This window comes from Spirosoma sp. SC4-14, assembly GCF_037201965.1.
Taxonomy (GTDB): domain Bacteria; phylum Bacteroidota; class Bacteroidia; order Cytophagales; family Spirosomataceae; genus Spirosoma.
This window is the reverse complement of record NZ_CP147518.1, coordinates 2,491,858-2,549,528: the sequence shown is the minus strand read 5'-3', so window position 1 is coordinate 2,549,528 and position 57,671 is coordinate 2,491,858. Positions and strand designations below refer to the sequence as shown.

45 protein-coding genes and 1 riboswitch (1 of these 46 running past the window's edge) are annotated in these 57,671 nt (G+C 47.1%); of the genes, 22 read left to right on the top strand and 23 right to left on the bottom strand.

Going from position 1 to position 57,671, the window contains the following annotated elements; translation table 11 throughout:
* On the bottom strand, positions 1-1,235 hold the 5' portion of the coding sequence (locus WBJ53_RS10345; protein ID WP_338876028.1) for a M1 family metallopeptidase. 712 nt of this gene lie to the left of the window's left edge; 1,235 of the gene's 1,947 nt are visible here — the first part of the coding sequence; its start codon is at positions 1,233-1,235; its stop codon lies off the left edge, out of view.
* A 153-nt stretch (positions 1,236-1,388) separates the two neighbouring features.
* Here WBJ53_RS10345 and WBJ53_RS10340 point away from each other — a divergent pair, with 153 nt between their 5' ends.
* The 6 genes from WBJ53_RS10340 to gpmI all read left to right on the top strand — a co-directional run bounded on the left by WBJ53_RS10340 (position 1,389) and on the right by gpmI (position 7,780).
* Positions 1,389-1,889, top strand: a complete 501-nt coding sequence (locus WBJ53_RS10340) for a DinB family protein (RefSeq protein WP_338877178.1) — start codon at positions 1,389-1,391, stop codon at positions 1,887-1,889.
* A gap of 175 nt (positions 1,890-2,064) precedes the next feature.
* Positions 2,065-3,654 carry a D-aminoacylase gene (locus WBJ53_RS10335; protein ID WP_338876027.1) on the top strand — a complete coding sequence of 530 codons (1,590 nt, stop codon included), beginning with the start codon at positions 2,065-2,067 and terminating at the stop codon, positions 3,652-3,654.
* A 225-nt stretch (positions 3,655-3,879) separates the two neighbouring features.
* A complete protein-coding gene (gene eno, locus WBJ53_RS10330; RefSeq protein ID WP_338876026.1) occupies positions 3,880-5,160 on the top strand; it encodes a phosphopyruvate hydratase in 1,281 nt (426 codons plus the stop codon).
* A gap of 87 nt (positions 5,161-5,247) precedes the next feature.
* Entirely contained in the window at positions 5,248-5,559 is a 312-nt protein-coding gene (locus WBJ53_RS10325; protein ID WP_338877177.1) for a septum formation initiator family protein, read from the top strand.
* Between the two features lie 71 nt (positions 5,560-5,630).
* Positions 5,631-6,137, top strand: coding sequence for a low molecular weight protein-tyrosine-phosphatase (locus WBJ53_RS10320; RefSeq protein WP_338876025.1), 507 nt, complete (start codon positions 5,631-5,633; stop codon positions 6,135-6,137).
* A gap of 71 nt (positions 6,138-6,208) precedes the next feature.
* Entirely contained in the window at positions 6,209-7,780 is a 1,572-nt protein-coding gene (gene gpmI / locus WBJ53_RS10315) for a 2,3-bisphosphoglycerate-independent phosphoglycerate mutase (RefSeq protein WP_338876024.1), read from the top strand.
* Between the two features lie 260 nt (positions 7,781-8,040).
* Here the strand turns inward: gpmI and odhB are convergent, their stop codons facing one another.
* The 3 genes from odhB to mce form a co-directional block, all read right to left on the bottom strand.
* Entirely contained in the window at positions 8,041-9,642 is a 1,602-nt protein-coding gene (gene odhB / locus WBJ53_RS10310) for a 2-oxoglutarate dehydrogenase complex dihydrolipoyllysine-residue succinyltransferase (RefSeq protein WP_338876023.1), read from the bottom strand.
* Positions 9,643-9,802: 160 nt separating this feature from the next.
* On the bottom strand, positions 9,803-12,574 hold the full coding sequence (locus WBJ53_RS10305) for a 2-oxoglutarate dehydrogenase E1 component (RefSeq protein WP_338876022.1): 2,772 nt from the start codon (positions 12,572-12,574) through the stop codon (positions 9,803-9,805).
* Between the two features lie 250 nt (positions 12,575-12,824).
* Positions 12,825-13,235, bottom strand: coding sequence for a methylmalonyl-CoA epimerase (mce, locus tag WBJ53_RS10300; protein WP_338876021.1), 411 nt, complete (start codon positions 13,233-13,235; stop codon positions 12,825-12,827).
* A 128-nt stretch (positions 13,236-13,363) separates the two neighbouring features.
* On the opposite strand from mce, the gene WBJ53_RS10295 reads away from it, so the two are divergent.
* Positions 13,364-13,690, top strand: a complete 327-nt coding sequence (locus tag WBJ53_RS10295) for an iron-sulfur cluster assembly accessory protein (RefSeq protein ID WP_338876020.1) — start codon at positions 13,364-13,366, stop codon at positions 13,688-13,690.
* 133 nt (positions 13,691-13,823) lie between these two features.
* On the top strand, positions 13,824-14,396 hold the full coding sequence (locus WBJ53_RS10290) for an acyl-CoA thioesterase (protein WP_338876019.1): 573 nt from the start codon (positions 13,824-13,826) through the stop codon (positions 14,394-14,396).
* A 38-nt stretch (positions 14,397-14,434) separates the two neighbouring features.
* Here WBJ53_RS10290 and WBJ53_RS10285 read toward each other — a convergent pair whose 3' ends face one another.
* The 7 genes from WBJ53_RS10285 to WBJ53_RS10255 all read right to left on the bottom strand — a co-directional run bounded on the left by WBJ53_RS10285 (position 14,435) and on the right by WBJ53_RS10255 (position 21,402).
* On the bottom strand, positions 14,435-15,463 hold the full coding sequence (locus tag WBJ53_RS10285; protein ID WP_338876018.1) for a methionine synthase: 1,029 nt from the start codon (positions 15,461-15,463) through the stop codon (positions 14,435-14,437).
* Between the two features lie 180 nt (positions 15,464-15,643).
* Positions 15,644-16,606 (bottom strand): phytanoyl-CoA dioxygenase family protein, encoded by a 963-nt coding sequence (locus WBJ53_RS10280; protein WP_338876017.1) that lies wholly within the window; start codon positions 16,604-16,606, stop codon positions 15,644-15,646.
* Positions 16,607-16,864: 258 nt separating this feature from the next.
* On the bottom strand, positions 16,865-17,377 hold the full coding sequence (locus tag WBJ53_RS10275) for a GNAT family N-acetyltransferase (protein WP_338876016.1): 513 nt from the start codon (positions 17,375-17,377) through the stop codon (positions 16,865-16,867).
* Positions 17,378-17,380: 3 nt separating this feature from the next.
* Positions 17,381-18,184: an SIS domain-containing protein gene (locus WBJ53_RS10270; protein ID WP_338876015.1), complete on the bottom strand. Its 804-nt coding sequence runs from the start codon at positions 18,182-18,184 to the stop codon at positions 17,381-17,383.
* Positions 18,185-18,197: 13 nt separating this feature from the next.
* Positions 18,198-19,097, bottom strand: a complete 900-nt coding sequence (locus WBJ53_RS10265; RefSeq protein WP_338876013.1) for an ROK family protein — start codon at positions 19,095-19,097, stop codon at positions 18,198-18,200.
* Positions 19,098-19,151: 54 nt separating this feature from the next.
* Complete coding sequence (locus tag WBJ53_RS10260; RefSeq protein ID WP_338876012.1) at positions 19,152-19,934, bottom strand: SDR family oxidoreductase; 783 nt, start codon at positions 19,932-19,934, stop codon at positions 19,152-19,154.
* Positions 19,935-20,208: 274 nt separating this feature from the next.
* Positions 20,209-21,402 (bottom strand): Gfo/Idh/MocA family oxidoreductase, encoded by a 1,194-nt coding sequence (locus tag WBJ53_RS10255; RefSeq protein ID WP_338876011.1) that lies wholly within the window; start codon positions 21,400-21,402, stop codon positions 20,209-20,211.
* A 74-nt stretch (positions 21,403-21,476) separates the two neighbouring features.
* Between WBJ53_RS10255 and pnuC the strand changes: the two genes are divergently transcribed.
* From pnuC to WBJ53_RS10240, 3 genes are all read left to right on the top strand, one after another.
* The gene (gene pnuC / locus WBJ53_RS10250) at positions 21,477-22,151 is read left to right on the top strand and encodes a nicotinamide riboside transporter PnuC (protein ID WP_338876010.1); all 675 of its coding nucleotides are present in this window, start codon (positions 21,477-21,479) and stop codon (positions 22,149-22,151) included.
* A 56-nt stretch (positions 22,152-22,207) separates the two neighbouring features.
* A complete protein-coding gene (locus WBJ53_RS10245) occupies positions 22,208-23,179 on the top strand; it encodes an AAA family ATPase (RefSeq protein WP_338876009.1) in 972 nt (323 codons plus the stop codon).
* Between the two features lie 162 nt (positions 23,180-23,341).
* Positions 23,342-23,650, top strand: a complete 309-nt coding sequence (locus tag WBJ53_RS10240; protein ID WP_338876008.1) for an isoamylase early set domain-containing protein — start codon at positions 23,342-23,344, stop codon at positions 23,648-23,650.
* Positions 23,651-23,779: 129 nt separating this feature from the next.
* On the opposite strand, the gene WBJ53_RS10235 is transcribed toward WBJ53_RS10240, so the two are convergent.
* Positions 23,780-24,715, bottom strand: coding sequence for a TIM barrel protein (locus tag WBJ53_RS10235; RefSeq protein ID WP_338876007.1), 936 nt, complete (start codon positions 24,713-24,715; stop codon positions 23,780-23,782).
* 129 nt (positions 24,716-24,844) lie between these two features.
* Positions 24,845-27,955, bottom strand: a complete 3,111-nt coding sequence (locus WBJ53_RS10230) for a PVC-type heme-binding CxxCH protein (RefSeq protein ID WP_338876005.1) — start codon at positions 27,953-27,955, stop codon at positions 24,845-24,847.
* A gap of 198 nt (positions 27,956-28,153) precedes the next feature.
* On the opposite strand from WBJ53_RS10230, the gene WBJ53_RS10225 reads away from it, so the two are divergent.
* A complete protein-coding gene (locus WBJ53_RS10225) occupies positions 28,154-28,390 on the top strand; it encodes a GlsB/YeaQ/YmgE family stress response membrane protein (RefSeq protein WP_338876004.1) in 237 nt (78 codons plus the stop codon).
* Between the two features lie 548 nt (positions 28,391-28,938).
* On the top strand, positions 28,939-31,107 hold the full coding sequence (gene bglX, locus WBJ53_RS10220; RefSeq protein WP_338876003.1) for a beta-glucosidase BglX: 2,169 nt from the start codon (positions 28,939-28,941) through the stop codon (positions 31,105-31,107).
* Positions 31,108-31,176: 69 nt separating this feature from the next.
* Here the strand turns inward: bglX and WBJ53_RS10215 are convergent, their stop codons facing one another.
* Both WBJ53_RS10215 and WBJ53_RS10210 read right to left on the bottom strand, forming a co-directional pair.
* Positions 31,177-32,889 carry a GMC family oxidoreductase gene (locus WBJ53_RS10215; RefSeq protein ID WP_338876002.1) on the bottom strand — a complete coding sequence of 571 codons (1,713 nt, stop codon included), beginning with the start codon at positions 32,887-32,889 and terminating at the stop codon, positions 31,177-31,179.
* Between the two features lie 83 nt (positions 32,890-32,972).
* Entirely contained in the window at positions 32,973-33,503 is a 531-nt protein-coding gene (locus WBJ53_RS10210) for a gluconate 2-dehydrogenase subunit 3 family protein (protein WP_338876001.1), read from the bottom strand.
* A gap of 261 nt (positions 33,504-33,764) precedes the next feature.
* Between WBJ53_RS10210 and WBJ53_RS10205 the strand changes: the two genes are divergently transcribed.
* The gene (locus WBJ53_RS10205) at positions 33,765-35,363 is read left to right on the top strand and encodes a Na+/H+ antiporter (protein ID WP_338876000.1); all 1,599 of its coding nucleotides are present in this window, start codon (positions 33,765-33,767) and stop codon (positions 35,361-35,363) included.
* A 4-nt stretch (positions 35,364-35,367) separates the two neighbouring features.
* Here WBJ53_RS10205 and WBJ53_RS10200 read toward each other — a convergent pair whose 3' ends face one another.
* The 8 genes from WBJ53_RS10200 to WBJ53_RS10165 all read right to left on the bottom strand — a co-directional run bounded on the left by WBJ53_RS10200 (position 35,368) and on the right by WBJ53_RS10165 (position 45,677).
* Entirely contained in the window at positions 35,368-36,465 is a 1,098-nt protein-coding gene (locus WBJ53_RS10200) for a DUF5074 domain-containing protein (protein WP_338875999.1), read from the bottom strand.
* Between the two features lie 104 nt (positions 36,466-36,569).
* Entirely contained in the window at positions 36,570-37,271 is a 702-nt protein-coding gene (locus WBJ53_RS10195) for a diphthine--ammonia ligase (RefSeq protein WP_338875998.1), read from the bottom strand.
* The gene (locus WBJ53_RS10190; protein WP_338875996.1) at positions 37,268-37,789 is read right to left on the bottom strand and encodes a bifunctional adenosylcobinamide kinase/adenosylcobinamide-phosphate guanylyltransferase; all 522 of its coding nucleotides are present in this window, start codon (positions 37,787-37,789) and stop codon (positions 37,268-37,270) included. Before WBJ53_RS10190 ends, WBJ53_RS10195 begins: the two co-directional genes overlap by 4 nt.
* Positions 37,790-38,030: 241 nt before the next feature.
* Positions 38,031-38,618, bottom strand: coding sequence for a DUF6580 family putative transport protein (locus tag WBJ53_RS10185; protein ID WP_338875995.1), 588 nt, complete (start codon positions 38,616-38,618; stop codon positions 38,031-38,033).
* A 12-nt stretch (positions 38,619-38,630) separates the two neighbouring features.
* Positions 38,631-40,622 (bottom strand): TonB-dependent receptor, encoded by a 1,992-nt coding sequence (locus WBJ53_RS10180; RefSeq protein WP_338875994.1) that lies wholly within the window; start codon positions 40,620-40,622, stop codon positions 38,631-38,633.
* A 145-nt stretch (positions 40,623-40,767) separates the two neighbouring features.
* Positions 40,768-40,958: riboswitch (cobalamin riboswitch) on the bottom strand.
* A gap of 170 nt (positions 40,959-41,128) precedes the next feature.
* A complete protein-coding gene (locus WBJ53_RS10175; protein WP_338875993.1) occupies positions 41,129-42,505 on the bottom strand; it encodes a pitrilysin family protein in 1,377 nt (458 codons plus the stop codon).
* An 80-nt stretch (positions 42,506-42,585) separates the two neighbouring features.
* Entirely contained in the window at positions 42,586-43,929 is a 1,344-nt protein-coding gene (locus WBJ53_RS10170) for a pitrilysin family protein (RefSeq protein WP_338875992.1), read from the bottom strand.
* Between the two features lie 107 nt (positions 43,930-44,036).
* Positions 44,037-45,677 carry a hypothetical protein gene (locus tag WBJ53_RS10165; RefSeq protein ID WP_338875991.1) on the bottom strand — a complete coding sequence of 547 codons (1,641 nt, stop codon included), beginning with the start codon at positions 45,675-45,677 and terminating at the stop codon, positions 44,037-44,039.
* 311 nt (positions 45,678-45,988) lie between these two features.
* Here WBJ53_RS10165 and WBJ53_RS10160 point away from each other — a divergent pair, with 311 nt between their 5' ends.
* The 8 genes from WBJ53_RS10160 (at position 45,989) to pseB (ending at position 56,117) form a co-directional block, all read left to right on the top strand.
* Positions 45,989-48,277 (top strand): GH92 family glycosyl hydrolase, encoded by a 2,289-nt coding sequence (locus WBJ53_RS10160; RefSeq protein ID WP_338875990.1) that lies wholly within the window; start codon positions 45,989-45,991, stop codon positions 48,275-48,277.
* A gap of 951 nt (positions 48,278-49,228) precedes the next feature.
* The gene (locus WBJ53_RS10155) at positions 49,229-50,035 is read left to right on the top strand and encodes a polysaccharide biosynthesis/export family protein (RefSeq protein WP_338875989.1); all 807 of its coding nucleotides are present in this window, start codon (positions 49,229-49,231) and stop codon (positions 50,033-50,035) included.
* 11 nt (positions 50,036-50,046) lie between these two features.
* Positions 50,047-50,667, top strand: coding sequence for a Wzz/FepE/Etk N-terminal domain-containing protein (locus WBJ53_RS10150; RefSeq protein ID WP_338875988.1), 621 nt, complete (start codon positions 50,047-50,049; stop codon positions 50,665-50,667).
* Positions 50,668-50,737: 70 nt separating this feature from the next.
* Positions 50,738-51,868, top strand: coding sequence for a transposase (locus WBJ53_RS10145; RefSeq protein ID WP_338868327.1), 1,131 nt, complete (start codon positions 50,738-50,740; stop codon positions 51,866-51,868).
* An 87-nt stretch (positions 51,869-51,955) separates the two neighbouring features.
* Positions 51,956-53,599, top strand: coding sequence for a polysaccharide biosynthesis tyrosine autokinase (locus tag WBJ53_RS10140; RefSeq protein ID WP_338875987.1), 1,644 nt, complete (start codon positions 51,956-51,958; stop codon positions 53,597-53,599).
* A 184-nt stretch (positions 53,600-53,783) separates the two neighbouring features.
* Positions 53,784-54,320 (top strand): sugar transferase, encoded by a 537-nt coding sequence (locus WBJ53_RS10135; RefSeq protein WP_338875986.1) that lies wholly within the window; start codon positions 53,784-53,786, stop codon positions 54,318-54,320.
* Between the two features lie 110 nt (positions 54,321-54,430).
* Positions 54,431-54,913, top strand: a complete 483-nt coding sequence (locus WBJ53_RS10130; RefSeq protein WP_338875985.1) for a UpxY family transcription antiterminator — start codon at positions 54,431-54,433, stop codon at positions 54,911-54,913.
* A 184-nt stretch (positions 54,914-55,097) separates the two neighbouring features.
* Positions 55,098-56,117 carry a UDP-N-acetylglucosamine 4,6-dehydratase (inverting) gene (pseB, locus tag WBJ53_RS10125; protein ID WP_338875984.1) on the top strand — a complete coding sequence of 340 codons (1,020 nt, stop codon included), beginning with the start codon at positions 55,098-55,100 and terminating at the stop codon, positions 56,115-56,117.
* Positions 56,118-57,671: the final 1,554 nt, after the last annotated feature.

Sequence of the window (57,671 nt, the reverse complement as noted above, 5' to 3'; positions counted from 1 at the left end):
TCAATTTGCGACGACCGTATGCCATAGGTTTCGTCCATAATCCGACCTTCGTAATACTGGTTGAACCCTTCGTCGAGCCAGGCCTCTTCGAATTCGTTGGAGGCAATCAGTTGCATAAAATACTGATGGCCAAATTCATGGATCGTTACCAGTTCGGGGAACCGGGCACCGGCGGGTAAAAACCAGGCCGTTCCGGCCGTGATGAAGGTTGGGTATTCCATACCAAACGATCCGCTGGCGTGCAAGGGTGGGTCAACAATGGTCAGGTTTGGAAACGGATATTTGCCCATGTGTTTATCGAAATACGCCAGTGCAGCTTTAGCGGCATCCAGATGTCGCTGCGCCTGATGCAGATGCTCCGGCTGCATGACTAGTTCGATAGCTACGGTTCCACCCGAGGGGCGTTTCCAGGTGTCGTTTACGACCTGAAAATGCGGTGACGCCGTCCAGGCAAAATCAACCACATCTTCGGCGTGATACAGAATGGTTTTGGTGCCGTTAGCATGCATTTTTTCCGATTGGAACAGTCCCGTGGCACTCACCCAGTAGTCTTTAGGCGTCGTGATATTGACGTCGTAAACACCATAGTCGGCGTAGAATTCGGAGTGTGCATGAAACTGATGGCAATTCCATTGGCCCTGTTTGGCATACCGGGTTCCGGCAGGTTCATACACTCCAATTTTAGGAAACCACTGGCCAACCAGAAAAAAGTCGCGGCTAAAGCCCGTTCGGGCAAAAATTTTGGGCAGCTTAGCCCGGAAATTAATAGCGAGTCTGATGGTTTCGCCCGGTGCCACGGGTTTACTCAGTGGAACACGAATTACCGTATGATCGTCTTTATTCTGATCGTCGGGCTGAACGTATTCATAGGCTAGTGCTTCCCCATTGGTTTTTATCGACACCACCTCCATATACCCATACGGATCATCCTTCGAATTTCGATCGATCTGGTCACCTCGCAACTGCCCGCCCGATTCGCGCATAAACGTCGACTGATCATTCCGAAATGCATTCAGATATAAATGAAACCGCAACTCCCGAATCACCTCATCCGATGGATTTCGCCACGTCAGCGTTTCGCGGCCATCGAGTTTTTTGGAGATCGGATCTAGTTTTACATCGATCTGATAGTTGGCTAATCGAGGGCTCAGGGGTGTTGAGAAAATAGGGGTAGCCGCTCGGACAAAACCCGTAATTGCAGTAGAGATTAGGGCAAGAAACAGCAATTGCTTCATAGATCAGAGGTAATTTCCGGGCAACAACAGGCGCTAGTGCAAGGTAAATGAAATTTTTGGTTGATTCTGTGGGCAAGTCGCAAAAGCTACTGACATAGGGCTGTCATAGGCTGGTTCTACCTTTGTTTCATCAATAAACGAATGAACAATCCTATGGAACTGATCCCCATGTTTTTGAAGGAAATGGAGCAGGAAGCACAAACAACCCGCAAAATGCTACAGCGTATTCCCAACGACAAGTACGACTTCCAACCGCACGAAAAAAGCATGACCATTCGGCGGCTGGCAACGCACATTGCCGATTTGCCTACCTGGGCAACCATAGCCTTAACAACCGACGAACTCGATTTTGCGAAAAACCCGTATCAGGAACCGCTTATTAACAACACGGACGAATTGTTGTCGTATTTTGAGACTTGCCTTGAAAATGGCAAATCGCAGTTAGTAGCCGACAATGAAGCGGTCCTTAACAAACCCTGGACACTCCGCAATGGCGATCAGGTCTATAGCGTATCGCCCAGGCACGAAGTAATCCGTATGGCGCTCTGCCAGATTGTACATCACCGTGCCCAGTTAGGCGTTTTTCTACGGCTGCTCAATGTTCCAATTCCGGGCAGCTATGGCCCAAGTGCCGACGAACCATCGTTTAACTAAAATGATACGAGTCGATAACCGTACCCCAGTTGACCAGCCATCGCTGGGGCCGGGTTATCGACTTGTCCATGTTCGTTCATAACAACAATCATGGCTTTGTAGAGAATTTGATTTTAAGCAAAAAAACGGCCATATTGATAACCAATTGCCGTTTCTTAACTTCCTCTACAAGCTGATGCAGCACCATTATTTCTTTCTTAGTCTATTTCTTTTTCTGTCCCATTTTGTCGGTGCCCAATCGTATGACCTTGTCATTAAAAACGGGCGGGTTGTCGATGGTACGGGTAACCCCTGGATGTATGCCGATATTGCGGTGCAAAATGGCCGGATTGTACAGGTTGGCACCATCGACCCGTCACAAGCCAAACGCATCATCGACGCTAGTGGACTTATTGTAGCTCCCGGTTTCATCGACGTACATGCACACGTAGAAGGCAGCCTGGAAGCTCAGCCCGAAGCCCCTAATTTCATTTATGATGGTGTCACCACAGTAATCACCGGCAACTGTGGTGGTTCAAGTCCTAATCTGCGTACTTACTTCGATTCGCTTCGTTTACAGGGAATTTCCATTAATGTTGGGTCATTGATTGGCCACAATACGGTTCGAATGAAAGTCATGAAAATGGCATTCCGCGAGCCCACCCCCCGCGAACAGGCCGAAATGGAAGCCCTGATCGAACAAGCGATGAAAGATGGGGCCGTTGGCCTGTCGACGGGGCTTATCTACACACCCGGCACTTATGCCCGAACGCCCGAAGTGGTCAATCTGGCAAAAAAAGCATCGCGCTATGGAGGGCTCTACGCTTCGCACATCCGAAACGAAGGCCAAAATGTGAAACAGGCCATAGAAGAAGCTATTCTTATTAGTCGGGAGGCCAAAATACCCGTCGAGATTTCGCATTTCAAAGTAGCCAGCAAACCGCTTTGGGGAAAAAGTACCGAAACAGTAGAGCTGGTCGAAGCGGCCCGTCGCGAAGGGCTCGACGTAACGGTCGATCAATATCCCTACACTGCTTCCAGCACATCGCTCGAAAGCATCATACCGTCGTGGGCGTTGGCCGATGGTGATTCGGCTGTGCTGGCCCGCTTCCATGATCCGGCTGCCCGTACCAAAATTCGGGGCGAAATGCTGGATGGCCTAACGAAGAACCTGCGCCCAAATTATGAATACGCGGTCGTTTCCAGCTTCAAACCCGATACGACATTCAATGGCTTAAGCATAAGCAAAATCAATCAGAAACTGGGGCGAAAAAACTCTGCCGAAACGGAAGCCGATCTGATCATGGACCTGATGGAGCAAGCTAAACTGAAACGTATTCAGATGGTCTATCACACCATGTCGGAAACGGACATTGAAAACATTCTGCGCTATCCTAACACAATGGTAGCCTCCGACGCGGGTGTTGCCAAACTAGGTTCGGGAATGCCACATCCACGCGCCTACGGTACCAATGCGCGGGTATTGGGGCGTTATGTACGCGAGCGCCACGTGCTTCCGCTCGAAGAAGCGGTCCGGCGCATGACCTCGCTGCCTGCCCAGCGCTTTCGGCTGGCCGATCGAGGGTTATTGCGCCCGGGTTATGCGGCCGACATTGTTCTGTTCGACGAAAAAACCGTTTCTGATCGTGCCACTTACGAACAGCCTCATGCCTACACGACCGGTATCTCATGGGTGCTGGTCAATGGCACCCCCGTAGTCGAAAACAGCAAACATACCGGCCAACGTCCTGGCCAGCTACTGATGGGGCCGGGTTATGGGAAGTAGGAAGCTAACTACTGGCTACGAGACCTGGCTTGTTGAATAAATTAACCCGCACTGACTTTACTAATGTCCAATTTCCAGCATCCAATGTCCTAAATCCATAGCTATACTAAAACTTTTGCCCCGTATTTTGTTACTTTGCTGCGGTTTTGCCAATCAGCCTAATGACTTGGTAGTCATGGCCGAAAAAATTGGCTTTTTCGTTGTTAACCCTTCTTATTCTTTGCGATGAGTACCATTCAAAGCATTCATGCCCGGCAGATTCTGGATTCGCGTGGCAACCCGACAGTCGAAGTAGACGTTCGGACTGAAAATGGTTTTCTGGGCCGTGCGGCTGTCCCATCAGGCGCGTCTACGGGGTCCCATGAAGCGGTTGAACTCCGCGACGACGATCCGAAAATTTATGTCGGTAAAGGCGTACTGAAAGCGGTATCAAACGTTAACGATCTGATATTCCCCGAACTGGTTGGTATTTCGGTTTTCGAGCAGAACATGATCGATAAAATTATGCTCGAACTCGACGGAACGCCTAACAAAGGTCGCCTGGGGGCCAACGCCATTCTGGGCGTATCGCTGGCCGTTGCCAAAGCAGCCGCTCAGGAATCGGGGCTTCCTCTATATCGGTATGTTGGCGGTGTTAATGCCAACACACTGCCGGTTCCGATGATGAACATTCTGAACGGTGGCTCTCATGCCGACAATTCCATTGACTTTCAGGAGTTTATGGTAATGCCAGCCAATGCGCCAAGTTTCTCGGAAGCGCTGCGTTGGGGAACCGAAATTTTCCATACCCTGAAAAAAGTTCTGAAAAGTATGGGAATGGCTACCAACGTTGGTGACGAAGGTGGGTTTGCACCAAACATCAAATCGAACGAAGAAGCGATCCAGACCATTCTACAGGCTATTGAGAAAGCGGGCTATCGCCCAGGCGAAGACGTTTGGATTGCAATGGATGCTGCGTCGTCGGAATTTTACAATGCCGAAGAAGGTGTTTATCACTTCAAAAAATCGACCGGCGACAAGCTGACATCGTCGGAAATGGCTGGCTACTGGAAAGAGTGGGTTAACAAATACCCAATTCTTTCGATTGAAGATGGGATGGCCGAAGATGACTGGGCTGGCTGGAAAGCACAAACCGATCTGCTGAAAGCCAATAAAACCCAGCTTGTCGGCGACGACCTGTTCGTAACGAACGTAACACGTCTGCAGCAGGGTATTGATGAAGGTATTGCGAATGCTGTACTGGTAAAAGTAAACCAGATCGGTTCGCTCACCGAAACCATCGATACGGTAAATCTGGCGAAACGGAATTCGTACAAAAACATCATGTCGCACCGTTCGGGCGAAACCGAAGATGCTACCATTGCGGATTTGGCCGTTGCCCTCAATACGGGTCAGATCAAAACGGGTTCGGCTTCCCGCTCCGACCGGATGGCGAAATACAACCAGTTGCTTCGTATTGAAGAAGAATTAGGCGAAAACGCTTACTTCCCAGGTCTGAAATTTTAATGCGCTGGGCGAAGGGCTTGGGGCATGGGGTAACAAACGCACCCTACCCCAAGCCCTCCCCGCTCCATGCCCTCCCTGCCCCAAGCCATGTTCAGCCGTTTGCTCTCATACTTCCGCAATTTTTATGTTGCCACTGGCCTGGGGCTACTGGTTTGGATGACTTTTTTTGATGCAAATGATCTTCCAACCCAAATCAGTAACTGGTGGAAACTTCATGAACTGGAAAACGAAGCGGAGTTCTATCAAACTCAAATCAGGCAAATACAAACTGAGCGGAAAGAAGTATTAGGCAACGATCGGCTGCGCGAAAAATTCGCCAGGGAGAAGTACCTGATGAAAAAGCCAACCGAAGATATTTTCGTTATTGTCGACGAAAATAATAATCCCATTGAGAAATAGCGAAGGGCCTGGAGCTTAGGGCATAGAGTATCCCTCCCTGCCCTAAGCTCCAGGCCTTCTGCCCTTTGCCCATGATAAACGTACTCTTCGTCTGTTACGGCAATATTTGTCGGTCGCCAGTAGCCGAAGGAGTTTTTCGGACGCAGGTTGAAGAAGCAGGGCTGAGTAATTTTGTTTCCTGCGACTCGGCCGGAACCGCATCTTATCATATTGGCCAGCTCCCCGACCACCGCACCCGCGCCAATGCCCTCGAACACGGCCTGACACTCACACACCGCGCCCGCCGTATGACAGGCGACGATCTGGCTCAGTTCGACTATTTCGTAGCGATGGATGAGCAAAATCTGGAAGCTATCGAGAAGTTAAACTACCGTAGCACTGGATTATATACCAACGATACCATCTTTCTGCTTCGCGAATTTGACCCCGACGTTAGCGACGAGCCCAATGTGCCTGATCCATACTATGAAGGCCCCGAAGTTTTTGAAGAAGTCTATCAAATCGTTTCACGTTGCTGCCGCCAGCTTCTTACCTATCTGGATCAGCAACATCAGTTTAAGTCTTTATCGAATGATTGAATTGTTAAATGATTGAATTGTAGTTCTATTCAATCATTCAACAACTCAATCATTCAATAATTCAACATATTATGAACAAAAAAGTCATCCTTATCATCCTCGACGGTTGGGGAATTCCCTTAAAGCCCGACGTGTCGGCTATCGAAGCAGCGAATACACCGTTTATAAACTCGCTATACCCGAACTATGCTCACAGCACACTGGAAGCATCAGGTCTGGCAGTTGGTCTGCCCGCTGGTCAAATGGGTAATTCAGAAGTAGGCCACATGAATCTGGGAGCGGGTCGGATCGTGTATCAGGACCTGGTAAAAATCAACAAAGCTGTTGAAGAGCATACGCTCGACAACGAACCGGTGCTGGTCGATGCTCTCAATTATGCGAAAGAGCAGGGTAAAAAAGTCCATTTCATCGGTCTTGTTTCAGATGGTGGTGTTCATGCTCATATCGATCATTTGAAAGGCTTGCTATCAATAGCCAATGCCCATGGCCTAACCAACGTGTTTGTGCATGCCTTTACCGACGGACGCGACACAGACCCCAAAGGTGGCGTTGGTTACCTGACCGATCTGCAGGCTCATATGGCCAGCACAACGGGGCAACTAGCCAGTGTAGTAGGCCGCTACTATGCCATGGACCGCGACAACCGCTGGGAGCGCGTAAAAGTTGCTTACGATGCCATGGTCAATGGCGTTGGGCAGCCAACTCTCGATGCGATTGGAGCATTGCAGGCTTCCTACGACGCTGGCGTGACCGATGAGTTTGTAAAGCCAATCATTCTGACAAAAGCCGATGGCTCGCCAGTGGCCGTTATTGAAGAGGGCGACGTAGTGCTTTGTTTTAACTTCCGCACCGACCGTGGCCGCGAAATAACCCAGGCGCTGACTCAGAAAGATTTCCCTGATCAGGGCATGAAGAAACTGTCGCTGGATTACATCACCATGACTAACTACGACAGTGAATTTACGGGCGTAAAGGTCATTTTTGACAAAGACAACCTGGAAAAAACGCTGGGCGAAGTCATTGCCGGAGCGGGTCGTACGCAGATTCGCATTGCCGAAACGGAAAAATATCCGCACGTTACGTTCTTCTTTTCGGGAGGTCGCGAAGAGCCATTTGCGGGTGAAAAACGCCTTTTATGTCCTTCACCGAAAGAAATGACTATCTACGATGAGCAAGGCAATCCGACAACAATTCCCGTTAAAACCTACGATCAGAAGCCCGAAATGGCGGCTTTCGACATTCGTGATGCCATCATTCCTGAGCTTCAGAAAGCTGAAACTGATTTTATCTGTCTGAATTTTGCCAATACCGATATGGTAGGGCACACGGGCGTATTTGAAGCAGTTGTTAAAGCAGCCGAAACCGCCGACGCCTGTGCTCAGGCCGTAACGGAAGCTGCTCTGGCGAACGGCTATTCTGCAATTATTATCGCCGACCATGGAAATGCAGAATATATGATGAACGACGATGGTACGCCCAACACGGCACACACAACGAATCTGGTTCCCTGTATACTGGTCGATAACGATTACCACCCGACGCTCAACGACGGAAAGCTTGCCGACATTGCTCCTACGATTCTTCAGCTTATGGGCATTCCGCAACCGCCAGAAATGACGGGCGTGAGTTTGATTAATGAGTAAAGAGAATGGCAACCAAAGATTAGTAGCATCATAGTCCGATCAACCAATATAGGCAAACCGTTCAGGAGCTAGTTAAACGATATGCATCGTATCAATCTAACAGTGTTGATTTAGTTGATGCGGGTATTCCTGAAAAAGACATCCTTCTTGCCTTTCTTTCGGAGCACATAAGAAGCAATTCCCCTGTGGCAATATCCTAGCTCTTAATACAAAAAAGCCCCGCAGCACTGCGGGGCTTTTTTGTATTAAAAAATATCAAATTACATTTCCAGTAACAGACGGGCTGGATCTTCCAGAATTTGTTTTACACGAACAAGGAAGCTAACCGATTCTTTACCATCAATGATACGGTGATCATACGATAACGCAACGTACATAACGGGACGAACAACAATCTCGCCGTTTACCACAACCGGACGCTCAACGATATTATGCATACCCAGAATGGCCGACTGAGGTGCATTGATTATCGGTGTTGAGAGCATAGAACCAAACGTACCACCATTCGTAATGGTGAAAGTACCCCCAGTCATTTGATCAATGGTCAGCTTATTATCGCGGGCCAGACCAGCCAGGCGTACAATTTCTTTTTCGATCTGGGCAAAACTCATCTGCTCGGCATTGCGAATAACTGGCACTACAAGGCCGCGCTCGGTTGAAACAGCAATCGAAATATCGCAGAAATCATTGTAGACAATGCTGTCGCCATCGATCTGAGCATTAACGGCAGGGAAATCTTTAAGAGCCGTACAAACGGCTTTCGTAAAGAACGACATAAAGCCGAGGCCCACACCATGTTTCTCTTTGAATTTGTCTTTGTATTTGTTCCGCAGATCCATGACCGGCTTCATATCTACCTCGTTGAAGGTAGTCAGCATGGCCGTTTCATTTTTAACCGCCACCAGTCGGCGGGCAATTGTCCGGCGCAGCGACGTCATTTTTTCGCGACGCTGGTTCCGGCCACCCGTTACTACCGGTGCCGGTGCGGGCGCGGCAGGTTTTGGTGCTGGTGCCTGCGGTTGAGGTGCTGGCTGTGCTGGTGCAGGAGCAGCCTTTAGTGCATCTTCCTTCGTGATACGACCACCAACACCGGAGCCTTCTACCTGCTGAGCGCTAACTCCTTTTTCGTCCAGAATTTTAGCAGCAGCAGGTGAAGGATAATGAGCGGCATAGCCATTCTGTCCGTTGCTGGATGCTTCGGCAGACTGTGCAGCCGGAGTAGGCTGGGCGGGAGCAGGCTGCGATGTAGCCGTTGGCTGAGCCGAACCAGTTTCAATTTTCGCAATCAGGGCACCAATCGGCAACGTTTCCCCGGCCTGGGCAACAATCCGAAGAGTTCCAGCGGCTTCGGCAGGCAATTCAAAGGTAGCCTTGTCAGATTCCAGTTCGCATAGCACTTCGTCGAGGGCGACCTGATCACCATCTTTCTTACTCCACGACGCAATGGTTACTTCCGTCACGGATTCGCCAACGGCCGGAACTTTCATTTCAACTACACTGCCCCCCGATGTTGCTGCAGGCGCAGGTGCCGCTACCGATTGCAGAACCGGTGCTGCTTCGGCTACAGGAGCAGCTTTAGGCGCTTCAGTTTTCGCGGGCTCGGCGGGAGCAGCGGTAGGCGCTGAGCCACCATCGTCAATGGTACAAATGCTGGCACCAATCGGCAGCACGTCACCTTCCTGGGCCAGAATATGAAGAATACCATCGGCTTCGGCCGTTAATTCAAACGTGGCTTTATCGGAGTCGAGCCCACAAAGGACTTCGTCCATTTTCACATGATCACCTTCTTTCTTGTACCAGGTGCCAACAGTAACTTCGGTAATAGATTCCCCTACTGGAGGGATTTTCATGTCAACGGCCATTTTTTATCAAGTTTTCAGTCTGTGGTTTTCAGTTTATAGTTTATGGTTTACAGTTTATGGTTTATGGTTGCGCTGCTTGTTCAAAACCTAAATGAGCAGAGCAACCATAAACCGTAAACCATAAACCATAAACCACATTCCATCTACTCCAAACCGTTTTTTATTCAAAAGCTCTCCGAACGATATCGGCTTGTTCCCGCGTATGGATTTTGGGGTAACCCGTTGCTGGCGAAGCTGCCGCCTTGCGCGAAATTATTGGTATATTCATTCCAATACGCAATAAATAGGTCCAGTATCCCATATTTTCTGGTTCTTCCTGCACCCAGAACAGCTCCGCTTTTTTGTATTGCGACAGCACAGCATCCAACTGTTTTTTAGGTAGCGGGGCTAGCTGTTCCAATCGTACAATAGCTACATCGTCGCGCTGGTCGGCTTGCTGCTTGTCGAGTAGGTCGTAATAGACCTTACCCGTACACAACAGTACCCGTTTTACCTTTTTGGGTTGCGCGTATGTATCGCCCAGTACTTCCTGGAAGCTTCCTTTGGTCAGGTCTTCCAGGGGTGAAACACATTTCGGGTGGCGAAGCAACGATTTAGGCGACATAACAGCAAGTGGCTTACGGAACGGCCATGCCAACTGACGACGCATCAGGTGGAAGAAATTGGCAGGCGTTGTAATGTTAGCCACAATCATATTGTACTCAGCATATAGCTGCAAATAGCGTTCCGGGCGAGCGTTTGAGTGCTCAGGGCCCTGGCCTTCGTAGCCATGTGGCAGCAGCATTGTAACGCCATTCTGAATACCCCATTTCGATTCGGCAGCCGCAATAAACTGATCGATAATTAACTGTGCTCCGTTCGAGAAATCCCCAAACTGTGCTTCCCAGATAACCAGTGCATGGGGATTAGCCATTGCATAACCATATTCAAATCCCAGTACGCCATATTCAGACAATAGCGAGTTGTATACCTGAAATTTCTGCTGGTCTTCCTGAATAAAGTCCAGCGAGGAATACGACTGGTTCGTTTCTGAATCGTGCAATACAGCATGACGGTGCGAGAAGGTGCCTCGCTGCACATCCTGCCCACTTAACCGAACCGGCTTTCCTTCAATCAGCAACGAACCATAAGCTAGTAATTCAGCCGTTCCCCAGTTAACCATTTTCGTTTCGGTGAGCATCGTTTGCCGGTCTTTAAGCAGTTTTTCAATCTGCTTAATTGGTTTGAAACCTTCCGGAATTTTCACCAATGCTTTACCAATCGTTTCGAGCACATCGGCAGGTATACCCGTCTCCGGCGACTGATCAAAATCGGCGGGTTCACTGAATCGTAACTCTGCCCAGTCGAGATCTAACCGAAGTGGTTTATACGGAATTTCCTCTTTTTGCTTCACCCGGTCGAGTCGATCCTGCAATTGCTTCTTAAACTCGGTATCCATCCGGGTAGCCAGCTCAGCATCGACATCGCCCCGTTTGATGAGCAGGTCTTTGTAGATTTCCCGTGGGTTGGCATGCTTGTCGATGATGTTATACATGGTTGGCTGCGTAAATTTCGGTTCATCGGACTCATTATGTCCATAGCGCCGATAACATACCATGTCGATGAACACATCACGATTGAAGCGCTCACGGAATTCGACTGCCAGTCGGGCACAGAAAATCACAGCTTCCGGATTATCGCCATTGACGTGAAAAATTGGAGCGTCAACAATTTTGGCTACATCCGAACAATATATCGACGAACGAGCGTCTTCAAAATCGGTGGTGAAGCCAATCTGGTTATTAATCACAAAATGAACCGTACCGCCGGTTTGATAACCGGCCAGTTTGGCCATCTGCGTAACTTCATACACAATACCCTGCCCGGCCACGGCTGCATCGCCATGAATGAGGATAGGCATAATTTTTCTAAAATCACCCTGATACTCTTCATCGGCCTGAGCCCGTACAAATCCTTCAACAACTGGATTTACGGCTTCGAGGTGCGATGGGTTTGGGGCCAGTTTCACACTGATCTGTTTGCCCGATTTTGTTTCGATCAGGCTCGAATAGCCGAGGTGATATTTAACGTCGCCATCGCCCTGAACCTGATCGGGTACATTTCCTTCGAAACCATCGAAAATAGATTCGTAGGATTTCCCCAGGATATTGGCTAATACGTTCAGACGCCCCCGGTGGGCCATACCGATCATAACCTCTTCAACGCCCATATCGGCAGCCTGACTGATAATGGTATCGAGGGCCGGAATCGTTACTTCGCCACCTTCCAGCGAAAATCGTTTCTGGCCAAGGTATTTTGTAGCCAGGAAGTTTTCGAAAACGGTAGCTTCATTCAGTTTTTCCAGAATCCGCTTTTTTTCGTCAATGGTAGGCGAGAAAACAAGGGCTTCTTTTTCAATTTTATTCCGAAGCCAGTTTTTAACCTCCAGTTCGCGGATGTACATATACTCGAAACCGATGTCGCCTGCATATACCTTACGCAGCGACTCCATGATGACGCGCAGTGTAGCGGGCCCAATGCCGAGTAGTTTACCTGACTCAAATACCGTATCCAGATCGGCCTCCGACAAGGCGTAATCGGGTAAGTCGACACGAGGTTGCCGGTCTTTGCGCGGTTTTAGCGGGTTTGTTTTGGCCAGTAGGTGGCCACGTGAGCGGTAAGCCTTGATGAGGCTGGCAACCGAAACTTCTTTTTCGGCATGGCTGGCATCTACCGGCTTAGCCGTAGCTGTCAGACCATTTCCATTCGGTGCGGCACCATTGGTTTTACCGTTCGTTCCATTGGCAGTTTCGCCATAGGTTAAGGAGAATTCGAATCCTTTGAAGAATTGTTGCCAGCTTGCGTCAACTGATTGAGGGTCTTGCCTATAAGACTGATATAGTTGATCTACGTAAGCCGCGTCGGAGTTGGCTATATATGAATACTGATCCATGACGGGGGCGCGTCGTTGTTTTGACCCGCAAAGGTAACGCTTCGGCCAAACAGTTGGCCGCAAAATTTTGGGTTTTTATCATACTACTTTGCTGGCAACGACACCCTTAGGCCCATAACAGCTAAAATTGTATTTTAGTTGGCTTCTTCGAACCTCTTATAGCGCAGTTCTTCGGGTAAAACAAATCACGTTTTCCGTATACTTCCCCCACGAATTGGCTATGAAAATTGCTCCGTCAACAACCCGTTGTTTATGTCTTTTTTTTCTCCTGACACAATTCTACCAGAACGCCATTCGCACTTTTGGGATGCAGAAAACAGACCAGTTTATTATCAGCTCCTGCTTTAGGAGTTTCGTTGAGGAGTATAAATCCTTCGTTCTTTAACCTTTCCATCTCACCCAGAATGTCTTCAACCTCAAAGGCAATATGATGAATCCCTTCACCTTTTTTCTCTATAAACCTGGCAATCGGACTGTCGGGGCGGGTCGCTTCGAGCAGTTCTATTTTGGTCTGATTAATTTGAAAGAACGATGTAGTTACGCCCTCCGACTCTACTGATTCGGATTTATAGGGCTGCACATTTAGTAATTTGGCAAACAATTCATTTGATCCGGCAAGATCACGAACGGCAATGCCAATATGTTCGACGTTAGTAAGCATAGTGAGTAAATGTATCCAGACAGCGTTTTTACCGATTATAAACAAGTTCTCTCGTTCATAAACAGCAAGAACTTTTCTGTTCGGCAGAAAGTTAATAGATTGGTATTAATTTCGATTCTATTACGACTATGGTTACCGTCTCAGAAATCGCTAAAAATAAAATTGTTGAATTGCGTCAGAAAGATGGCTTTACGGACGACTATTCTATACGGGTTGCTGTACAGGGTGGCGGCTGTTCGGGTTTGATGTATGACCTGCAATTTGATGCGCAACAACAACCGACCGACCATGTCGTTGAAGATAAAGGCATTAAAATTCTGGTTGACCGTAAAAGTCTGCTCTATCTGGCTGGCACCGAACTGGATTTTTCGGATGGGCTGAATGGTAAAGGATTTCAATTCAAAAACCCGAACGCAACCCGCACCTGCGGTTGTGGCGAAAGCTTTGCGGTGTAAGACATTATAATTTACTGAATTTTGTAGTGAAGCCACTCCCCTGAGGAGTGGCTTCACTGTTTTTATGCTTTATTGCATGGCGCGAAACCCTCCGATTTTACTTTACTACTGCACACTCAGCCCTACTCTTCTAATGACGGCCAAACCAGTAAGCCATTCACGCACAACTCTAACGGAACTAATGATTCCGGCTTATGCCAATTTTGGCGGCAAAATTCATGGCGGTATCTTGCTGTCATTAATGGATAAAGTAGCCTATGCCTGTGCTGCAAAACATGCCGGACAGTATTGTGTTACGGTATCGGTCGATGGCGTCAATTTCAGGCAGCCCGTCGAGGTAGGCGAACTGGTTTCCTTATTGGCCTCAGTCAACTACGTCGGTCGAAGTTCGCTGGTTGTGGGCATCAAAGTAGTTGCCGAAAACGTAAAGCTTGGAACCGTGAAGCACACGAACACCAGCTATTTTACGATGGTTGCCAAGGACGACAATGACCGCCCTACCGAAGTACCTGAACTTCTGCTGGAAACCCCCGATGATGTTCGTCGCTTTCTGGAAGCCATGAAGCGGAAAGAGCTTCGGGCTGCCTATAGCGAACACTTCGACAATGCCCGAACCCGTATGCTTCTGGATGAAAACATCGATAAATTAACTACCGAACGTTGCCTGCTCACCGACGACTTACGCGTCAAATTAGCTGAGTTATGATTAGCTCGCCTTTGACTCCGAGTACAGAATCCGCATTGCTAAAGTTCGAGACGAACCTTTTTGGCTCCTGCCACCATATTTGCCAGCTTTTGTTTGGCTGCCCAGCGAGCCGTTTGGCTTAAGCCGCAGTCGGGAGCAACGGCCAGTTTGTCGGCGGGCACATAAGGCAGACACTTACGAATGCGCTCAGCTACATCGTCGGGGGTTTCGATGTAATAACTCTTTACATCGATAACCCCAACGGCAACGTCAAATTTTTCGGCAAATCGTTCCAGCAGATTAACTTCCGAAAAGTTCAGGATCGTCATTTCAGAGTGCAGTTCATCGACGGTCATATCCAGAAAATCGGGCAGCATAGGCGCAATCGTCTTTTTACCAACCGACCGACCTTTATAGTTACCAAAGCACAGGTGCATGGAAAGTCGGGTTTTACCAACCCCTGGTGCAACTGTCCGGTTAAAAATATCGACAAAGCGTTTTGTATCTTCCCGATAGGCATAACATGACATCGATGGCTCATCGACACATATTTCGGGAACGCCAAGGGCTACCAGATCGGAAATTTCTTTCTTTACAATAGGTAGAAGCGCTTCGGTTACCTCCCACCGATCTTTATATAGATTTCCTGGCAACAACCGTCCACTCAATGTATAAGGCCCCGGAATAGAAACTTTCAGGCCCTGCCCGCTGGGAGCCAGGCGCTTTAACCGCAAATATTCCTCAACAACACCCAGGCCTCGGGGAGCCGTTAGTGGTTCTATGATGTTATGTTTACCGCGCTGGTCATGAGCAGGTGGGCCAAAGCGCCGAAGCTCAGTATCGTTGTTTTGAATTCCCTGAATGTATCCGTAGAACGATAGATTGAAATCGAAACGGGTTTGTTCGCCATCGCTGATAACATCCAGCCCGGCCGCAACCTGATCGTGAACAGATGCTGTAACGGCATCTTCAATCATCTCATGAATGTCGGCGGGGCCAAACTGGCTTAAATTCTGACTGGCAAACTCAAGCCATCCGGGAAAAGGCATTGAACCAACCACTGTGGTCTTTATCGGAACTGGTTGCATTTTTCAATGAATAATGTGCAATAAGAATACGCTGGTAAGATCGGAAGCATTTTTCTTATTTCACATTATTCGTTGTCTTTTTACACCTTCTACCTAACTCGTTGCTACGGTTTTTCGGTAGTCATCTCAGCAATGGCAGAACAGACTCAGGCGATTGGCCTGCTTTTCGGTATAGCTTAGTCAGAACGGTTTTTTGCCGATTACTTTCTTAAAAATTTCTTTCAATAACACAGGAAGCGTAAAGTTATGACTGACCGCATAGCGAAAGTTACCCGTATTTATTGTTTCGATAGGTTTACCGTTTTCGCTATGTTGCACTACCTTGCCGGTGGCAATATTTATTACATGGCGTAAGTTCAGATTCTTCGAGAACATATCAGAAAAACGGGGCGAATAATACATGCATCGTTCAAAGTAATAATGCGTCACCTGCGACCAGCGTGTAACATTTCCCCCTTTAATGGGCATTCCACCATGCACTAAATTCGACGACCAGATTAGTACATCTCCTTTCTGCATGTGAATCTCTTCCCGCTTATATCCCTTGGCCTCCATAAATTCCTCCATGAAGTCTTCATAATGGGGATATTCGGCATAGTTTTCTTCGGCTTCGATACCAATATCAAAATAATTTATTTCCTCCTGCCGATGCGACCGTGGGTAATAAAATAAAGGGCCATTATTGGTTGTGGTTTCTTCCAGGGCTACCCAAACGCCACACATAAAGCGGGCCGGTACGCTACTAAAGTGAATGGTATCGGAGTGGGCCCGCTGCTGAGTGCCAAATTTAAAGTTCAGTGTTTGAAACGGAATGGGCTCGCGCTCATAGAGCAGACGCAGTACGTCAAAAATTTGGGGTAAACTAGCTATTTCCCGAACGGTGCCATATTTTTTCCACAGATCCTGGTGACGGCTTGGCTGCTCTCCAACATTGGCCGGATACTCATGCTGTATTTCCTTTAGCGTTCGGTCGATCAGTTCATGGCTAACTTGCTGGCGAAGCAATAAGAAGCCTTCCCGATTATAGTGAGTAACCATTTCATGCTGCTGGGGGGACAGTTCCTTTTTCTGGAGTAAATCATTAAAAAAGGGGGATTCTACCCAGGGGAGGTTCATTTTCTCGGCGACGGAGACATTTTTCATGGCAGGAATTGTTCGGCGGTGTACTTAAAAAAGGGTAAATTTTCAGGTAGTTACTGTTTATTTTTCTTTCTGTTTTTATGAACAGTATTTTTCCGTTATATTCAATAATCGGTAATTTATTTGTTACTAAATTTAATATTCAAAAAACAGAAAAAATTATCGAATCTTGCTTACTATTCAAAGGCAAATTAAGACAGTATTTACCGCTCAAAATTCTATGGATATATTTTTTTATAAAACTTACCCTAACTAGCTGGTTTATTTGCCTACGATAATATACTCCCACCAAAGCATATTTTCGATTCGATCGAATAAGTTAAATTTATTTTTCTCCAGTACTTTTTGCGACGCTACATTTTCGGTATCCGTGTCAGCCACTACCCGCCGAATACCCGATTGCTGACCAGCCCAGTTCAGTAAACCACCTACTAATTCGCTCATATAGCCCTGACGTTGTAAGGCCGGATAGGTACCATAGCCAATTTCAACAGTTCCGGTTTCATCTGGCTCTCCCTTAAATTTGGCCTCGGCCACAAATTGTTGTTTCTGCCGATCAATTGCCATCCACATTGTATGATAAAGTGGATCATTCGCTGGATTCTGCAAACGCGGAATGGTAAAATACGTGAGGATACTCAATAACGGCTCTACTACTTCGCGATGGCCCCGCTGTAGTCCCAGCGTTTCCTCTAACCGATAGCGATCGGCAATGTGCAGGCGAAGTTGATCGAGCGATAAGGGAACAATAGACAGACGTTGCGTTTCAATCATGACTTATGGCGTATTCGGTTGGCTCACATAGCTTGGTATGCCCACATTCCCGTAAAGTTTCGCCAGTCGATGCGCATGTTCATCGTAAGCCGCTTCAAATAATTCGACGGCTCGTTCTGAGCCAACAATAGCCCCCGCGCTCAGCACTTTGGGTGCTTTTCCGGCTTCGGTTAATAACCGAGCCACTTCTGCTTTGATACAGTTCACAATAACGGCTCCTCCAACGGTGCTGCCAGGAGCCACTGGTGTTTCCAATGATGGCACATATACCATAGCGTCGCCAACAGGAGCGCCCGTGTCAAGCAGTAAATCGGCAAAATCGCCGAGTTTTTTTCCATCGGCTCGCTTGCTTGTACTCTTTTCGGAATGCTCTTTGGTGATAAGTGCTACAACTTTCACGCCCTGACGCTGAAACAGCTCGGCCATTTCAATCGGGACAACATTGCAACCCGACGACGAAATAATCAGGGCAGTGTCCTGATTGCTCAGTTCATAGTTCCGAAGAATCCGTTCGGCCAGTCCTGGTACATTTTCCAGAAACATGGCCTGTCGTTGGCCGTTCGCTCCTACCACAAGGTTATGAAATGTGAGCGACAGTTCAACAATCGGGTTAAAGCCCGGAAACGACCCATAACGCGGCCACATCTCCTCAACCATAATACGACTATGGCCCGATCCGAATACATGGACCATTCGACCGGCTGCTATGGTATGAGCAAACCATTCGGCAGCCTGCTGAATTTGGAGAGTTTGTAACTCAACGGTGTCCAGAATTTGACGACACTTCTGTAAATATGCCTGAATCAAGATTTCTAAAGGATTATGTCCGATCCGAATTGCCCGGTTCGGACGAAATGGCAAAACTTGCGGCTCCAATAGCGCCGGCCATATCGCCAAACCGGGCAATTCGGATCGGTGTAGCGTGTCCGCCCGGACGCCATTCGTATAAATTCATAAACTCTGCCAATGGCAAAAGCAAATCATCTTCGGCCTGGGTTATCCCGCCACCCAACACGACCAAATCGGGCGAAAAACAGTTGATGAGCGAGCTAATACCAACAGCTAGTTTTCGAACCGATGAAAGCCATACCCATTGCGCCAGATAGTTGCCCTGTTTATAGGCTTCCAGCAGTTGGTACGTCGACGTAAAGTGCCCCATTGAGCGCTTCTCTACAGTAGCGTTACCGATGGCATCTTCCAGACTACCCGGCATTGCCGTAATATCCTGATCTCCACTGGCATCGACGGTCATGTGCCCGACATGACCAGCTTTCTGAAAGTTTCCCTGATAAAGCTGACCATTGATCAACACTCCGCCCCCAACACCGGTGCCCAGGGTCAGCATCACAACATTGTTATAGCCTTTGGCCACTCCAAAGCGGCTTTCGGCCAGCAACGCAGCATGGGCATCATTAACGATATGGACCGAAGCGTTCAGAAAACGCCCCCAGTGAAACCCTTCGAGTCCATGCAGGCGCCCTGGCATGAATGCAATGTATTGATTGGTATCGTTGGGTAAGCCGGGTGCCGAAAGGCCCGTTGCCGTAACCATGCCCAACGACAAATGCCGTAGGTCATTAACGGTCTCTTCAACGGCTTGCTTCCAGTCTTTTTCGCTGTTGGTTGGGTGATAGAGTTGCTTAACAATTTCGCCCGTTTCACTATTCATCAGCACCCCCTTGATCCAGGTGCCACCCAGGTCAATCCCTATTGCATTCATATTGTCAGAATCGCGATTTATCCGACTCATCCTATTAAGTCAGCAACGTCTACTTTATAACTGTCCTTCACTGACGCTCCATCCGCCATCGACGGTCATAACCTGCCCCGTTGTAAAAGTTGAATAATCGGACATAAAATAAACCGCAGCTCCATCAAGATCGTTAGGATGCCCGATTCGTCCACCATCGAGGGGTTGTTTGGTGCGCGTAAAAGCCATTATCGTTTCATCGTTGGTTGCCCGTTTGGCCATTGGAGTTTCCACCAGTGCAGGCGCAATCACATTCACCCGAATGTTATCGGTAGCGTAATAGGCGGCAACCGACTTGGTGAACCCAATTACACCCGATTTCATAGCGGCATAGGCATGGGTAGCAAAATAAGTAGGAGACGGACGCGACCCCAGCACAGATCCCATATTCAGAATTGTGCCGCCACTGCCCTGTGCCCGAAAGGCCCGAACAGCCGCCTGATTCGACAACATCAGCGACGTTAGGTTCAGATTGACGGTATAGTTCCAGCCTTCGAGCGTCAGATCGTGCAAAGGACCATCGCCAAACCGCCGGCCACTGCCACCAGCAACATGATATAACCCATCGAAACCGCCAAAAATCTGTTGGCACAGTGCAATAGCTTTGGGGGCTGTTTGTGGGTCAGATGCATCGCCCGACATGGCTAAACCATTACCATCGAGTTGTTGCTCGGCTACGGTACAGCTTTCCGGATTTCGACCAACCACAACAACCTGTGCTCCTTCGCGCACGAATGCCAGCGCAGCCGACAGGCCCATGCCTGTAGTGCCGCCTATCACAACAATTTTTTTAGAGTCTAACCACATTCTATTTTCGCAAATAACGATCGATTTAGCAGTTGGTTAAGTCCCTCTTTGGGTATACCGAATGCTTTTGAACGGCCAATATATGATCTAATTCCCTTTGTTAGTAGACCTATTATCGATAATTTGCTTATTTGGCCAATGCCTTCCAAGCGGAGAAAAAACGGGCGAGGCTTTGTAGTAACGTCTAAAATTGCTCAGTAGCGCTCTGCCTTAGGCAGGCTTCAGAGCCTTAGCAACGCTACTACCCTGAAGCATCAACACAAGCCTTTCAGCCTTATACCAGATCCCGTTCGGTGATTTTGCCAGTCTGTTTGTCTTTCAGAATTACTTTATGCCGCCCGTCGTGCGTAACTTCTTCTTTAATCAGATAGTGTTGTTCGTCGTAATCGACCAGTGTGGTTTGCTGCGTTAACCCTTCCTGACCGCGCCACACAGGTAGCTTTACCTTTTCCCATTGTTTTGTTTCAGCCGATCGGTAGGCGGCATCCAGCACCGCGTTTACTACATAGCCATCATAGAACGTTTCGGCAGGCGCGCGGCCGTCTTCCTGAGCCGAGAACATATCCGTAAACATGTGGTTATAGCCCAGATCATTGACCTCATCACCAACCGGAAACAGCCAGCCCGTAGTCGACTCTGCTTTCTCAGCTACATAATCAGCACCTTTCCCGGTAGTAAACATCTCAAAGCCAGTCCGCAGAAAGTTATTGATCCAGATTGTTCCTTCTGTGCCCATCACTTCATCGCGCAGGTCCATGCCTCCCCGAAATGTCCAGCTTACTTCAAACTGTCCGATAGCTCCATTTTCGTATTTTACCAGTGCAATAGCATGATCTTCTGCATCAATGGGTTTCACCTGAGTGGCTGCCCAGCACATGACTTCAACCGGTTTTACATCCTTACCAATGAAATTTCGGGCGATCTCCACACAATGACAACCCAGATCGAGCATGCAGCCACCACCGGCCTGTTCTTTATCCCAGAACCAGTCAGAATGCGGGCCAGGGTGTGTTTCACGCGATTTTGCCCACAGAATTCGGCCCAGTGCCCCATTTTTAACACTGTCGAGTGCTTTCAGGAACTTAGGCGTATAACATAAGTCTTCCAGATAGCCCGCAAAAATACCAGCTTCCTCAACCGTTTGCATCATCCGAAGCGCTTCTTCCGCATTCCGGCCCAGCGGCTTAGTGCAAACCACGGCTTTCTTATGTTTTGCGCAAAGATTTACGGCTGTTTCGTGAATATTATTGGGCAGTGCAATGCAAACCATATCCACGTCGGGATGGGCAATTACTTCTTCCATGTTGGTCGAAGCAAACGAACACCCGTAGTCGGCCGCAAATTTCCGGGCAGTTTCTTCCCGACGGGCATAAATGGCTACTACTTTATCGCGGCTGCGTTGTCCGTGAATAGAGTCGGCATAGAAGCGGCCAATGAAGCCACCGCCAAGCATAGCAATACGTTGCATAGATAAAGGGTTCTGTGGTTAATGCGTACTTTCGTGAAGTTAAAGGTAAAATTTCCCGCCGATTACTTTCAAGCATGCCCAATTTTTTCGACATCAATTCTATTTTCTTTACTGTCTGGGATTACCCCATGAGTTACCTGGAGTTTTTCGGGGCTGTTAGTGGGGCCGTGGCCGTTTGGCTGTCGGCACGGGCCAATATCTGGAGCTGGCCAATTGGAGCCGTCAGCGTGTTTTTGTTTTTCTTTCTGTTCTATCAGGTCCAACTGTACCCTGATATGTTTTTGCAGATATTCTTTTTCATCACTAATGTGCAGGGCTGGTGGCGCTGGACTCATCCCAAACAGAACGAAGCCGATAACAAACAAGAGCTCCGCATCAGTCGAATGCCCGCCCGTGAGCTCATCGTCTGGAGCCTTTCCGGCCTGGTGGCAACGCTGCTCCTGGGTATGTTTGCCAGCAACTTACATGAGTGGTTTCCGGTTCTGTTCAGCAAACCCAGCGCCTTTCCATATCTGGATTCGTTCACAACAGTGATGAGCATTATGGCAACGTTTCTGATGATCGAAAAGCGAGTTGAATGCTGGTATGTCTGGCTTATTGTCGATAGCATTCTGACCTACATGTATTTTGTGAAAGGTGTCAAATTTGTTGGGGCCGAATACTGTGTGTTTTGTTTGGTAGCTGCCGTTGGAGCCTGGCACTGGACCCGCGAATACCAGCGCTATAGCTATCTGCCTGAGGTTTCCTGACAAAGGAGATCCTGAATTGGTATCACCAGAACGATTAACACCAACATTTCATTGGAATGAAAACGGGATTGGTTTTCGGAAAATTTATGCCTGTCCATAAAGGTCATCTGGCTCTGATCGAATTTGCCCGAAACCAATGTGACCACCTCATCGTTTCCATGACGGTTACGCCCGATGATGTTATCTCGCCCACTCTCCGGCTTCGCTGGCTAACCGAGTTGCTGACCCCCTATCCGACTGTTGAAGTAGTAGCCGAATCCGACGATTTTCATGATCCTTCCCTACCACTCTGGGAAGCAACTAAACTTTGGGCCATTTTCATCAGACGCCGGTTTCCGTTGGTAAGCGTATTCTTTTCCTCGGAAGAATACGCTATTCCGCTCGCTTATCATTCGGGCTTACAGCATATTCCGTTTGACCTTCTCCGGCAAAAGGTACCCATCTCGGCCACACTCATCCGTCAGCAACCATTTAAATACTGGGATTTTATTCCGCAGGTCGTTCGGCCGTTTTTTGTCAAAAAAATATGTTTATATGGGCCAGAAAGTACCGGTAAAACCACACTGGCGCAACAGTTGGCGACCGCGTTTCAAACTGTTTTTGTGCCCGAAATGGCCCGTAGCCTCATTACTTCCAACAACTTTTCGCTCAACGATATTATTCGAATTGGGCAGGCTCAGACAAAGGCCGTTCAGCAAGCCGAACGACAAGCCAACCGCATACTTTTCTGCGATACCGATGTCATTACAACTCAGATTTATTCAGCTCTTTATTTTGACACAGTTCCGCCGATATTAACGGAGTTAGAGAAACAGACAAAGTATGATATATACGCTCTGCTGAACATCGATGTGCCATGGGTTGCCGATGAACTGCGCGATTTTGGCCATCGACGCGCTGAAATGTTTGCCCGTTTCAAGGAGGAGTTAGATAAACGATCGTTACCTTATATTTTTATTGAAGGCACCTATTCCGAACGGCTTCCTGCGCTAAAAAATATAACCAAAAAACTACTTAATACCGGATAAGTACTATTCCTTACTATAGTCTTCACTTTTTATAAACAAGTATAATACAAGGCACAATGAATAGTACTTTAATAAGAATATTTGCACTTAATCAACTGAATGTTATGATATTACTTTTTTTTCAATATAATTTTGCATTGCAAACCAAATAAATGAACCACTATGGCGGTTGCCAAACAATTCCTCAAAAGCAAGCCTATTGCAAAAGTTACGTTTGAGTTGCCGGCTGAAGCCGTCAACGGTGCAAAGACGGTCGCTCTGGCCGGTGAATTCAATAGCTGGGATCCCACAACCCAGGTTCTGAAGAAGCAGAAGGATGGTTCGTACAAAACGACGGTTGAACTGCCAGTAGGTAGCGAATATCAATTCCGCTACGTGCTCGATGGCACAACCTGGACAAATGATTGGGCTGCTGACAAATATGTTGCCAGCGGCATTTCGGGCGAAGAAAACTCGGTTGTAGTTCTGTAGACCAGATCAACCGTTCGCTTGCCCATGAAGGGACATTGCAGAAACGTTAACCCCCGGTAAAGTACGTTCTCTTTACCGGGGGGTCTTTTTTTACCTCTGACTTACAACATACAGAAAGGCATCAACAGACTAAACAGCAAAGCTGTCTGACTCGACATAAGCTTTAATCAGCGCTACTTCGCCTTCTTTCCCTTTCTGCGATTTGCCGTGTTCCATACCGAAAATAAATTCTTTACCAGCCTCTTTCTGCTTTTGGTAAATGTATTTGAACACGTTTTTATAATTAATTTCGCCAGTTGTTGGCTCGTTACGTCCCGGATTATCGCCAATCTGAAAATAACCGATCTCATTCCAGCACCAGTTGATGTGTGGAATAATGCTGCCTTCATTTTTCTGCATGTGATAAATATCGAACAGAATTTTGCAGGCAGGGCTATTGACGGCCCGGCATATTTCGTAGGTTTGATCGGATGTCCGCAGAAATAAGTTAGGTGTATCGCTGAGCGGTTCCAGAACCATTGTGAGTCCGGCCGGTGCCAAAATATCAGCTCCCCGACGCAACGCATCGATCACATTGCCCGTCTGAATACCGATAGGCAAACTCCGTTCAAAATCACCGGGGACCACCGTTGTAAACTTGGCATTTACACGTTTAGCCGTTTCGACAGCTTTCCGACATCCATTTAGAAAAATATCGACATATTCGGGCTTTCCTGCTGCCAGTGTATTTTGGGAATTACCACCTTTATCGAGCACAAAAACGCCCATAGTAAGTCCCAAACGAGCCATCTCTTCGCCAATTTTGGTTTGCAAAGCCGGGTCACGGCCCATCATTCCATTATCTTCCAGAGCCGTAAAACCCATATCGGCAATAAACTTCAACTGGTCGATAGGGTCTTTACCAGCGCTATTTTCAAACATGCCAAAATGCGGAGCATATTTGAGTTTGAAGGTATTTTTTGCCAGAAAGTTAGGCTGCGAATGCCAGTTAGCCGGTAACGTTTCTCCCGAAACTGCGGCCCCGGCAAGCCCAACTGTCGATTTTACAAAATTGCGTCGTTGCATAGTGATTGTCAGAACCGGGATTTGTTGGATTTTACTGACTAACCTTGATTTTGTTTGATTAAAAGCGCTTCAAAGAAGCGAAAATAAAATCAAGGTCGGTCCAATAAATCCCATAAATCCCGGTCTGGGTTATTTTTTCTTTAAACTTGATAGATACGCTACTAAATCTACTAAATCCTGGGTACTCATAGCCTCCTGAAGGCCCGATGGCATCATGGAAGCATCCATCTTTTTCATTGACACAACATCGGCCATTTTATAATTCTGTACAGCCCCCCCCGGAAACTTCATTTGCAGATCGGTTTCGGTTTTGCTGGAGATAATCCCCGACATAGTGCTGCCGTCTTTGAACTTCACCTCCCAGCCTTCATAGCCAAAACTAATACCCGCATCGGGATGCAAAATAGCCAGATACTGGCCTTCTTTGGGTAGCTTAGACCCTATTTCTGACAGTTTCGGACCAAAATCCATCCCTTCGCCGTTGACCTGATGGCAGATAGCGCAATTGTTTTTGAACACACTGACACCCTTCGACGCTTCGCCATTCATAGCCAGCAATTCATTCATGGCCGGTAGTTTCTTTCCTTCAGCACTTTGCCCACCATCGAGAAAACCAGCCGCCTGTTGCCTGATATTCTTACGCCAGTCGCCACTAACGCCCTGAGCAGCAGCCTTTTTGTAGTCTCCTTTAATATCTCCCGATTTTAATAAGGCGATGACCAGATCGGCTCCATCCATACTACCACCGAGTGCGCGGGTGGCCGCCATTCGTAAGGATACGGGTCGTTTTTCGTCCAGAGCTACCAACTTCAGAATTTCGAGCGATTCTTTGTTACCAACACGCTGCAAAGCCATAACCATTTGGGTAGCATCGTCGGCATTTTGACCATTGATGATCGACCATACCAAAGGTCCGCCATTCTGTTTCAGCAATTGCCGGGCCGCATCACGCCCCATTCCTTCATTATATTTAGCCAGCACCAGTTGAGCTAATCGGGTGTTTTCGGTTGTAGGTTCGTAACGTGAAACAAGTTCTATATACTCTGGCGTAGCATATACATCACTCAATACCTTATTCAATGCAGTGGTTGCAATGGGAGAGTTTTTTACAAAAGCAGGGTCCAGATGGCGAAGTACCAGCTTCGAAATATCCGTCGATCCGCTGTTAGCCTGCAAGATACCCAACAACGCAGCCGACTTTTCGCTAGCTCCCGGATTGAAATCGAACGCCCGGAAATAGCGTAACCGCTGGCTAAGGTCGGTACCCTGGTCGGCAGCCAGTTTAGCCAGCAACGGTACCGATTCTTTCGTACGTGCCCGCCAGACAATGTCGCGGCCTGCCGCATTAGCAATCGGATCGTTGGCCTGCTGGCTCAACCAGGCTTTGTAATAGCTGTCCCAGTTGCCATCGGCACCAATACCCAGCGCTTCCAGATACCAGCGGTCTTTACCGTCGTATTTACTGGCCAGTTGTGCCCACAAACCTGGAGCATCGGGCGATGTATTCCGGTGCAAGGCAATGATGCATTCCCGCCGAACCTGCACATCGGGGTCGTTTACCAACTGTTTAACATAAGGAATAATGTCCATCTTCAACTCGCGGGCAGCTCGTAATCCGGTAATCCGAAGGTCAGGATTATTACTTTTGAGTGCCATCTCAATGTATTTTTTCCCGTTGTCGAGCTTGCTCAGTAACCAAAGCGCCCGTGCCTGCATACGCGGTTCCCCCTCCGATGCTTTATAGAATTTTGCCAGTGGCTTTTCGGCTTTATTACCCAGACTATGCAGTTTCTGCCAACCAGCATACCGAATGGACATATTGGGGCTTTGCAAGGCTTCAATAGCCCCGTCGACCGTCGAAACATCCACCTTAGGCATCTTGTAAGGCGAATTAGGTGGAGCCACCCGGTAAATACGACCACGGGTCTGATCACCGGCCTGGTGTCCGCCCACGCCGGGATCGTACCAGTCGGCAATGATCAGCGAACCATCGGGAGCTACACAGACATCGGCCGGGCGAAACCACTGATCGCGGGCACCTTCCAGCACGTTCACGATCTGAGCTTTATAGCCAGCCCCATCTTTCTGTACGGGATACGCCCGAACAACATTAGGCCCTGCATCGCAGTGAATCATCTGATTCCGAAAAACTTCTGGTAGCAGCTTTCCTTCGTAAATGACCATGCCCGTTGGCGAACCGGCTCCGGTCTGAAGCAAGTTTGGCACTACCCCCGGATCATTCAGGTGCCAGTGTCGACGGGGAATTTCGGGCTCAATATTATCCCGATTGGCCTGCCAGCCTGCGCCAGTCATTTCGTCCGAATAACCGTAGTTACCATATTCCATGACATAGTTGATACGCACGCCCTTGTTGCCATCATCATCATTGTCCGACTGCCAGAGTGTGCCATAGGAGTCTACGGCTACTTCATAGTTGTTGCGGAAGTTCTGCCCCAGCAGTTCAACGTTTTTACCATCAGGATCGCAGCGGAAAACCATTCCCTGTTTGAAATGCTGGCGATCGATGGTTTTTCCGGTAGCAATGTCAACAACAGGTTTGCCGTCTTTATCGAGCAATTGTTTGCCTTCGTTACCGAAGTTGAAGTACCATTTACCATCCGGGCCAAACACAAAGGTGTGCATACCGTGGTCGTGTTGCTCACCACCAATTCCAGTAAACAGCAGTTCTTTTTTATCGGCCTTATCGTCGCCATCCTCGTCGGTCAGGACCCATACATTTGGACTATCAGACACAATCACTTTATTTCCCTGTACCCAGATTCCGAGTGGCGACTCGATACTTGGGTCCTGATAGAACACTTTAGAAACATCGGCCTTTCCATCGCCATTCTGGTCTTCCAGAATAACAATACGATCGCCTTCTTTACGGATTGGATTCCCATTGATGGCTGGTCGGTAGTTATAGGCTTCACAAACCCATACGCGCCCTTTCGCATCTACATCGATGTTTGTGGGATTAACCAGCATCGGTTCGGCCGCAAACAGTGTAGCTTCCAGCCCTGAGGCTACGTTCAAACTTCCAACGGCATACTTTGGATCGTGCTTGTCATCGTCGCTAAGGCGGGCAAATAAGGCTGTCAGGTATTTTTCCGATGCGGCATTGAGGTTATGGCTCTGGTAAGCTCCAATGAAAGCCCCGCCTACTGCCACTCCGGCTGCGGAAAAGGCTATGATCCTGCGAGCACGTGCTGAGAACTTAGCCAGTTGAAAAAGATTCATACGTTATGGACGGGCAAAAGGGTTAACTATACAACGTATACGTAGCAATTCGCCAGTGCTCAATAAAGCAATTACCGAGGGGGTTTATACCTATTCTACCTAAATTTTAGTATCATTTTCACTTACTGGCATAGCAATTTATTGCATTTTCGTGTAGCATTGCAACATTATCAACCAAACCGTTAACTTACACATTCTATGGGATTTATCTATTCAATTTTGATTGGAGGCATTGCTGGCTACATTGCCAGCGTACTGATGGGCAGTCATCACTCAGCAATTTATAATATCATTCTTGGTATTATTGGTGGATTTGTTGGCGGCTTTATTGCCAAACGCCTTGGCAACGACCCAAGCAACGATAACCTGCTCATCCAGTTGATTATTGCCGTTGGGGGTGCTGCTCTCTTGATTTTTTTAGGACGATTGTTTTAAGTTTTGTCAGATACGTCCTGCTTTCTGGCTCACTCCTCCATTTAAGCATCAAGTGGAGGAGTGAAAACGCCCATTCTCTTTCTCTCACCAGAGACTGCAACGAAAACCTTACCCATCCGGGCTGAGCCTAACGTAGTCTTCTGCTTCTTTAAACGCCTGAAGTTCTTTGGCCCATAAAAACCCAGCCTCGCTTAACAAATGTTACGAACGGGTTCCATTAACTTGTGATGCCCAGCGCCGGATTTTTCTAAAAAAATAGACCGGGCCGCCCGGCAACAAGGGTCCGATAATGGTTTTACTTACTGCTGACCACCTTCATTTCGAAAGAAGGACCTACCGTTGATGTATTCAGGCTCCTTTTCCTAATCAGAAATCGTTAGCAACCCAATCCTAAATCGCTTATTCCAACTAAATCCGTTCTGCTTTTTATGAAAAAAGTTATTCATGCCTCTTGCTATTTAATTCTCTTATGTTGCCTGTTATCAACTTCGGCCCAGGGGCAAAAAGGCTCTAAACGTGACATTTTCGTTACCAGCCTATTGCAAAAGATGACCTTAGAAGAAAAAATTGGGCAACTGAACCTGCTTACGGGTGGCGAAGCAACCACCGGCTCCACCGTTAGTAATGATGTAGAAACCAAAATCAAAGCCGGAAAAGTAGGCGGACTGTTCAGCATGTCGTCTCCGCAAAAAGTCAGAAAAACGCAGGAACTCGCCATCAACAATACCCGCCTGAAAATTCCGCTTATTTTCGGTATGGACGTTATTCATGGCTACCGAACGGCTTTCCCCATACCCTTAGGCTTGTCGTGCAGTTGGGATCTTGAGCTAATCGAAAAATCGGCACGGATTGCCGCTACAGAAGCCAGTGCCGACGGAATATGCTGGGCCTATTCGCCGATGGTCGACATTTGTCGTGACCCGCGCTGGGGTCGAATTGCCGAAGGGTCGGGCGAAGATGTATACCTGGGTTCGCAAATTGCCAGGGCAATGGTTCGGGGTTACCAGGGTTCCGACCTGTCGAAAAATAATACGCTTATGGCGTGCGTAAAACATTATGCCCTCTACGGCGCTGCCGAAGCCGGACGCGATTATAACACGACCGATATGAGCCGGGTCAGAATGTATAACGAATACCTGCCACCCTACAAAGCAGCTCTCGATGCGGGAGCTGGGTCTATAATGGCTTCGTTCAACGAAATTGATGGCATTCCGGCCACGGCCAATAAGTGGCTGTTGACCGATGTGCTGCGGAAACAGTGGGGATTTAAGGGACTTGTTGTAACGGATTATACGGGCATTAACGAAATGGTCGATCATGGTCTGGGCGATTTGAAAACCGTTTCGGCCAAAGCCCTGCTGGCAGGCATCGATATGGACATGGTTGGCGAAGGTTTTTTGACTACGTTAGGCCAATCGGTAAAAGACAAAACCGTAGCAATGGCCGACATCGACAGAGCCTGCCGCAAGGTTCTGGAGGCAAAATATGATTTAGGCTTATTCGACGATCCATTCCGCTACTGCGATGATCAGCGAGCTAAAACCGAAATCTTTACCGAAAACAACCGCCAGCAAGCCCGGTCGGCAGCAGCTAATTCGTTTGTGTTGCTCAAAAACGCCAATAAGACCTTACCCCTAACCAAAAAAGGAACCATTGCCGTGATTGGTCCACTGGTCAATAATCGCGAAAACATGGCCGGAACCTGGGCCGTTTCGGCCGACTTTGCCAAATGTGTCTCGTTGGTCGATGGGATCAAACATGGTGGGGGCAATAACGTATCGGTCGTGTATGCCAAAGGTGCCAATGTGTATTCTGATCCAACTCAGGAAGCCAATGTCAGTATTTTTGGAAAGCCTACCAACCGCGATAACCGGAGCGACGCCGAACTGATTGAAGAAGCTTTAAAAATTGCCCAAACTGCCGATGTGATTGTAGTCGGACTGGGAGAATCGGCCGAGATGTCGGGCGAGAGCGCGAGTCGATCCGACATCCAAATTCCGCAAAATCAACAGGATCTATTGAAAGCTTTGCTCAAAACGGGCAAGCCAGTGGTACTGGTCGTGTTTACAGGGCGCCCACTAGTACTTACCTGGGAAGATGCCAACGTACCGGCCATTCTGAATACCTGGTTTGGGGGAAGCGAAGCGGGTAATGCCATTGCCGATGTACTTTTTGGCGATGTGGTTCCGTCGGGAAAACTAAGTGTGACATTTCCCCGCAGCGTTGGGCAAATTCCAATTTATTACAACTACAAAAACACAGGCCGTCCGTGGAGCGGAAAGGAAGGCTTCGAGAAGTTCCGTTCCAATTATCTGGACGTGTCGAACAAACCATTGTACCCATTTGGCTACGGTCTGAGCTACACCCGGTTCGACTACAGCAACCTCCAGCTCAGTGCCCGTAAAATGAAACGCTCCGATAAACTTATGGCTACCGTTACTGTAAAAAATGTGGGCGATTTTGATGGACAGGAAGTAGTGCAGCTATACATCCGCGATAAAGTTGGCAGCAACACCCGCCCGGTAAAGGAGCTAAAAGGGTTTCAGAAAATCTTCCTCAAGAAAGGTGAGAGTAAAACCATTAGCTTTCCTATTTCGATTAATGACCTGAAATACTACGACAATAACCTGAATTACATTGCCGAAAATGGCGAATTCATTGTGTTTGTAGGGACCAACTCGCAGGATTGTCTGGAGGCAAATTTCATATTGGAGTAACGGTTACTCAACAAAACATCCTGGACAGCGCATTGCTACCCAGGATGTTTTTATTGAAAACTGACACGACTAGATGTTCTTCTTTTTCATTTCCTTAACGGCAAAATCGGCGGCCCGAGCGGTCAAAGCCATATAGGTCAACGATGGGTTCACGCATGATGCCGACACCATGCAGGCTCCGTCGGTCACAAACACGTTCTTAACAGCGTGCATCTGATTGTTGCCGTTCAGCACCGACGTTTTCGGATCGCGACCCATGCGGGCGGTACCCATCTCGTGAATTGCCATACCCAGATACGAACCCCGGTCATAGCCTTTCACGTTCTTGACACCAGCCGATTCCAGCATCTCTTTCGCATCGTTCATCATATCGACGCGCATTTTCTTCTCATTCTCTTTCAACTCGGCATCGAAAACAACAATTGGCATTCCCCACTTGTCTTTTTCGTTTTTGTCGAGATACATCCGGTTTTCGTAGTAAGGCAGCGTTTCGCCGAAACCACCCAGACCCATTGTCCACGGACCGGGTTTAGTTAGTTCGTCTTTATAATCGGCTCCGAAGCTCATTTCGGCAATGTTCCGCTGCCAGCCCTGCCGACTACCACCACCCTGATAACCAAAGCCGCGCAGATAATCGCGTTTGTCGTTGCCGATGTTGCGATAGCGTGGTACATAAATGCCATTAGCCCGGCGACCGATGTAATATTTGTCCAGATCGCCTTCCCATTCGCCCGACGCACCAATGCGGAAGTGGTGATCCATCAAATTATGGCCCAGTTGCTCCGAATCGTTACCGATTCCATTCGGGAAGCGGCTCGACTTCGAATTCAGCATAATTGCTGTTGATCCGAGAGCACTACCACACACAAAAATAACTTTGGCAAAGTACTCGCGGCCCTGAAGCGTTACGGCATCAATCACCCGAACGCCCGTTGCGCGTTTCTGATTTTCATCGTATATAATTTCGGTAACAACCGAATCGGGACGCAGCGTTAACCGCCCCGTTTTGGCTGCGTAGGGCAACGTACAGGATTGCGTACTAAAATAGGCTCCGTAGGGGCAACCGAGCGAACATTTGTTCCGATACTGACACGGAGCCCGGCCAACGCCCAATTGAGCTTCCTGCGCTTTCGACAGATTTGCCACACGCCCAATGGTCATGGTTCGACCTGGGAAGTTCTTTTCAATGCGCTTACGAACTTCTTTCTCAACGCAATACATTTCCATTGGCGGCAAAAAATCGCTATCTGGAAGTTGGGGTAGGCCAAGGGCTTCTCCGGAAATACCGGCAATTTTTTCGACATAGGAGTACCACGGGGCAATGTCTTTATAGCGAATAGGCCAGTCGACTGCAATACCGTCTTTAGCATTTGCTTCAAAATCAATATCACTTAGCCGGTATGATTGCCGCCCCCACATAATCGACTTACCGCCCACAATATTAGGCCGGTACCAATCAAAACGTTTAACTTCTTTATAGAGCGAATCGGTATCCTTCATCCAATACGTTTCGGTCATCTCGTTGTAGGGATAATCGCGCATCAGTTTTGGGTGCGTTTCTTTCTGCTCCATCGTTAGTCGACCGTTATATTTTGTCTGCCAGGGATCTTTCATGGCATACTCATAGCCGGTAACGTGCTCAAGCTGATGCCCTTTTTCAAGCATCAGCACCCGCATACCTTTTTCGGTTAATTCTTTAGAGGCCCATCCGCCCGTTATTCCCGACCCAATCACAATGGCGTCGTAGGTAGTTTCTTTTATAGAATCGATGTTGAGGTTCATTTTAAAAAAGTTTTCGGTTTATGGTTGCTCTGCCATAGAAGGATGTATGCTTATTGGCGAAGCAACGATTAACGATAAACGGTTTAAAGAGCCCAGGCTTTCTGGCCAGGTTTCAGCGGCATACAGCCATTGAACTGGCCCGGAACGGGCAGGTATTCGAGCGCTTTGGTCGCCCCAATTTCTGACGTAAAATAGCCAGTAGTTGTCAACTCCTTCATGCGCAGGAAGAACGGTTTATCGTCGGTCATGATCTGCTTCACCATTTCGTTCTTCTGGGCTCCATCTAAGTCCATAAACCCTTTCCCGAACTTCGATTTGCTATTGGTATCCAGCCTGGCAAGACCGGCATAAAAGTTATCCTGATCGCTTTTGGGGTAGCAGTCGCGCATCACCCGCACAATGAATTTTTCGGCCCCGGCGGCTTTGGCCCCTGGCGTACTGGTTGTGGGAATAATCACATCAGCAACTTCGGCGAGCAGGGTTTCCTGTTCGGCAGTTACGGCTACGCTCGGCCCCGTGTTTGTGATGCGGCCCAGTGCGCCCGCCAACGTGGGTGCCGACAACATACCACCCATCATCAGGGCTGCTCGCTGTATGGCTTCTCTACGTTTCATAGATAGGTAAGTAAAGGTGAATTAAGAGAGTTTTTCAGAAGAAGAACGAAAACGTGGTTTAGAACAGATACGTCCTTAAACCGCAAATTATTTATATTTCTTCAACTCTGAATAGCATTACAGCTAAAAGCCTGAAATGAACGAAATATCCTCTATTTTTTCAGAAATTACTTATCATTTCTTTGGCATCCGGGGCCGATAAACACAGTTGGATCAGGAGTGCCGATAAACACACCGACAACTCGTGCGGTTGTGTTATGCATGAGTAGTGTCGCGTTAATTGTTAGCCTGCTAGCCATAGTAACTGCCCTGGCGGCTCTGGCCGAACGAATTCGGATTGCCTCGCCAATTGTGTTGGTACTGGCCGGAATAGCCATCAGTCTGATTCCAGGGCTTCCGTTTGTTGTGCTCCGACCCGATGTGGTGATTCTTATTTTCCTGCCACCCCTCATCTATTCGGCAGCCTGGAATACCTCCTGGAGCGATTTTAAAGCTAATTTTCGTCCTATACTCTTATTGGCCTTTGGGCTTGTGCTGTTTTCTACCGTTGGCATCGCCTGGGTGATGCATACGTTCGTTCCGGGGTTTTCGTGGCCGCTCGCTTTTGTTATGGGCGCAACCGTAGCCACAACTGACCCGGTAGCAGGTACATCGATCATTAAACAAATGGGATTGCCCCGTCGGGTTGTGGCCATTCTGGAGGCCGAGAGCCTGGTCAACGATGCCACGGGCCTCATTGTTTACCGCTATGCCGTTGCCGCCGTCACCACGGGGCAGTTTGTTCTGATTGAAGCGAGCGGGCAATTTTTGCTGGTGGTTTCGGGCGGTATAGGTATTGGTCTGGCACTTGCCTGGGTCGTAAAAAACATCAACCGACTCACTAAAGAAACCCCTGTTGTCGAAACAACATTAACCCTGCTGACACCCTTTGCCGGCTTTCTGATTGCCGAAGAATGGCACGTATCGGGCGTGCTGGCCGTTTTGTCGTCGGGCTTGTTTCTTACCATCCGATCGTCGGAATTTCTGTCGCGGCAGGCACATTTGCAAACCATCAATATCTGGAACGTCATTTCGTTTATTCTCAACAGTGTCGTTTTTGTGCTGATGGGTCTGCAACTGCGACGAATTCTGCTGACAACAGAACGCTACTCGCCTTCTAAACTGATTTTCTACGGAGCCGTGGTTAGTCTGGCCGTCATTCTGATTCGATTCGTCTGGGTATTTTTGGCCAGTTATGTTTCCCGATTAATAAACCCAAAAAGTGAATCACATCCGCTTCTGGACCAGAAACTGGTAACCGTTATTGGCTGGACCGGAATGCGGGGTGTAATAGCACTAGCCGTGGCGCTGGCGCTACCGCTCAAACTGAGCAGCGGAAGCCCATTCCCGCTGCGCGACCTGATTATTTTCTTTTCGTATTGCGTAATTTTTTCGACTTTGGTGTTACAAGGCCTGGCACTTCCTATCGTGATTCGGTGGCTGAATATTAAACCTGATGAACGAGCTAAACAAGACGAGATTAAACTTCGTATTCAACTGGCCACCTCGGCAATTGAACACATCGAAGCCCATTATTCGCTTAGCGATGATGTGTCGGACGAAACCTTGTCGCTGCTAAAACACAAATACGAAACACGAATTGATCGGTTGCGCCTACAGCAAAATGGCCGTCGGTCAAAAGTTAATGAATCGGCAGTTCGGGAAGCGCTACGGATGCAACTAGAAATTATTCAGGTTGAACGGGAACTGGCAACGCACCTGCGTCGCGAGGGACAAGACGATGAAGTACTTCGTAATATTCTCTACGAACTGGATCTGGAAGAATCCCGGATACGGATGGAAACGATGGGCCGGGAATAGGCGATTAGCGGAAATAGAACCGCGTAGGAGCCACCTCAACCTGAACCGAATCGACCAGGGCGCCATTGGATCGGTAGCGCAGCACATAACCGGGCTGACTGTAAGACGGTGTAGCTGCGGCATAAATCAAGCCTTCCGATGAGGTCGGGGCTACTCCTAACCCCGTAAAATAACGCCGAATAAACGGCACATTGGCCTGTATTTCGGTATCGTTGATCGAGAATCGATAGGTTTCGCCAGTCTGTTTACCACCATTGGCCGGATCGGCAAAGGAGTTAACAAAATAAAAAAGCTGCTTATCGGCACTGAGCGTAATTGAACTGGGTGTTTTGGCACCGCTTCCGACTTTGATGCGGGTTTCCACAACTTTTCCTGCCGGATTGATGCGGACCATTTCGTTGGTTGAGGCCGCATACGCCCAAAGTTTTTTATTATAATCGAAGCCAACAGGATTTGTGTTAGCGCCAACCGTAAGTCCGGGCTGAACAACTTCGTCGGTATAGGTATCGATTACGGTTAGCGTTGGCTCACCGGCAACACTTCCAACAAACACTTCACTATTGGCTAATATGAGTCGCTCGGCCCCTTTAGCAACCGGAATTTTCTTCTCTACCGTTCGGGAACCCAGATTTAGTACCAGCACATAGCCCGGTTTAGAGAAACCGTTACTCGTTGTATCCCAGCAACTGACATAGGCTTTGTTGGGGCCAGCGTAGATAACATACCGTGGATTTTCGACATCGGGAGCCTGAAAGGTAGCGAGTGATGTAAACGTTCCCGATTCCACTATTTCGATGCGATCCTGCCCTATTGCGTTGTTATCGACCAGAATTACCCCTTTCCCATTGATCTCGGTATAATCCTGAACCGTACCCCCTAATGGCCGACCATTGACTGCACTAAATATATCGGTAGCGGGTGTTTTTGCGTTAGCGGCCAGATATGAAATAGATCCATTATTGGCTCCTGGCGCGCCTGCATTCACAATATAAGCCCCTGCTTCATACGGCGACGGTGGCGCATCTTCGACCCGACAGCTTCCTGTTATAACAAATATTAACCCAATGCAGATACCGCTAAGCAAACCACTACGGACTCCCATGAACCTTTGCAACTGAACTATTTTTATTCGGCAAAGAACCGATTTATTGCGAATAAACCCTAAATCAACCGCTTTTTGTTTTTTATTGACCCAAAACAGACGACTTAAAGCGCTTGCAGGTCAGCAAAATAATAGGTCGATGTCTGTTGTTCGCCTGTAGCCGTGTTGAATTCATATGTTTTCGTTACAATATCCTTCACCTGTATGTCAATCGGTTCGGCAAAATAGGGAGCCTGATACACGAAAGTATGGAACTCTCCATTTTCGCCACACGGATCGACTCCGGCAGGCAGCTCATCGACAAAGGCCCGATCGAGCACACGCCCGCAGAACGATTTATCGAGATACTGGCTGTTGACACTAACCACAATTGTAGCAAAACCAGCGTCCCAGAATTCATCCAATAACTGGAGAGACGGCATCTGCCAAATCGGGAAAACACCCGTAAGGCCTTGTTTCGCCAACCGGTCTTCGCGCCATTGCCGCAGATCTTCCAGAAAAATATCGCCAAAAATAGCCTGTGTCACTCCCCTATCGACCAGCGGCTGCAATGCATCGGCCATTCGCTGCTCATAATCGCTCATTGCGCTTTCTTCGGGTAAGTACAGTTTTGTTTGCGGCAACCCTAGCCGATATGCCTGTTCGTCCAGGAGCTTTTCGGAAACGCCATGCATCGAAATCCGGCGGTTAGTGGCATTCAGGGTCGTCAGCAGCGTTTCTACGGCATAGTTTCCCGATTGCCGAATGCGCCACAATGCCAGAGCCGAGTCTTTCCCACCCGACCAGTTCATGATTGCTTTTTTCATGGTATTGGTGCTTTTACAACTAGCGGCAACCCACTGACCATCAGCGTGACGGCATCGGCCCGACTTGCTACATACTGATTGGCCCACCCCTGCAAATCGGTGAACGCCCGCCCAATGGCCGTTTCGGCATGAACACCCATCCCAATTTCGTTGGTCACGATAATGAACCGTCCGGGAATGTTCAGCAAGGCATCGATTTCCTGTTTGAACAGATCGAGTGATTTAGCAACATTACTATTGGTATCACTAAAAAAGTTGGTCAGCCACAACGTCGCACAGTCGATCACAGCCGTCTGACCGGCAATAGGAAGTTGGCTTACCAGACGCATTTCTTCAAATACCGTCCATTCCGGACCGCGGTCCAACTGATGACGTGCTACTCGCTCCGCAAACTCGTCGTCCCAAACACGGGCCGTAGCCACATAAACCGGATTGGAGCACCAGCCCAGCGCCAGTTGCTGCGCATAACGGCTTTTACCGCTTCGGGCTCCGCCCGTAATCAGATGCAGATATGCCATGAAAGAGTGAAAGAGTGAAAGAGCGAAAGAGCGAAAGAGCGAAAGAGTGAAAGAGTGAAAGAGCGAAAGAGTGAAAGAGCGAAAGAGTGAAAGAGTGAAAGAGCGAAAGAGTGAAAGAGTGAAAGAGCGAAAGAGTGAAAGAGTGAAAGAGCGAAAGAGTGAAAGAGTGAAAGAGTGAAAGAGCGAACGGGTGAATATTGATGCGTCAGCCACTCTTTCGCTCTTTCACTCTTTCACTCTTTTATACAACCGCCAGTTTCGGGTAGCGCGTTTGTAACCATTCGAAGCCGCCAAAGAGCAGGGTGCCGTAGGCGAGCGTACCAGCCAGAAAATTGCGCATATACGGAATCCCCTGCGTGATGCACTGAAGCCAGCCCTCAAAATTGCGCGACAATGGCAGGTTCGTACGCAGATCAGTGCCACCCGTTAGCCAAACGCTGGTGTCGGCCAGGAGCCAGTGCGAGAGCGATGCTACCAGAGCCGCCACAATGATATTCCTGATCGTAACCTGGCGAAGCAAGACCTGTCCGTACCAGACAAGCAAGGCAAAAATGCCGTAAATCCAGTACCAGCCATTGTACATAATACCGAACTGACCTCTGTATAACACCAGATTAATCACCAGATCGCTCAGAAACAACGTCAGTAAGGGTAACCCAAAGGCCTTCCCACGGTTTTTGATATAGGAACCGCTAAACAAGGCCATAGCGCCAATGGGCGTAAAATTAAACAGGGGCGACCATTGTCCTGAATTGGCTATTCGCAGGATAGCCGCTAGGGCAATAAACAGCAATAGAACCGCAAAGCGAGGATTGAGTTGTTGTTTCATCGTGTGTGATGGTTACCAGGTAAAGCGAAGGCCGATGTTTGCATTCCGACGACGCGTATTAAAGCCATAAATATCGTAATAGATTTTGTCGAACAGGTTCCGAACATCGGCATACACCCGCAACTGGGGTGCCAGTTTCCCTTCGGCGTATAGATCGACCGTTGTATAAGCAGCTAGTTTCACATTGTCGGTGTTGAATGTTTCGCTGTTATAAAAACGATCGGTCCGCTCGCCAATCGACCGCATCGTGGCCGACACAAATAACGTTGGGATAACCTGATAGCCAACGCTCAGATTGATCTGCGTTTTCGGGCGACGGAACAGGTTGTTGTAGGCCGTATCGCGTCCGGCACTTTTCGTTTTCAATTCGCCAGTCAGCAACGTAATATTTCCCGACAGCGTGAACTTGTTGATTTCGGTTTGCGCTTCGATCTCAAGCCCATGATCGTGCTGCCGGTCGAAATTGATGTAACGACCATAGGGAGCTGTATTCAACGACTCAAAGAACATGACATCCTTAATCAGCCGGTCGAAATAAACGGCACGAACCCAGGCATTCCGACTATGCGTAAACAGTTGCACTCCAGCTTCGGTCGACCAGCTATGCTCAGGCCGGAGCGCCTTATTGCCATATGGCGAAAACAATTGATAAAGCGTTGGAGCCCGGAAACCCGACGACAGATTGACAAACACCTTGATCCGATCGGCCACCAGATACGACGGGTTGAACGAATACGTAAACACATTGCCATAGAGCGAATTGCGGTTATAGCGGCCACCCAATTCAACCGAAAGACCCCGATACGGCGTCAGAACGGCCGTTGCATAGGCCCCTAACTGCCCAATCCGGGCTGTGTCGGCACCAATTGGTGGCGACTGATAAGGGCCATAATCGCTAACCGACAAATAGCTTTGATCAGTATTGCTGAACCGATAATCAACCCCTGTCAGTAGTTCGCCCCACGATCCCAGTTTCAGGTTATGATAGACTTCAGCATAATGGGCCAAGCCACCATATTGCTGATACGAATACCGCTCCGACGCGTTAGGTTCTACCGACGTTGAATCATTTTTATACGTCCGGCGACTGTCGCCAAGGCTGTAGTTTATGACCAGTCGACCATGCGAATGCTTATACTCAACGCCCGTAGCCAACCGCTTAAATTTGTTTTTGAACGTATAATCCTTTTCGTCGGCAAAAGCTCCGGCATCGATATCGGCGTTATAGGCGGTCAACATTCCCTGCACTTTCCAGCTCAATCGCTTCGTTAGCTGTAGGGTCAGATTGGCCAGCAGGGCATTTTGCCGGTATCCGTCGTTGTCGAAATTATTCGTCCCCGTTGGGTCGGTAGCCGACGAAAAACCAGCCGACGATTGGCGGGTATACTGAACATTATACGACAATCGCCTGGTTTGGCCGCTCAATCCAATAGCTCCACGAAAGGTGTTGTAGGTTCCGTAGTTGACCGTAGCCATAACGCCTACAGGCTTGTTACCGCTGGAACCATTGCCCCGTTTTGTGAAAATATTGATGACACCAGCCACTGCATCCGAACCGTAGCTGGTTGACTGCGCACCGCGCAAAATTTCGATCCGGTCGCATTCGCCTACCGTCAATAAGTTCAGATCGAACGTGTTAGCCGTTCCCGACGGATCATAGACCGGCAAACCATCCAGCAGAATAAGCGTATTACCAGCCGACGCCCCCCGCACATAAATATCCGGGTTTGTGCCAAGCGGCCCATTGGCACCCACAATTTGCAGCCCAGCCTGCCTCGACAACAACTCGCTGACCGATTGGGTGGCATAGCGTTGCAGCACCGAATCCGATAAAACCGTAACAACCTTGCCCGTCTGCGAAAGTTTCTGTTCAAATTTGTTTGCCGTAACAGTCACAGCATCCAGTTGTACGGATTTTGAAGATTGAGGATTGTCCTGCGCCCAGACAGGCAGGCAGGAAATGGCCAGAGCGGCCGCAGTAAACGTAATGATTTTGCTCATCATTAATCAGATAAACGAAGATTAAGTAATGAGCTGTCGGAAATTGAAATAAAAGACAAACAGAAAACCTCCGTTTGTGACTGCACAGGCAGCTATGCCACCTCACCGAAACCTGTCTTTCATCTACGGCTTTTTTCCCGAAAGCTCGAATCATGAATTCGTTTAAGGCAGGTCTTCTGGCTTGTTCTACCAACAGCGCCTTCCCACCAAATGGCAGTGGCCGTTTTGCTGCTGGCTGGTAACAGAACTTACAGCTACGGGAATAGCCCCGGATTTGCACCGGTGTTCCCTTTTAATTACCCTTCAGACAAAGGGCAAACCGTAAACGCGGGGGCAAAGATAGACAAAAATGGACATTGGCCAGTAGTCATTGGTCATTACAGGGCTTTTTCATAAACCTTTGTAACCGCGTAGCGCCGAGTCGCCGTTGCGGTGGCATTTTTGTAGTAAAAAGCACTGTTGATCATTGGGAGCCTATTTTTTAATGACCAATGACCAGTGTTCAGCCTCTAAAACCCGTCGGCTTTTATTTCTTTTTCGGTGATTGTCCCGTATTTCTTTACTTTTTCCCGAATGGCATCGGCCTTACCAATAAGCACGAACTGAAGATTGTTTTTCGGGAAATACTGGTCGATAATCTGGCGGGTTTTAGCTACTGTCAGGCCATCGACGTTCTTCTGGAAATTATTGATGAACGATTCATCGAAACCCAGGCTGAACATATCGGTAAGCAGATTGGCCAACTCACTGGCCGACTCGTAACGGGGAGGAAAATCGGCTTTTACGTAGTTTTTGGCCGAAAGCAGCGTTTTTTCGTCAATGCCGGTTCGGTGCAGGCTGTCGAGCACCTGCAACGCCATATCGATTGCCTGCGTGGTCGTACTCCCCTTCGTAAACGACGAAACCGCAAACGTACCGCTGTTGCGCATGGTAGCAAATCGGCTGCTTGCGCCATACGTAAGCCCCGAATTTACCCGGAGTGCGTCGTTGAGCCACGATGTAAACCGCCCACCCAGAATAGTATTGACCACCACGACCGGAATATAGTCGGGATTATTCTGGGTGATACCTTTACCCCCAATCAGAAACGTTGTTTCGCGGGCATCGTCTTTATTAACCAGCAGAACACGGTTTTTGTCGAATGCAACGGTTGGTTCCACGAGTTTGGGCGATGTTGCCGACGCCGTTTTCCAGCTTCCGAACAAGTCCGTCATGCGTTTTTTCATATCGGCCGTATTGAAATCGCCCACAACAGCAATGGCGGCCCGGTCGGTTGTATAGTTTTTCCGGTAAAACTGCCGAACATCATTAGCCGTAATGGCCGACACAGCCGATGGCGTACCCGTAGTGGGGTTAGCATACGGGTGGTTATCAAACACAAACCGATTGAAATACGACGTAACCACACCACGGGGGCTTTCTTTCTGCTGGGTTAGCTGCAGCAAGAGACGCTGTTTGTATTTATCAAATTCGACCTGATCGAAAGTTGGTTTTGTCATCACATCCTGAATAATAGCGAAGAGCAAATCCTGGTCTTTTACGGCGAACGAAGCCGTTAGTTTGGCTACTTCTTTGCCCGCATAGGTGTCGACATTTGCCCCAACGTATTCGGCTTTTTCCTCAAGTTGTGCTTTCGTATAGTTTGAACTACCGAACAGCAACGCATCGGCCGTCATGTTGGCCAGTCCGTAGCGATTACCATCCTGTACCGCGCCCGCATCGAACACCGCCGATACGTTGATCAAAGGCACTTCATGTTGCTCCATGAGGTACACTGTCAATCCATTTTTGAGCTTAAATTTCTGATATGGCGGCACTTTAAAGGTTTGTGCCAATGCCGTTCCGGCAATGAGTAAGGTTATGCAAACAGAAGTTATATATCTCATTTTTAATGTCTTGATAAAATGCAGTACAAACCAGACCAAAAGGTTTGTGAAACTTTTTTGGTCTTAAAAGATATGTAGAGCTAGTTATTTTTTACCGGATTTTCTTTGGGCTGAGGTAGCAGATAACCTACGGTTCGGTTACGGGCATTGAGGTACGTTTTTGCCACCCGCTGCACATCTTCCTTCGTCACCTTCTCATAAAGCGAGGGAGCCTCGTAGAGTTTTTTGTAATCACCGAAAAACAATTCATACGTCCCGAGCGAGTTTGCTTTACCATTGATACTTTCCATGGTATGGTAAAACTCCATCAGTTTCTGGTTCTTCAGTTTTTGCAGTTCCGTATCCGTAATACCTTCATTGACAATCTTTTCGATCTGATATTCAACCGAACGTTCCAGTTGCTCGGCCGATACGTTGCTGGCCGCAATCGCATATACGTAGAACAGATTGGGATCGAACGACTCGCTGAAGTTAGTGAACACCCGCGACGCAATGGTTGAATCGAGCACGAGCGACTTTACCAGTCGCGACGAATTCCCCGAACTCAGCACACCACTCAGCAGATCGAGCGCATAATAGTCGGGATGCCGGGCTTCGGGCGTATGATAGGCCAGCAAAATATTGGGCGTTGCAATGTCTTTATAAGTTGTTACCCGTCGCTCCCCATTCTGCAGTGGTTCAACTGTACGCAGGCTATCGGGAAGTTTTTGCGCCGGAATAGGCTCAATATAGTGTTCAGCCAGTTTTCTGACCTGAGCAGCCGATACGTCGCCTACAACCACCGCAACAGCATTATTGGGCGAGTAGTAGGTCTTGAAGTATTTTTCCAGATCGGCCTGTGTCCATTTTTTAATATCCGACTCAAAGCCAATGACCGGAAACATATATGGATGTTCGACAAAAGCTACCGACTTCACCAGTTCGTTGATAACCCGATAGTTACTATTTTCCAACCCCGTACTACGTTCAGACAATACAACGCCCCGCTCGCTCTGAACCATTTTTGGATCAATTGCCAGGTCGCGGATGCGGTCGGCTTCCAGATCGAAAATTGTTTCGAGGGCACCACTCTGAAACCAGTCAGTATAAACAGTTGTATTTTCGGTTGTGTAGGCATTGTTGGAGCCACCGTTGGCTTCCATGACGCGGTCGAACTGTTTAGGACCGTATTTTTTGGCACCGTTGAACATCATGTGCTCAAAAAAATGCGACAGGCCCGTAATACCATGTACTTCATTGCGGGCACCAACTTTCCAGAAAGTATAGAAGTTAGCGTTGGGAATAGAATGGTCTTCGAGGACCAGAAATTTCATGCCGTTTTTGAGTGTGAATGTCTGCACATCTTCTGGCTTAGGCTTATTTTGTGCCAGTACGACACCCACCGAAAGTGTCAACCCGACCAACAGCCCGATTCGTTTGTTCATGAGAATGGTTTTAAACAGAAAAATAGTGGAGTAGCAACAGATAAAAAAATGCTGTTCGGGCTAAAGAGCGGCAAAACCGGCACAACGTTGCCTGGGCACCCAAGCCTTTATAAACTATTGGGATTGGTTGCCCCAAAATAAACAAGTTCTACCACTTCACCGGGCTGAATAACGGCAGTGCCAGCCTGATGCGCAATTTCGAACTGCTGAATCACATCGATCCATTGCGGATGCCCTTTTACGGGAAGTTTATAGGTCCGGATTTTACCGTCGTTGATAACTGGAATTGGCACATACTGATCGTTGGCCGAGCGTGCACCCCGCCAAAAACGAATAGCGTTCTGGGTCGGGTAATTAGGGTCTATCGCATCGGGGGTTTGGCCATTCAGCAACCAGACCAGATTTAGTTGGCTTTCGGGACCAGTATAACCCATCTGAATATAGAGCGTATCGATGTCGGCTGCCCGCCAGCTCCCTGCTGGCGACATTAGTTTGGTTCCCCGAGCATCTAAAGGGCCATTGTCGATATGACCATCGTAGGTCACTTTCCAGTTATCGGTCTGAAAGGGTTCTTTCTGGTCATGCCCCCCATCGAACACATACCAGCTATTACGACCATGCGCCTTATCGAAAATGAAGTCGGGCTTAGCCGAGCGCGACTGCGAATACGCATACTCCCGAATCTGGTTTTCAGAGCCAACCACAAATGTATATTCTTTATATATCGTGTTATCGCTGTCCAACGGATCGAAAAGCCGGCCACCAACATAGGTTATTGTATTGCCCCCTTCCCAGTTATCCTTGGCAGTGATAGCTGCCACATTATAGTTTACGCGGTAATACATAGGTGCACAAAGCCCAATAAACCGGCCCGAACCGATTTCGACGGCTTGCCAGGGCTCCGTAATCTGAAATGAATTTGATTGTTGAGAAATCGGCAGGCCGTTCTGCACTCGCTCCACTCCATCAGAAGCAATGGTAGGACCATAGGTAAACGGGGCAGAGCCATTATAGAAGCGAACCGATCGGGCACCATTGATCATCATGAACGGCCACTCCTGTTCTTCAAACGTATAGAACGTTTTGTCGGGACGTTGTTGAGTGAGTCGTACTTTTACGTACACTTTATTTTCATCGAGCCGAACCCACTGCTCATAAAAGAATGGTAACAAACGGGCATTCTGATGAGGCCACGACAGACATTGAGTTTTGGTATAGATATATCCGTTGATGAGTCCATGAAACAATACTGGCGACGGATTTCCCCCGTCGTCACCGGCCTGCAACGGATTGTAGCCAATGCCTTTCCAGCGGGGCGAATCGTCGGCAAATGAACGCGGCCCGGCATAAGATCCCATACCCGACTCCCGTCCTTTATCATAAAAATTGATCAGATACTGTCCTGTTACTTTATCATAAATCTGAATTGATCCTCCATACTCTTTCCGAACCTCCAGCCGTAGCGTAGACGACTCCTGAACCGTAGTAGCCCCAATGGCTCCATGCGGTACCTGATTCGAATTATAACTTAGCCAGTTGGCCGTCTCCGCAGGAACTGTATAGGTGAAGGGGCCAACCGTACTCGATGAAACAGGGATCGCTGGTGGCACCACAACTGGTGGCGGGTTAGGGGTACCAGTACCTCCGCCCAAAACCGGGTCGGGCAAAGGAGCATCCTTACAATTCCATAGACTTGTCAATAACAGGCACAGAAACAGGGAGGTAATAGCAGGAGCGTAATATTTCATAATAAACAGACAAACGACAGTAGCCTCTGGTGATGGGGAAAGCTAAACAGGCCCCTGATACCAGTACTCAATGCCAACTAACAAGTTTCAGTAATGTAAGACCCATTTTCGGTTCTGTTCGTTTGTTCGCAGGATAGCCGCACTAAAATAGTAACCTAAATGTGGTTTGCAAACAATACTGCACAAAGGCACACTGCATTGGTTCATAAAGCGAGCCAGTGGGCATTATTGCTCATCTAAAATAGGCGTTTATCCCATGATTTCGTACCTTTTAGCCTTTGATTGTTCGTTAATGAGTATCTCCTCAAAAAATGACAAAAGTTAGCCTTACTATCCTTTTTCAGTTTCTTGTTTTTCTTTCCTTCGCCCAACAGAATCTGGTTCCCTATGTCCATCCGCTAATCGGTACCGAAAAAATGGGGCATACTTTTCCAGGTGCTACAGTTCCTTTCGGAGCCGTACAACTGAGCCCCGATTCCGATACCTTATCCTACGAGTTCAACGGCAAGTATAACGGTAACGTTTATAACTATTGCGCAGGTTATAAATACGAAGACAAAACTATTGTTGGTTTTAGTCATACGCATTTTAGCGGCACAGGCCACTCCGATTTGGGAGATTTCCTGATCATGCCAACGCAGGGTATGCTACAGTTAAATCCAGGTGTGGCATCCGATCCAAAAAGCGGCTACCGATCGGCCTTTTCGCATACGAATGAAGTAGCCGAAGCAGGTTATTATAAAGTCAAGCTCGACGATCACGCTATTCTGGCTGAACTTACGGCCTCCAATCGGGTTGGCTTCCATCAGTACACCTTTCCCAAATCCGATCAGTCGCACATTATTCTGGATCTGGCGCATGGCATCTACAACTACGACGATAAAGTTGTCTGGACATTTGTACGTGTCATAAACGACACCCTCATTACCGGTTTCCGGCAAACCAACGGCTGGGCCCGCACCCGGACGGTTTATTTTGCGCTGTCGTTCTCCAAACCGTTTAAATCATACGGACAGAAAACCCTCGATAAGCCACAGGTTTATAAGGGATTCTGGCGCAAATTCGACCAGACCCGAAATTTCCCGGAAATAGCGGGCAAACGCATTCGGATGTATTTCGATTTCGATACAAATGAGGGTGAACAGGTAAAGCTAAAAATGGCCTTATCGCCCGTGAGTCAGGAAAATGCCCTGGCCAATATGCAGGCCGAAATTCCACACTGGAACTTTGATCAGATAAAAGCTAAAGCGCAGGCCGATTGGAACCGGGAGCTAAACAAAATCCTGATTGACGCGTCGGAACCCGACAAGATCAATTTTTATACCTCGCTCTACCATGCTTTTGTGAACCCAACAACCTATATGGACACCAATGGCCAGTACAAGGGTCTGGATCAGGGTATTCATCAGGCAACTGGCTTCACCAATTACACCACATTTTCGCTCTGGGATACTTATCGGGCATTGCACCCATTTTTCAACCTGATTCAGCCCAGTCGCAACAACGACATGGTACAATCCATGCTGAAGCATTACGATCAGAGTACGTTAAAAATGCTGCCGATCTGGTCGCACTATGCCAATGAAAACTGGTGTATGAGTGGCTATCACAGCGTATCGGTCCTGGCCGATGCCATCATTAAAGGAGTTTACACAGGTGACGCCCAAAAAGCGCTGGATGCCTGCATCGCCACCGCAAACCATCGCGATTATGAAGGTATTGGCGACTATATCGACCGGGGCTATATCCCATCAACAGCCAACGGCACATCCGTCTCCAATACGCTCGAATATGCTTATGATGACTGGTGTATTGCCCAATTAGCCAAAAAGCTAAATCGGCCTGATGTGTATGAAACGTACCGGAAACGTGCTGAAAACTGGCAAAATGTCTTCGACAAATCGATTGGTTTCATGCGCCCACGTCTGGCCGATGGCAGTTTCAAAAAAGAGTTCGATGTATATAGCACCCACGGACAGGGCTTTATCGAAGGCAACTCCTGGAACTTTAGCTTTTTTGTTCCACAGGACCCAGCCACACTAATTCAGTATATGGGAGGGCCCAGGACATTTGCCGCCCGACTCGACACCCTCTTCGCCATGAATCTGCCCGACAAGTTTTTTGCCGAAACCGAAGACATCACGCGCGAAGGAATTATTGGCGGCTATATTCATGGCAATGAACCCGCTCATCACGTTGCCTATCTATACAATTGGGCAGGCCAACCCTGGAAAACCCAGGAGCGCGTCCGCATGATTCTCAACAGGCAGTATAAACCCACACCCGACGGTTTGGGAGGCAATGACGACTGCGGTCAGATGAGTGCGTGGTATATGTTCTCCTCAATGGGTTTTTATCCGGTTGCACCTGGGTCAGAAGACTACTCATTAGGAAGTCCTTCAGTAAAAAGTGCCCACTTACAGCTCGAAAATGGTCGGGTTTTTACGATTGAAGCAGTTAATCAGAGCGATAAAAATATATATGTACAAAAAGCACTTCTGAACGGAAAATTGCTCACCCAGCCAACAATTTCTCATTCTGATATTATGAAGGGAGGAAAACTAACCTTTTATATGACGGCCAGCCCCCCCAGAAAATAATCAATGTAGCACTATCAAGTTCTGGTGTGTTGTAAGTACAACAGTCTATACAGATTGCGTATCAACAGCACACCAATTCGTTCAACAATTGTGCTCTAACTATCCGACCATTACGCAGTCAGCAACCGCCCAGGTGTCAGCATAATAAAGAATCGTGCAGCTTATTTATTAGGCTGACACCTGGCTTCTTATCTTGCTTTTGATTAAGTTCAAATCATTATTATTTCACTAATGCCGATCTTCTTCAATCCAGCCTGACCTGCTAGCGTTGAAAAGCAGATTACATCAGACTAGCTTAGAGGTAGTAGCCGATCTTCTATTGTTGGCCTGTTCCTCTTTCCTGCCCCCCTTTCTTTTTTCTCTGGCGAACGTTTATTACAAGGTGCCAATCGCTGCTTTTCAGCTAGTCTGGCGTTCATACGCTACCATCAATTTTAGCTTACAGTTGCCAGAGCACCAAAAATGCTTCGTTGCCGTTGCTTTTCCTGCTTTTTCAATAGGATTAACCGGCTCCCAAAAACCGCATTGGTTTACTACTGTGTCAGTTGCTTTTCAGCGCTAATTACCCGAATATCTAGTATATCCTATACACCCATATCGCCTACAAACTAAATATATTCTACAAATTATATATACTGTTTTTTAAATAAAATTTACCTATCAATAAACCTTTTTCTAATGTTTTTTTAATAATTTTGTCTATTCTTCTATCTAAACCGGGACACATATGACATATTCTTAACGCGTATTCTAAACTTTATTGACAGAATTTTCGGAAAGAAATATCGACGAAACAGCTACGCAGGATGTAAGCCATCAGATGGCTTGGTAAGCAATTTCTTCATGGACATTCATCTGTAAGTTCATCGTCTTTTTTCTGCACAGATAGCTCATAAGGGGCGTCGGTACTCTTTTTCAGGTTTTATTTCAATTGCTAATTGACAATTCGTTATGAAGTTACGCGTACTGCGCGCCTATACAGGATATTGGTTTATTAGTTTAAGTCTCTTGGCAGGGAGTTGCATATCCAGCAAACAACTGGCACTATATCAGAAAACTGAAGGTGGACACGACACCATTGCTTTGGCCCCACGCTTTATACCAATTATTAAATCGGGCGATGTACTTTCGGTGCAGGTAAGTAGCCTAAGCCCCGAAGCAACGGCCTTCTTTAATCCATATGCTGTCATTGCCACATCGGAACGCGCGGGTTCACCCAGTTCAATTGCCCCAACAACACCCATACAATATACGCCAGGCTATCTGGTGGATGAAGAAGGGCAGATTGAGCTTCCACTAATTGGAAAACAAACTGTTCGAGGCCTGACAAACACCCAGGCAGCAAAGGAGATTCGCCAGAAGTTGCTCGATTATTTGAAAGAACCAACTGTTAATGTAAGAAACCTTAATTTTCAGATTTCGGTATCTGGCGAAGTGGCCCGCCCCTCGCTGTTTTCGATTCCAAACGAACAGATATCACTACCGGCAGCTCTGGGACTGGCTGGTGATATTACGATATATGGCCGACGGAATAATGTCCTGATTATTCGCGAGGAAAATGGCCAGCGCACGTTCAACCGCGTCGATCTTACCCGACGCGATGTCTTTAAGTCGCCCTATTATTATCTCCGCCCAAATGATATTGTGTATGTAGAACCAGGTAGCGCACGGGTAGCCAGTGCTGACCGTATTTATCAGGTTTTACCAATAATAATCAGTGGACTATCCTTTATCGCCATTATTATTAGCCGTTTTTAACACCCAAAAACATGGTTCCCAATTCCTACACACCATATCAGGTCTATGATTTAGAACCTCAAGCCGATCTTCGGGCCATGCTACTGCGATACCTTCGCTATTGGCCCTGGTTTGTTCTTTCGCTTGTGCTGGCCTTAGTGGCTGCTTACATATATCTTCTCTATCAACCACCTGTTTATAAGGTGCAGGCCAGTCTGTTAATTAAAGATGAAAAGAAAGGTATTTCCGATGCTCCTATGCTGAAAGAGCTCGATCTCTTTAGCAGCAATAAAGTGGTTGACAATGAAATGGAGATCCTCAAATCATTCACGATGATGGATCGGGTTGCCAAAAAGTTAGGCCTCGATGTTCGCTATTATAATCCTACCAGCACTTCCAAAAAAGAAATTTATGGGGAATCACCTATACGACTGATTGTTGAGAAAGCCAATCCTACGTTATATGAGGAAGAATTAACCTTTACCTTTCCAACTAGCAATACCGTTCAGCTAAACGGGCAGGTCTACCCCATTAATCAAAGTATTCGAACCCCTTACGGACAGTTACGCATTTTTACCAGGAAACCACTGAATAACAAGCTGGAACCTGTTATTACCAGAGTTTTCCCTCAGTGCTGGACATTGAGGGAGTAGAATAGGAAAAAGCGAGGGCAAATGCTTGTTTTGTAGCGTGACCAACTTAACAAGATTCCACTCCTCGCTTTTGGACAAAGCTAAGGATTTTGGCCAGGATCTCTCACCGACTCTGCTGAAAAATCTCATCGCCATCGGCTGCGCCATCCTCATCAAGGAGACCGTCAACCTTAACAAGCTTAAGAACCACATGGGGCTACTACTAGGTAATCAGCACACCCAGACGGATTCGCACTATCGCCGACTTACCCGCTTCTTTGACCATCCAGTGGCCCAGCGGAGGCTGTGGAAGTGGCTGCTGGTGTGGATCTTAGGCTATATCAAACGCTGGGATGGCCGCTCCATGAGCCTTTACCTAACGTTGGATGCTACCAGTTGGCAGCTAGGTAAACAACCTATTCAGTTGTTGGTTTTGTCTCTGGTCTATCGGCAGGTGAGCCTGCCTTTATTCTGGATGGATTTGGCCAGGAAAGGTCATTCTTCTCAGCAGCAGCGCAAACGCTTGCTCCAGCAAGCCATGAAGCTCTACCCCGTGAAGGGCTTCTGCCTGTTAGGGGATCGTGAGTACGGGGGTAAAGCCTGGTTGCAGTTTCTAACCCAGAGTGGCCTCAACTTTATTATCCGTTTACCCAAAGATTCTTATAAAGAGGCTATTAGCGCCGGGGGCAAGGCCTACAGTGCTTTGCTCAAGCGAGCTTTAAGGGGCCGCACCGTCAGCCAGTGGTTTACCCTGGAGGGCCACCGCTACCAGTTTGTAGCTCGGTCTCATCAGGATGGCGCCCAAAGTGCGGACCCTTTGGTGCTCTTGATCAGTAATCTAAGCTGGTCCAAACACGTCGTTGTTGAGCGCTACCGCATCCGCTGGACCACGGAGTGTCTGTTCAAGCATTTGAAGAGCAATGGGTTCCATGTAGAAGAGCTGGGCGTTCAGCACTGGGCTAAAATTAGGCTGTTAGTGGTCATTATCGTCGTGTTATACGTGATCTGTGTCGCTGAAGGCTTTCGGCAGTATCATCGGCTTCGTCCGAAAAAGAAGGAATTGGGCAACTTTCAGCCACGGGAGTCGGTGTTCCGCAAGGGTTATTCAGGCGTGGTTAATCAGCTTAGCTCGATTGAACATTTCTTAGATTGGTTGATGAAGCAGTTAAGTAAGCCGCTGAAGATTCCTATCCGCATCTTTTTCTTCAATGTCCAGCACTGAGGAGTTTTCCCCCATGCAGAACTGGTTGAGCAATATTTAAAAAACTTAAATGTAGAACCTACCTCCAAACAGGCAACGGTTCTGAATATGAGCCTGGAAGAAACGGTTCCCGACAAAGGAGAAGCCATTCTGAACCAGCTTATTTCTGAATACAACAAAGAAGCGATTGTTGATAAGAACAAAGAAGCCAATAATACGCTCAACTTTATTGAAGATCGACTGGCGCTCATCTCCGGCGAATTATCCACTGTCGAAAAAGAAGTAGAGCTGTATAAATCGACTCAGGGCATAACCGATTTGAGCACTCAGGCACAAACCTTTCTGACAACTGTTAAAGAAAACGATACTCAACTTAATGAAGCCAATATGCAGTTGGCTGCGCTTAAGGATATTGAAAGGTACCTACAAGCCAAGTCCAATGAGAAAGGAATAGCTCCTGCCACACTAGGGTTCAGTGATCCCGTGCTGACCGGTCTGTTGACTAAAATGGCAGAACTGGAACTAAAGCGGGAAGAGGTCTCCCGAACTATGTCGCCCAACAATCCATTGATTCAGTCGCTCGATAGTCAATTAAAAACGATGAAGAGTAGTATCAATGAAAATGTGCAGACTATCCGTCAGCAATTGACCAGTAACCGCAACCAACTGACAGCCAATAATCGACGGCTAGAAGGTATGATTCGGACTGTCCCAGGCAAAGAGCGTGCTTTACTGAACATCACACGCCAACAGGCCATTAAAAACGGGTTATATACTTACCTTCTACAAAAACGGGAAGAAACAGCCCTTTCAGCGGCCTCGGTCGTTTCGGATAGTCGCACCGTCGACCCTGCCCGTACGAGTAGTAAGCCCGTTAAGCCCGTCAAGCTGATGATCTTTGCGCTGTTTGGAGCTATTGGCTTACTCATCCCAATAGGCTTTGTTTCAGCTAAAGATGCGCTTAATAACCGCGTATCGCGTCGATCCGATGTTGAAGAAGCGACGCAGATTCCTATTCTGGGAGAAGTAGTTAAAAGCAACCAAGCCGATAAACTCATCTTTAAGCCACGATTACAATCTGTTATTGGCGAACAGATTAGAGCCATTCGTACTAATCTCCAGTTTTTGCGAAGTAGTACCCAACAAAGCCAGGTATTACTGTTCACATCCAGCGTAAGTGGCGAAGGCAAATCATTTGTTTCATTAAACCTTGGAGCAAGTTTGGCCCTGGTTGGCCGCACCACGGTCATTCTGGAAATGGATATGCGGAAACCCAAACTGCACCAGAGCCTGCATATGGAAAACAAAGCAGGTCTGAGCAATTACCTGATTGGAGAAGTCGGTCTGGATGAAATTATTCAACCTGTTTCAGGGCACGATAATTACTTCATTATCACAGCCGGCCCGCTCCCCCCTAACCCTTCCGAGCTACTAAGTTCTCCTCATCTGTCACAATTGCTTGACGAACTGAAAGCAAAATTTGACTACGTTATTATCGATTCGCCACCTGTTGGCCTCGTAACCGACGCTCAGTTGATAGCGCCCTATGCCGATGCTACCCTCTATATGGTGCGTCACGACCATACCCCACGGAACTATCTGAAAATGGTCGATACACTCTATAAAGAACAGCGTTTCCCCAAACTGAGCATTATTCTAAACGGTGTTGGCGAAGGAGAATCCTACTACTATAACTATGGGGGGTATTATGGCGAATCTGGCATCAAAAAGCGCCTGAGCCGTAACGATTAGCAGATGGGTGAAACCCAGCCTATTTATCTATTCACCTAGTCAGTCATCCACTCATGCTTAGTCTTGACTCACCTTACAAACCACTATATGTGTATGCCGAGCATACTGCCCGGCCCACGGAAGGATTGTACCAACGGACAGGAAAGCGTTTTTTGATGTTTGCTTTTCTCTGTTCATACTCATTGTGGTCTTATCCTGGCTCTTACCCTTGTTAGGAGCACTGATCCTGTTAGACTCACGAGGGCCCATCTTTTACATTCAGAAACGGACGGGCTATCGTGGCTCATGGTTCAATTGCCTGAAGCTGCGCACCATGACGCATAACCCTAATGCATCGTTCCGCCAAGCCAGTAAAAACGACGGCCGTGTAACACGAATCGGCCGTTTTCTGCGTCAGAGTAATCTGGATGAACTACCACAGTTTATAAACGTATTACGAGGTGATATGAGTATCGTAGGCCCACGGCCTCATGCCCTGGAGCATAGCGCTCAGTTCTGGAACACCATGCCTGAGTACAAGAAACGCTATCGGGTAAAGCCAGGAATAACCGGATTGGCTCAGGTACGTGGTTGCCGGGGGGAAACAAGCGAGCGAATCAAAATGCATCATCGGGTTCGGTATGACCGCTTCTATAATCGAAAAAAGTCATTAAGGTTAGATATATGGATCTGCTGGCAAACCGTACTATCCATGCTAAAAGGAAATATTAACGCATGGTAAGATAAATAATTGACTTGTTGAATGATTGAATTATATACCTCCGTTGCGGTTGAATAACGTCAATAAATGGGCCATACAATTCAATCATTCAATCATTCAACCATTCAACAATGCCCTGGTTTGTACTCTATACAAAGTCGCGAAACGAGAAGCAGGTAGCCGCAAAGCTAAAGGAACGAGGCATTGAAGTGTACTGTCCGTTGACAAAAACTAAACGGCGTTGGTCGGACCGGACTAAATGGGTCGAAGAACCCCTGTTCCGCTCCTACTGCTTCGTCAATCTGGACGAACACGAGCGCGCCCGCGTCTTTGGTATACCCGGCATTGTGCGCTACCTGTTCTGGCTAAACAAACCGGCAGTGGTACGCAACGACGAGATCGGTGCCATTAAACGGCTACTAAACGAGTTTGATCATAGCCAGATTCGGGTTGAGTCTTTCTCGCCAAACGACCGGGTCACCATAGGCTCAGGTAGTTTTTCAGATACAACAGGCAGCGTAATAGGCCAACAAGGAAACCAACTGGCTATTCTGCTCGACGCGTTACAGGTAGTGGTGAGGGTCGATCTGATCCAGACCTTGGTATTGAGTTGACAGAATAAGTGTAAAAAAATGTAATTCGGCTAGGCCACTCATGTGACTGAAAGGGCGGAGCTGTACCAAAAACAAAGCAAAGCAATGTATGCAAAATGTATTTAGCATTGCTTCAAAAACTAAAAGAGGTTCAATATAAAAATAGTCCCCAAAAGCTAGTTTCTAATTAATTAAACTAACTGCAATGACCAACGATATCTTAAACAATAAATCTATTTTAATAACAGGTGGAACCGGATCACTCGGCCGCGCTTTAACAAAATACCTACTAGAAAACCATCCAGCTATCAAACGATTAGTGATTTATTCGAGAGATGAGCAAAAACAATTTCAAATGGCACAGGAATACCCTGAATCGCAATATGCCTGCATGCGTTATTTCATTGGTGACATTCGCGATTATGAACGTTTAAAGAGAGCGCTCAATGGAATCGATTATGTTATACACGCGGCCGCTATGAAACATGTGCATATTGCTGAATATAACCCGGATGAATGCGTAAAAACAAATGTGGGCGGAGCTGAAAATGTAATTCGGGCATCCTTGGAAACCAATGTTGAACGAGTAGTAGCCCTCTCTACTGATAAAGCCTGTGCCCCCATAAACTTATATGGTGCAACAAAGTTGACTTCCGACAAACTTTTTATCGCGGCTAATAAAATAAAAGGCAACAGAAAGGTAAGATTTTCAGTGGTGCGATATGGTAATGTAATGGGATCAAATGGATCTGTTATTCCTTTTTTCCTCAAAAAGCGGGCAGAAGGCGTACTACCCATAACCGACCCGAATATGACCCGATTTAATATTACCCTACTAGAGGGTGTCAAAATGGTATTACATGCCTTAGAAACAGCTTGGGGAGGAGAATTATTTGTACCCAAAATCCCGTCCTATAAAATTACTGACGTGGCTTCGGCTATAGGCCCTGAATGTGAACAAAGAATAATAGGTGTCAGACCGGGTGAAAAAATTCACGAAGAGATGATTACCAGCTCTGATTCATTTACTACCTATGACTTAGGTAAATATTACGCAATCTTACCCCAAGTTCCTGTTTGGAATATCAATGACTATATCAATTTTTTTAAAGCAGAAAAGGTTAAACCTGGCTTCCGTTATAGTTCCGACAGTAACGAAGAATGGGTAAATGTTGATGCTATAAAAATGCTAATAGAGACAACTTTTATTAGTAGATTATACTAATAAAAGTTGTCTCTACCAATAAAAATACAAATAAAATCCTAATAGACAAAATTAAATAATACCTCATCAATTAAAGATAATTTATGAGGTACTTGTTATAAAAACAAGTTAAATGAATAGCATTCTAATAAAAAAAATTTTATGTAATAAAATATTTATATATATAACTGGCAGATATATAGCATACGGAATCCAATTTATAAATAGTTTATTAATTGCGTCAATTCTGTCCCCGTATTACCTTGGCATATGGGGTTTTCTAAATTTAATTTTACAGTATTTCTCACAAATAAATTTCGGAATCCCTCATGCGTTAAATGTAATAATTTCAATAAATAAAAAAAATAAAAAGTATACAGCTTCCATCTTTGGAACATCAGTATCACTAACGATAATCCTATCGATATTGATTATAATTATCTTCGCTAACGATACATTTACAAGTATACCTATCTTAAGTAAATATAACTTCTCTAAATATTCTCTAAATATTTGCGTTAGTATTATATGCAATCAAATCATATTATTATATATTAATTTGTTTAGAATCTATAATAAAATACGAGAGATAAGTCTCTATCAAATTGTAACTCAATTGTCCACATCCTTATGCATATATCTATCTGATAGTAAAAATCTTATATTTAATATAATTACAGCAAATGCCATAATATATATTATAATACTAATTTACTATGCGTTAATATGTCCCATTAGTTTTAGTCTGAATTTAGACTACGTATCGATTAAAAGAATAAAAAATAAAGCTATGTTTCTTTTTCTGTACAATGCTTCTTTTTACCTCATCACTATATCAACAAGAATGTTTATTAGCTCTTACTACAATGTTACTGATTATGGGTATTTTACTTTTTCATATACCCTTTCAAGTGTAGTCCTATTAGTTCTCGAATCAGTTTCATATCTTATTTATCCTAAAATACTAAATAAATTATCGAAAGTTACAAGCTCAGAAAGCATATTAATAATAAATCAATTACGATCGAGTTATATAACTTCATCTTATTTAATTATCCAAGTAGCTATATTGTGTTTTCCAATATTTTTGTTACTATTTCCTAAATATAAAACATCAAGCCATAATTTTTATGTTTCAAGTCTAACATTGGTACTATATACTAACTGTTTTGGCTATTCGAGTTTATTAATTACTAGATCAAAAGAAAAATTATTAAGTATGATAGCATTTTGTTCCTTATTAGTTAATATAACACTATGTTATTGTCTTATAATACTTTTCAATGTAAAATATGATAAAGTCCTAATAGCCAGTAGTATTTCTTATTCATTTTTCGTCTTACTAACTAACTATTACGGACGAAGAGAAGTTGACGGTCAGAATAATTTATATAAAGTTGTACATGACTCATTCCCAATTAACCTTCTTATCCCATATATTTTAAACTGGCTAGTTTTATTGCTTCATCTACCTCACCATTTATTTCTAATTATAAGTATATTCTTTTTCGCACTTAACATAAAGCAATTTAAAACTATATTTGTCATATTAAAACAAATACTCAATAATCCAAG

Excerpts from the sequence above, each read along its gene's own strand:
- WBJ53_RS10340 (WP_338877178.1), top strand. The coding sequence starts at position 1,389 with ATGGAACTGATCCCCATGTTTTTGAAGGAAATGGAGCAGGAAGCACAA.
- WBJ53_RS10335 (WP_338876027.1), top strand. The coding sequence starts at position 2,065 with ATGCAGCACCATTATTTCTTTCTTAGTCTATTTCTTTTTCTGTCCCAT.
- eno (WP_338876026.1), top strand. The coding sequence starts at position 3,880 with ATGAGTACCATTCAAAGCATTCATGCCCGGCAGATTCTGGATTCGCGT.
- WBJ53_RS10325 (WP_338877177.1), top strand. The coding sequence starts at position 5,248 with ATGTTCAGCCGTTTGCTCTCATACTTCCGCAATTTTTATGTTGCCACT.
- WBJ53_RS10320 (WP_338876025.1), top strand. The coding sequence starts at position 5,631 with ATGATAAACGTACTCTTCGTCTGTTACGGCAATATTTGTCGGTCGCCA.
- gpmI (WP_338876024.1), top strand. The coding sequence starts at position 6,209 with ATGAACAAAAAAGTCATCCTTATCATCCTCGACGGTTGGGGAATTCCC.
- odhB (WP_338876023.1), bottom strand. The coding sequence starts at position 9,642 with ATGGCCGTTGACATGAAAATCCCTCCAGTAGGGGAATCTATTACCGAA.
- WBJ53_RS10305 (WP_338876022.1), bottom strand. The coding sequence starts at position 12,574 with ATGGATCAGTATTCATATATAGCCAACTCCGACGCGGCTTACGTAGAT.
- mce (WP_338876021.1), bottom strand. The coding sequence starts at position 13,235 with ATGCTTACTAACGTCGAACATATTGGCATTGCCGTTCGTGATCTTGCC.
- WBJ53_RS10295 (WP_338876020.1), top strand. The coding sequence starts at position 13,364 with ATGGTTACCGTCTCAGAAATCGCTAAAAATAAAATTGTTGAATTGCGT.
- WBJ53_RS10290 (WP_338876019.1), top strand. The coding sequence starts at position 13,824 with ATGACGGCCAAACCAGTAAGCCATTCACGCACAACTCTAACGGAACTA.
- WBJ53_RS10285 (WP_338876018.1), bottom strand. The coding sequence starts at position 15,463 with ATGCAACCAGTTCCGATAAAGACCACAGTGGTTGGTTCAATGCCTTTT.
- WBJ53_RS10280 (WP_338876017.1), bottom strand. The coding sequence starts at position 16,606 with ATGAAAAATGTCTCCGTCGCCGAGAAAATGAACCTCCCCTGGGTAGAA.
- WBJ53_RS10275 (WP_338876016.1), bottom strand. The coding sequence starts at position 17,377 with ATGATTGAAACGCAACGTCTGTCTATTGTTCCCTTATCGCTCGATCAA.
- WBJ53_RS10265 (WP_338876013.1), bottom strand. The coding sequence starts at position 19,097 with ATGAATGCAATAGGGATTGACCTGGGTGGCACCTGGATCAAGGGGGTG.
- WBJ53_RS10260 (WP_338876012.1), bottom strand. The coding sequence starts at position 19,934 with ATGTGGTTAGACTCTAAAAAAATTGTTGTGATAGGCGGCACTACAGGC.
- WBJ53_RS10255 (WP_338876011.1), bottom strand. The coding sequence starts at position 21,402 with ATGCAACGTATTGCTATGCTTGGCGGTGGCTTCATTGGCCGCTTCTAT.
- pnuC (WP_338876010.1), top strand. The coding sequence starts at position 21,477 with ATGCCCAATTTTTTCGACATCAATTCTATTTTCTTTACTGTCTGGGAT.
- WBJ53_RS10245 (WP_338876009.1), top strand. The coding sequence starts at position 22,208 with ATGAAAACGGGATTGGTTTTCGGAAAATTTATGCCTGTCCATAAAGGT.
- WBJ53_RS10240 (WP_338876008.1), top strand. The coding sequence starts at position 23,342 with ATGGCGGTTGCCAAACAATTCCTCAAAAGCAAGCCTATTGCAAAAGTT.
- WBJ53_RS10235 (WP_338876007.1), bottom strand. The coding sequence starts at position 24,715 with ATGCAACGACGCAATTTTGTAAAATCGACAGTTGGGCTTGCCGGGGCC.
- WBJ53_RS10230 (WP_338876005.1), bottom strand. The coding sequence starts at position 27,955 with ATGAATCTTTTTCAACTGGCTAAGTTCTCAGCACGTGCTCGCAGGATC.
- WBJ53_RS10225 (WP_338876004.1), top strand. The coding sequence starts at position 28,154 with ATGGGATTTATCTATTCAATTTTGATTGGAGGCATTGCTGGCTACATT.
- bglX (WP_338876003.1), top strand. The coding sequence starts at position 28,939 with ATGACCTTAGAAGAAAAAATTGGGCAACTGAACCTGCTTACGGGTGGC.
- WBJ53_RS10215 (WP_338876002.1), bottom strand. The coding sequence starts at position 32,889 with ATGAACCTCAACATCGATTCTATAAAAGAAACTACCTACGACGCCATT.
- WBJ53_RS10210 (WP_338876001.1), bottom strand. The coding sequence starts at position 33,503 with ATGAAACGTAGAGAAGCCATACAGCGAGCAGCCCTGATGATGGGTGGT.
- WBJ53_RS10205 (WP_338876000.1), top strand. The coding sequence starts at position 33,765 with ATGAGTAGTGTCGCGTTAATTGTTAGCCTGCTAGCCATAGTAACTGCC.
- WBJ53_RS10200 (WP_338875999.1), bottom strand. The coding sequence starts at position 36,465 with ATGGGAGTCCGTAGTGGTTTGCTTAGCGGTATCTGCATTGGGTTAATA.
- WBJ53_RS10195 (WP_338875998.1), bottom strand. The coding sequence starts at position 37,271 with ATGAAAAAAGCAATCATGAACTGGTCGGGTGGGAAAGACTCGGCTCTG.
- WBJ53_RS10190 (WP_338875996.1), bottom strand. The coding sequence starts at position 37,789 with ATGGCATATCTGCATCTGATTACGGGCGGAGCCCGAAGCGGTAAAAGC.
- WBJ53_RS10185 (WP_338875995.1), bottom strand. The coding sequence starts at position 38,618 with ATGAAACAACAACTCAATCCTCGCTTTGCGGTTCTATTGCTGTTTATT.
- WBJ53_RS10180 (WP_338875994.1), bottom strand. The coding sequence starts at position 40,622 with ATGATGAGCAAAATCATTACGTTTACTGCGGCCGCTCTGGCCATTTCC.
- WBJ53_RS10175 (WP_338875993.1), bottom strand. The coding sequence starts at position 42,505 with ATGAGATATATAACTTCTGTTTGCATAACCTTACTCATTGCCGGAACG.
- WBJ53_RS10170 (WP_338875992.1), bottom strand. The coding sequence starts at position 43,929 with ATGAACAAACGAATCGGGCTGTTGGTCGGGTTGACACTTTCGGTGGGT.
- WBJ53_RS10165 (WP_338875991.1), bottom strand. The coding sequence starts at position 45,677 with ATGAAATATTACGCTCCTGCTATTACCTCCCTGTTTCTGTGCCTGTTA.
- WBJ53_RS10160 (WP_338875990.1), top strand. The coding sequence starts at position 45,989 with ATGACAAAAGTTAGCCTTACTATCCTTTTTCAGTTTCTTGTTTTTCTT.
- WBJ53_RS10155 (WP_338875989.1), top strand. The coding sequence starts at position 49,229 with ATGAAGTTACGCGTACTGCGCGCCTATACAGGATATTGGTTTATTAGT.
- WBJ53_RS10150 (WP_338875988.1), top strand. The coding sequence starts at position 50,047 with ATGGTTCCCAATTCCTACACACCATATCAGGTCTATGATTTAGAACCT.
- WBJ53_RS10140 (WP_338875987.1), top strand. The coding sequence starts at position 51,956 with ATGAGCCTGGAAGAAACGGTTCCCGACAAAGGAGAAGCCATTCTGAAC.
- WBJ53_RS10130 (WP_338875985.1), top strand. The coding sequence starts at position 54,431 with ATGCCCTGGTTTGTACTCTATACAAAGTCGCGAAACGAGAAGCAGGTA.
- pseB (WP_338875984.1), top strand. The coding sequence starts at position 55,098 with ATGACCAACGATATCTTAAACAATAAATCTATTTTAATAACAGGTGGA.